Source organism: Flavonifractor hominis, assembly GCF_040095835.1.
In the GTDB taxonomy this organism is placed as follows: Bacteria; Bacillota; Clostridia; order Oscillospirales; family Oscillospiraceae; genus Flavonifractor; species Flavonifractor hominis.
The window spans coordinates 168,266-224,505 of record NZ_JBBMFT010000001.1 but is presented as its reverse complement, the minus strand read 5'-3'; the positions used below and the strand labels follow the sequence as shown (position 1 = coordinate 224,505).

Below are 56,240 nucleotides of genomic sequence, written 5' to 3'. Positions count from 1 at the left end.
TACGTGGTGCCAGCCAGTGCACAGGAGCCCAGCGGGCAGAGATTCATCCGCTTAACTGCATCGCTGAGCCGTGCCACATCCCTGGTAAACATCATGGCATAGGCCAGAAGATGGTGAGCAAAGGTTACCGGCTGGGCCCGCTGAAGATGAGTGTAGCCAGGCATAATGGCATCTGTGTTTGCTTTTGCCTGTTCCAGAACAGCGGCAATCAAATGATCCAGTTGGATACGGATCTCTCTTACAGCATCCCGCAAATAAAGTCTCAGATCCAGCGCAACCTGATCGTTTCGGCTGCGGGCAGTGTGCAGCCGCTTTCCGGCATCGCCAATCCGTTGAGTCAGCTCCGCCTCCACAAACATATGGATATCCTCCGCCTGGGGGTCAATCGTCAGGACGCCGCTATCCAGATCCTGTAAAATCCCCTCCAAACCAGAGACAATCTGCTCATAATCCTGCTGCGCCAGAATGCCCTGAGCCGTCAGCATGGCAGCATGGGCCAGCGAACCGGTAATATCCTGCCGATACATACGGCTGTCCACATGGATGGATGAATTGAAATCATCCGCAATCTGATTGGACGCTTTGGAAAAACGTCCAGCCCATAATTTTTCCTTCATATCAGTGCGCCCGGCCGGCCACATGGACCAGCCGGGCGCCCCCTCCTCTTCTCTACGATTACTGCTTTCCAGTGTTCTTGGCATCCACCTTGGCCTGGACCTTAATCGGCAATCCAAACAGGCTGATGAATCCAGCGGAATCTGCCTGGTTGTAGACCTCATCCTCATCGAATGTGGCAATCTCCGGATCGTACAGCGACCAGTCACTCCACACACCGGCATTGATGATATTGCCCTTATATAGTTTGAGCTTTACCTTGCCCGTGCAGTGTTCCATAAGTACATCTACAAAGGCAGACAGTGCCTTACGCAGAGGGGTATACCACTGGCCATTGTAGACCAGATCGGCAAATGTAATAGCCAGCTCCTGTTTTTTATGAGCAGCATACTTATCCAGACACAGGGTTTCCAGCACCTTCAACGCGTGATACAAAATAGCACCACCGGGCGTCTCATATACACCGCGGCACTTCATCCCCACCAGCCGGTTCTCTACAATATCCAACAGACCAACACCGTTGGCTCCTCCCAGATCATTCAGCTTCAGAATGATTTCCTTGGCACTCATCTTCTGCCCATCCAGCGCCACAGGCACGCCCTGTTCAAAGTCCAGCGTTATATAGGTCGGATGATCCGGCGCCTGCATGGGCGAGACCCCCATCTCCAGGAAACCTGCCTTCTCATACTGAGGTTCATTGCCGGGATCCTCCAGGTCCAACCCCTCATGGCTCAGATGCCACAGGTTTTTATCCTTGGAGTAGTTGGTCTCACGGGTAATCTTCAGAGGAATATTGTGAGCCTCGGCATAAGCAATCTCTTCTTCACGGGATTTTATGCTCCACTCTCTCCAGGGTGCAATAATGGGCATATCAGGGGCAAAGGCTTTAATAGCCAATTCAAACCGTACCTGATCATTTCCCTTGCCAGTACAGCCATGGCAGATAGCATCCGCTCCCTCCGCCTTGGCAATCTCCACCAGACGCTTGGCAATCAACGGCCGCGCGAAACTGGTACCAAGCATATAATCCTCGTACAACGCGCCCGCCTTTACCGTCGGAATGATAAACTCATCCACAAATTCGTCCGTCAAATCTTCAATATACAACTTGGAGGCACCCGTCTGGATCGCTTTCTCCTCCAGTCCATCCAACTCTGTTCCCTGTCCCACATTTCCAGAGACTGCAATTACTTCACAGTTGTTATAGTTCTCTTTCAGCCAGGGAATAATAATAGAAGTATCCAGTCCACCAGAATAGGCCAGTACAACCTTTTTGATGTTCTTCTTGTCCATGTCCATCCGCTCCTCAATCTCAGCACATCCGGTGCTTGACTTTGTAGCCTTATCATACAGCTAGATGAATAAAATTGCAATAGATTTTTAATAATTATTCACTTCAAAGTTGAACTCTGGTAAAATATACAAAATAAGTCCTATGAAAAGCCTGTCTATACCAACAAAATAACAATGACTGACCGCATAAAAAAAAGGGCGCCCTTGATAGGGCGCCCTTTTGAAACCGGATCTTAGTGCTGCTCGCCACGCATACGGGCAAAGCAGTCGCTGCAATAAACAGGACGGTCGGACTTGGGCTCGAAAGGAACCTTGGCCTCGCCGCCGCAGGCAGCACAGGTAGCGGTGAAATACTCGCGGGGGCCACGGGAAGCGGCCTTGCGGGCGTCACGGCAAGCCTTGCAGCGCTGGGGCTCGTTCTGGAAACCACGCTCAGCGTAGAACTCCTGCTCACCAGCGGTGAACACGAACTCCTGGCCACATTCCTTACATACCAGAGTCTTGTCTTCGTACATGATGATACCCTCTCTTTGCTTTGTTGCCCAGGTCCGGATAACCGTTTCTGCTGGGTCAATAATATTGCGTTCAGCACTTGCTGAAGTCGCCAGTTGAAAAATGCTGTGCCAATTTACGTCGAATACGCTGCACAGCGTTGTCCACCGATTTCGGGGACTTATTTACCTCGGCTGCAATTTCAGAGTAGGACAAACCGTTCAGATACAACCGAAGTACGTTTGCTTCGAAACCGGACAATTGGCCCTTCAGCGCATCCATCCGCTCACGGAAGGCCTCCCTGCTCAACAGAATTTCCTCTGGATCCTCCGTCTGTTGGCCTGGGGTGCTATAGGGATACGAATCGCCGCTCCCGCTAAAAAGAGGGGTTTCGAACGAGACTGAGTTGTTCAGCGGTGTGTGCTTATCTCTCGCTGCTGCTTTGATGGCAGAAATCAGGCGGTTTTTAATACAAACCTCCGCATAGGTACGGAAAGACGCCGCTTTCGACGGATCATACTCCCGAATTGCGGCAAGCAGACCAACCATGCCTTCCTGTATCAGATCCTCACTATCCCCACCTGCCAAAAAGTAGGGACGCGCGCACATCCGAACCGTCCGGTTATAACGCAACACAAGAACTTCTTCTGCCGTACGATCACCCAATGCGACCGCATGGCAGAGCTGTTCATCCATCAGTTGCTGCAGTTGAATCTGCTCTGCTGTCATGCCATTTTCTCCTTGCCCATTATACGCAGAAGGATTTGGATTTGTCAAGCTTTTATGCAAAAATTTCAGATATATCAATAATTTTTTATGACATTTGCCAAAAGCTCCGCTACTGTGCGCGCCTGTTCCTCTGACTGGGCTTCCACCATTACCCGAATCAGCGCCTCCGTACCGGAAGGACGCACCAAGACCCGGCCAGTGCCAGCCAAAATCGTCTCCTGCTCTGACACAGCAGCTTTGATCTCTTGAGCTGTCATAATAGCCTCTTTTTTGGCTTTATCTGCCACGGGAACATTGATCAATACCTGAGGATACCGCTTACAGTCCTTTACCAGCTGAGATGCTTTTTTACCCGAACGATGGAGCAGGGACAAAAATTGCAGCGCAGTCAGCTGGCCGTCGCCAGTGGTAGCATATTTGCGGAAAATCGTGTGCCCGGACTGCTCACCACCCAACACATAGCCGTATTCCTCCATCTTCTCCAGTACATTGCGGTCACCCACACTGGTGCAGAACAGCTCCATGTTGTGCTCCCGGCAAAATACATGCAGGCCCAGATTACTCATGACAGTGCCTACGATGGCATTGCCAGGCAGTTTTCCCTTCCCCATCAACTCCAGGCCACAGGCGGCAATGACCTGGTCGCCATCGATCTCCTCGCCAGTCTCATCCACCATCAGGCAGCGGTCCGCATCTCCATCAAATGCAACACCAAGATCGTACTTACCTGCAGTTACCATAGATTTCAGGCTGTCCAGATGGGTGGAACCACAGCCGTTGTTAATGTTCACACCATCTGGATCCGCATTGATAATATCGGCATGCAGATCTTCAAAGCGGTCAAACAGTCGCCCCGCAGTGGCAGAAGACGCACCATTGGCGCAGTCTACCAAAATCTTCAGTCCAGACAAGTCAGAGTCAATGGTGGACACCAGATGGTCAATATAGTCCTGACTCTCTTTCTGATCGGCGTATACCACCCGTCCAATCTCGCCGGCAGTCTTGCGCGGTACGGGCACTTTATTGAGGATGATGTCCTCAATCTTACCCTCCAGCTCATCAGAGAGCTTGAAACCCTGGTTGTTGAAGATCTTAATTCCATTGTGTTCAAATGGATTGTGGGAAGCGGAGATGACGATACCAGCATCGCAGCCGCTGTCTACCGTCACCCAAGCCACACCTGGGGTAGGAATCACACCCAAGTGGAGCACGTCAGCCCCAGCGGAGCACAAACCTGCGATAAGCGCGCCCTCCAACAAATCGGAGGAGATGCGGGTATCCTTTCCAATGGCAAATCGGGGTTGTCCGGCCCCTTTTTCCTGGGCCATCACATAGGCAGCGGCCAACCCCACATTAAAAGCTAACTCCGCGTCCAGACCGGCATTGACTACACCGCGGATACCATCAGTCCCAAATAGTTTGCCCATATTTACATTACCTCTTTCTTCCAACATCATCAAAAGTTTGCTTTATGCCCACTCAACAGGGAACTTCCCCGTTCAGATCATCCTGTCCATTTGCTCTGGCAGCAACCGGAAGGTTAACCCGTCATACCTCTGTCCACGCACAAGGCGTAGATCCTTTTTCCTCATGTACTCAGAAAAACCCAGTTTTTCTGCCAGACGAATCATCCGGACATTGCCAGACCAAGTCTGTGTGTATACCTCCGGCACACCACAGGCGAACAGATACCGAATATAAAGTGTCAGCGCGGCCTGGGCATAGCCCTTCCTTCTGACGGTCTGAGGCACTATTGTGATACCCACCGCCAGACGCTCCCCAGCCTCAGTGATGCAACAAGCGTCGTCGATATAGTAGGCACCCAGCCATCCGATATGTGTCTGTTCCATATCATCCACGCAGATTTCCAAGCTCAGCACCGGATCCTGCTCGGGTAACCGCTCGATTCTGCTCAACCACACCGCTTTTTTCTCCGCGAGCTGCTTTCCGAGTTCCTCCTGCGTCTTTCCCTCATAGTCCCAGGGTCCGTCCCATAGCTTCCACTCGGTATCCTCACTCTCCCAGTAGACCCGGTCATACACGTCACAACATTTCATCGGCCGCAGGAGGACCTTTCCATCACGCAATACCTTGTCTATGATACCACACCTTCATTCCCGGCTGAGTTTTCCATATCATCGGCACATACTGCACTCATAAGCTCAGCTGGTCCATGCCCATGCCGCCAGGGACGCTCAGCCCCAAATGTTCGTAGGCTCGCCGGGTAACGCACCGCCCTCTGGGGGTCCGGGTAAGAAATCCCATTTGCATCAGATAGGGTTCATACACGTCTTCCAGAGTAACCGCTTCCTCATTGATGGTGGCGGCCAGCGTCTCCAGCCCTACTGGACCTCCGCTGTAATGCTCAATAATACTAGAAAGCATCCGCCGGTCGATTGCGTCCAGACCAAGGTAGTCTACCTCCAGCGCAGTAAGCGCAGCATCGGCTACGTCTCGGGTAATGACACCTCCCGCCTTTACCTGAGCAAAGTCACGGACCCGGCGCAGCATCCGATTGGCAATGCGCGGGGTGCCTCGGCTGCGCCTTGCAATCTCCATGGCACCGTCAGCTTCGATGGGTACGTTCAAAATACCAGCCGAACGGGTGACAATGAGAGCCAACTCCTCCGGAGTATAGAGTTCCAGCCGCAGGGTTACACCGAACCGATCCCGCAGAGGGGCTGACAGCTGACCCGCTCGGGTAGTGGCGCCAATAAGGGTAAACTTGGGTAAATCCAGTCGGATGGAGTTGGCGGAAGGCCCCTTGCCAATGATAATATCGATGGCAAAGTCCTCCATGGCCGGATATAGGATCTCCTCTACCGACCGATTGAGTCGGTGGATCTCATCCACAAATAGAATATCGTTTTCTGCCAGATTGGTAAGAAGCGCCGCAAGATCTCCCGGCTTTTCAATCGCAGGACCGGAGGTTATGCGGATGTTGACCCCCATCTCATTGGCGATGATGTTGGAGAGCGTCGTCTTACCCAGACCTGGCGGGCCATGAAGCAAAACATGATCCAGGGGCTCATTACGCATTTTGGCCGCCTGAATGAATACTTCCAGGTTTCCCTTAGCTTTCTGCTGGCCGATGTATTCGTTTAAGGTCTTAGGGCGCAGGGAACCCTCATTCTCATCATCCCTGGTAAGGGATGTGGTTACCAGAGGTTCCTCCGTCTCAAACCCTTCTTCAGAAAATGCAATGCTCAAAGTCTCACTTCCTTTTCGGAACCGGTTCGCCATACCGGTAAAGGTATCACTCAAAGCAGTTTACAGATTATAGCACGTTTTTATCCTTTCCACTGATCCAGAAGCTCCTCCACTTGGTCCAGGAAGGCCCCCTCCCCTAATGTGTTGATCTTGAAAAACATGGCCTGGCTGCCACCGGAGGTGATAGCAGAGAGAAAAAGCCGGTCCCCCTCCCCAACCAGGGTCAAGTTCAGGCTCACCCGATTGCCGCCCATGACGCTGTACCGCTCGTACACCCGGACGGCACAACGGAAATTAGCACCCTCGTAGTCACTGCTCTCTTCCCAACTGGCAGAAGCACTTCCGTTCAGAATGCCGTCATGGAGATAATCCAGTAATGCATCAAAATTACCAGTTAGATTCCGTTCCAATTTGGCCATACATGCTCCTCCTTTCGGTAGACCGAGATTTATCCCTTCACCATCTTTTTCAGCGCCTGCTTGATCACTTCCTCCAGACTTAATGCCTCCAAATCAATTCCTTTGAGGGCCATACCGATCTCGTTCTGGGAATACCCAAGCACCGCCAGGGCAGCGGCGGCCTCGGAGGATTTATTCTCCGGAATAACAGTAACGCCTGTACCGCCATAAGATTCTCCGCCCGGGCTGATCTGGCCCTTGGCCAGTTTATCCTTCAGCTCCAGAATAATGCGTTGGGCAATTTTCTTACCGATACCCTGTGCTACGGTCAGGGCCTTCTCATCCCCAGTGATGATGCTCATAGCCAGCGATTCTGGTGTGGCTGCAGAAAGAATGGACAACGCCGCTTTGGGGCCTACTCCGGACACCCCAATCAGCAACTGAAAACAATTGAGTTCATTTTCTGTTGCAAAACCATAGAGCTCCATAGCGTCCTCCCGGACGTTCAAATGGGTATAGAGCTTGGCAGTTTCCCCTTTTTTCAGGTGGGCAAGGGTGTTATTGGTGGTACGGCAAGCATAACCCACCCCACCACAGTCGATAACCGCCAAATATGGTGCAGTATGGGCCACTGTCCCTTTTACATAGTAAAACATAATTTCCAAACTCCTAGCGATTTCGCACAGCGTACCGGCCGCTGCCAGGTTTGGCAGCATCGGGGTTCTGAAGACGGGAAGTATACGAGCGGGCATGGCACAAGGCGATGGCTACCGCATCGGCAGCATCATCCGGCTTTGGCACTGCTTTCAGGTTTAAAAGCCGTTTTGTCATGTCCATAACCTGACGCTTTTCAGCTTTTCCATAACCTACCACAGCTTGTTTGACCTGACTGGGGGAGTATTCATAAATAGGGACTTTATGCCTCTCCGCTGAGAGAAGCAACACCCCCCTGGCCTGAGCCACACCAATGCCGGTTGTAATATTGTTGTTGAAAAACAGCTCTTCAATGGCCATAGCTTGTGGATGAAACTGCGTCAGAAGCAGGTCCATATCATCTGCGATCTGACGAAGCCTGGCAGGAAGAGCTTCTCCAGCTGGAGTAGTGATCGCACCGCACTGGATCAGACGCTGACGCCCTTGGTCTGCTTCCACTAACCCAAAGCCAACGATGGCAAAGCCGGGATCGATTCCTAAAATCAGCATAATTCTGTAGTCCCTTCCTGTGTCCATACAGAATTTATTGTAACACGGAGCCGGGCGGCGCGCAACCTGGAATTGCGTGCCGCCCGGCTCCGTCGGATAGAACATTTGTTTAAGCCCTGGGATGGGCCTTATTATATACACTCTTTAACTTCTGATTGACTACCTGAGTATAGATTTGAGTGGAAGAAATGTCTGCGTGTCCCAACATCTCCTGAATGGAATGTAAATCTGCTCCATTTTCCAGCAGATGAGCTGCAAAGGAGTGGCGCAGCGTATGTGGTGTGATCTCCTTTTGGATGCCAGCCTTCTCCTGGTAATGTTTTATAATCTTCCAAAAACCCTGTCGGCTCATCCGCTCTCCGCTCATATTTACAAAAAGCGCTTTTTCATCCGCATGCTCTACCATCTGAGGCCTTACATGCTCCAGATATGCCTGCATTGCCCGTACCGCTGCCGGATATAAGGGGATAATACGTTCTTTTCCCCGGCTGGCACATCGAATAAAGCTGGCAGATAGATTCAGATTCTCCAGATTCAACCCGATAAGCTCCGACACTCGAATCCCGGTAGCATAGAGCAATTCCAGCATGGCACGATCCCGGCACCCCTTGGCATCCGTGGGATCAGGCTGTTCCAAAAACAGCTCTACTTCCTTGGACGTCAGAATCTGGGGCAACTTCCGCTCCACCTTGGCCGGTGCAAGTCCTTTGGCCGGGTTAAGGTCAACCATCCCGATTTTTATGAGATAGGTATAAAAGGATTTGAGCGATGCCAGCGACCGTGTCACTGTAGCCGCAGATTTTCCAACAGAAGTTAGGTGCCGAATATACGCCTCTACATCCGCCTGTTCAGCCTGCTCCGGAGCAATTCCAATCTCCTCCAGCCAGCGGAGGTATTGGGTCACATCCCGCAAGTAGGAACTTAATGTATTGGGCGTGGCCCGTTTTTCATAGTTCAGATATTCTGTATAACCGCTGCGATAATCCATCCTACCCCACACCTTCTTGCCCGTATTCTTCTGTTCTATCAGCACAAAAAGGTCTGTGCCAATCCCGAAATCAAGGGCGGAACTGCAACCCGCTCCAGAAGCACACACACACACAGTGCCAGAGCGCAAAGTCCACACCGGCGAAGATAGGCCCGCCCATACGGCAAACGCGCCGCCCTGTTGTTCTGTCCGGTATATCCAGCCAGCCCTCTGGCAGCAGCGAAACTTTGTACCCCAAGTACAAATAACACCGGCACGGAAATCGCCCCGCTCAGACCAAACAGCAAAAACGCCAGCAGACAGCCGGAGCTTCCAAACAGCTGGATAAAAGATGCAATCGAAAACCCCAACAAAAATCCTCTCACAGCAAACAGCAACGGCAGCCCAAGCAACCCAAGTGCAGTAAAGCCAAGCAGAAGCGCCAGCAAGGGCCATCGCATCATATCCCAAATCTGAGCCGCTAGACTGGGCAATTCCAGTCCATCCGTTATGGCCGAGCGTAAAAAACTATCCACATAAGCCGACAACTGCTCCCGGCCGCTGCCATCTACACAAGAAGCCAGAAGACAGCCTGTCACCCCTCCCACAAAAAAGCAGGCGGCGACGAGCACCAGCGCAGGTAGATAACTACCCTCAGATACATTCCACACTCCGGCTACCGCTCTGCGCATCGTTTACTCCCTCCCTTGGTGAAAACGTATGCCTGCAGCCGGTCAAATAGACGCATAAAAGTGGCTCCTCTTCTTATAACTATAGCTTACGAAATACCATTGTGCAAGGAAACTCAAACAAAAAGTTTATTTTTGTATATTATGACAATATATTATGTAAACATTATTATGTAAACTAAGTAAATAAACAAATAGAGCACGCTTCCCTTGCGCGCTCTATTTGTTCTTAATTTTGTGTTTTTAGTATCAGTTTCGAGGTCTATATGACAATTTTGTTTGATTATCTAACGATTACAAATTGTATAATTACAGTTTGTATAGGTCATTCTGCCAGCCCAGATGCAATGGCTTTCAGCGCAATGGCACATTCCAGCCGCTTGCGCTCCAGCTCACACCCAACCTTATGAGGATGCTTTATGTCACCATTGACAAGCAGGTTAGATGCAGAACATCCACCGGAACAATAGAAGCGAGCCCAGCAGTCCCGACATTCCTCCCGGGTATATATGTTCAGAGCAGCAAACTGGCTGGAAAGTTCCCTGTCAAACGTTCCATCATAGACACTACCCAGTTTGTACTCTTCATTACCCACAAACTGATGGCACGGATAGATGTCCCCTTCCGGTGTGATAGCTACATACTCACACCCAGCACCACAGCCTCGCAGCCGCTTAATAACGCAGGGACCTTGAGCCAGGTCTACATTGAAGTGGAAGAAATTTGTCTCCCTGTGGTCCCGAAGATACTCCGCCAGGCGCTCATACTCCGCCTTCAATTCAGGCAGATCGCTCTCCTGAAGCGCATAGGGATCATCCTCCTTGCCCACCACAGGCTCCACCGAGATATTGCGTCCAATGGCAGCCAGTGCCTTTACGTCCTCTGCAAAGTCTTTGTGGAAGCGGGTAAATGTTCCTCGCAGATAATAGTCCTTGGTACCACGGCCCTCAATCAGCTTTTTAAACTTGGGCACGATCACATCGTAAGAACCTTTTCCGTTAATCGTAGGACGCAAATCGTCGTTGACTTCTTTGCGTCCGTCAATGGACAAAACTGCGTTGGACATCTCACGGTTAATGTACTCAATGTTCTCATCATCAAGCAGCACTCCGTTGGTAGTCATGGTAAAACGGAACGACTTACCATGTTCTTTTTCAATCGAGCGCGCATACTCCACTGTAGCCTTTACGGTATCCATGGCCATCAGAGGCTCTCCGCCAAAGAAGTCCACTTCAATATTGCGACGGTGACCGGATTTGGCAACCACGAAATCGATGGCCCGCTTTGCCGTCTCCTGGCTCATGGTCATGCGGTGACCCGTACCAAAGTCGCCAGTGGAAGCAAAACAGTACTTGCACCGCAGGTTACAGTCGTGGGAGACATGCAGACATAAGGCCTTTACCAATGCCTGCTGCTGCATGGAGGCAGCCTTCTCCCGGTCAATGTAGTCGTCCTCTTCAAACAAAAGGCCCTCACGGACCAGCTCTCGCAATTCCTGCCAAGCCCCCTCCAGATCAGCCGGGTCATATTGGGGCAGCTTGGCACAGATCTCCGCAGGACAATGCTCCGCCATAGGCGGCTGCACCTGCTCCAGCAGATGATAAGTCAGCTCGTCCAGTACATGGACAGCTCCACTGTTCACATCTACGGCAATGTTTACGCCGAGACACTGAAAGGTATGTACCATAAATTTTCGTTCCTCATTTCATTCCGGCATGGAAAAAGGGTGGGATGCCCCACCCTTTTCTCAGCTGCGTTCGTTCTTACTTGTTCTCGCACTTCTGGTTGGCCACGGTGCAAGAGGTCTTACAAGCGGACTGGCAGGAGGTCTGGCACTCGCCGCAGCCGCCGTGAGCGGCGCTGTTCTTCAGAGTTGCGCCGTTGAGCGTCTTCACATGCTTCATTCTGTTTTCCCTCCCATGACTATGGTTTGTCGCGATTATAACACATCTCATTCATAATTTCAATTATTTTCTTCGTTTTTTCCGGCGCGGTCTATGTCCACCACTCAATACTCCAGCCGCCGTACCACCGCAGAGCGAACCAAACAGCAGCCCAATACCGCCAGATTCAATGGACATATTTTCAAAACAAAGCGCTCCGATGGTAAGCAACAGTAAAAATAATACTCCACCAGTGACAAGCCCTACTACCAGCGCCCTGCATCCGCATCGGTGAACCGCCAGAAGCCCACCCGCAAAAGCCCCCAGCACACACCCTATAATAGCCAGTTGGTACATGAGCTCACCGCTCAGCAGTCCTCCGGAAATCGCCGCTGAGGCTGCCAGTAAAAAGGCAAAACATACTGCCAGTGCCAGGAGGCCGCCCAGCAGGAGCCCCGTCCCGCAGCGAATCAGTTTTGCGCTCTGCTCTTCCTCCTTTTTTCGCATAAAAACACCCTCCCTTGCCTTTGGTTTCTACAGAAACCTATGCTGGGAGGGTGTTCAATATTACTTCTTGTCCTTGCTATCCGAAACCGACTCAGTGGACTGGGTCCCCTTGGTGGAAACTGCCCACTTGGTAAACTCGATGCGTACCCGGTCCGCGCTGGTCTCGATCACAATAGTATCTTCCTTTACCGCGCAGATCGTGCCTACAATGCCGCCGATCGTGGTGATCTCGTCTCCCACCGCCAGCTCGGAACGCATCTTGGCTGCCGCTTTCTTCTTCTTGTTCTCCGGCCGGATGAGCAGGAAGTAGAAAATCGCGACCATAACCGCGAGCATTACGATCATGCTTATTCCACCGCCAGCAGTACTACTTTGGGTCAGCATGGTACCCGCAACCTGTGTCAGCAAAATGATCCCCTCCATATATACTTTGATGATAAAATATCATCAGTGGAATATTATAAAACCAAATGCAGATTTTGACAAGCCTTTTCCGCTATATTTACAAAATCTTCATAGCCGGGCAGCCAGCTTTTCCGAATATTCCTGACGGAACAAAGCGAAGTCTCCCACATCCAAAGCCTCCCGAATACGCCGAGTCAGCTGATTGTAAAAATACAGATTGTGCAACACTGCAAGGCGCATGGCAAGCATTTCATCTGCAACAAACAGGTGGCGCAGATACCCACGTGAGAAGTTACGGCATACCGGGCAATCACATTCCGGGTCGATAGGAGCCTCATCCAGCTTGTATTTCTCATTGCGCATATTTCGTGTTCCGGACCAGGTAAACAGCTTGGCATGTCGTGCATTGCGGGCTGGCATAACACAGTCGAAGAAATCCACACCCCGTGCCACTGCTTCGATGATATTGGAGGGTGTTCCTACTCCCATCAAATACCGCGGCTTATCTGCGGGCATGTACGGCTCCACCGCATCAATGATATCGTACATCATCTGTGTAGGCTCGCCAACTGCCAAACCGCCAATGGCATATCCATCACAGTCCAACTTGGCGATTTCCTTCATATGCCAAACCCGCAAATCAGCAAAGGTCGCTCCCTGATTGATACCAAAGAGCATCTGGTCCGGATTCACTGTATCCGGCAAAGCGTTGAGCCGGTCGTGTTCCACCTTACAGCGCTCCAACCAGCGCAACGTACGCTCGCAGGAGGCTTTGGCGTATTCATAAGTGGCAGGATTTTCCACGCATTCGTCAAATGCCATGGCAATATCAGATCCCAGGTTGGACTGGATTTGCATGGACTCTTCCGGCCCCATAAAAACCCGTCGGCCATCGATGTGAGACGCAAAGGTAACCCCTTCCTCTTTGATCTTGCGCAGGCCGGACAAGGAAAATACCTGGAAGCCACCGGAATCTGTCAGAATAGGACCGTCCCACCGCATAAAGCGATGCAGGCCGCCCATTTGGCGAACCACCTGATCTCCCGGCCGCAAGTGCAGGTGATAGGTGTTGGACAGCTCTACCTGACATCCGATTTCCTTCAAATCAAGGGCAGACACCGCCCCTTTAATGGCAGCCTGGGTCCCCACGTTCATAAATACCGGTGTCTGCACCGTTCCATGTGCACAGGTAAAAACACCGCGTCGGGCTCTCCCCTCTGTTTTGATCACTTCAAACACAGAAAAACTCCTTTATTGTTCGTGTTCTATTTTTCTTCATCCATCTCATTGGAAAACAGCTTCAGGAACTCCTCTTCGCTCAATACAGGGATGCCAAGTTCTGTGGCCTTCTTCAGCTTGGAACCAGCTGCTTCTCCCGCCACAAGATAGGAAGTCTTTTTGGAAACAGAACCAGACACTTTGCCTCCCTGCGCCTCGATCATAGCGCTGGCTTCATCACGGGTAAAGCGTTCCAACGTACCTGTGAGTACAAAGGTTTTGCCGGACAGCCTGTCCCCTACCGGAGCCTCATTACTCACAAACGAAACCCCAGCCTCCCGTAATGTCTCAATCAGATGGCGGCTCTGTTCATTGGAGAACCAATCCAACAGGTTCCGGGCTGTAATAGCACCCACATCCGGGACAGCTGTCAGTTCCTCCTCCGTAGCCGCCATTAGGGCATCCAGCGTACCAAAGTGCGCAGCTAATACTTTACCCGCCTTCTGTCCAACCTGGCGAATACCAAAGGCAAACAGCAGCCTGCCAAGACCAGCGGTCTTAGAGCGCTCAATAGCCGTTATCAGATTCTCTGCACTCTTTTTACCCATGCGCTCCAACGCTGCAACCGATTCTGCCGTTAAATGGTAGAGATCTCCCGGCCCCTTTACCAGTTCTGCTCCCACCAAGCCCTCCACTACAGCAGGGCCAAGTCCCTCAATATCCATGGCATCCCGGCTGGCAAAATGGACAAGATGACGCAAACGCTGGGCTGGGCACTCCGCACCGGTACAGCGGATATGGGCACCATCCTCATCTCGGGCTACCGGCGCTCCGCAAACCGGACAACGTTCCGGCAAATGATAGGGCATCGTTCCTTCTGGCCGTTTTTCCCGAAGCACTTCTACAATCTCCGGAATGATCTCTCCCGCTTTCTGTACCAGTACGGTGTCACCGATCCGAATGTCTTTCTCGGTAATAAAATCCTGGTTATGAAGCGTGGCGTTTGTGACAGTCGTTCCAGCCAGACGTACCGGCTCCACCACTGCTTTTGGTGTGAGTACACCGGTTCGTCCTACCTGAACGACGATATCTATCACCTTGGACGGTTTTTGCTCCGGCGGATACTTGTACGCCGCAGCCCAGCGCGGAAATTTCGCCGTACTTCCCAGCAAAGATCTATCTACAAGGTTGTTTACCTTTACAACCGCTCCATCAATATCAAAGGCATACTGTTCCCGTCCTTCTCCCATGGCGCGGATGTGGGCAGCAACCTCGTCAATGGTTTTACAGCTGTCATGTGGAATTACTTTAAAGCGTTGCTGCTGCAAGTATTCCAGGGTTTCTGTGTGGGTAGTAAACGTTCTTCCTTCTGCCCATTGAATATTGAATACCCGAATGTCCAGTTTTCTGGACGCTGCAATTTTGGGGTCCAACTGCCGAAGCGATCCTGCTGCCGCATTGCGCGGATTGGCAAACAATGCTTCCCCGCGCAATTCCCGTTCAGCGTTGAGATGCTCAAAGCTTTTTTTGGGCATGAAGACTTCTCCCCGGACGATCAGTCTTGGAAGCGCCTCCGGCAGACGAAGCGGAATAGAAGGAATGGTCTTAAGATTCTCTGTTACATCTTCACCCACTTGACCATCCCCTCGGGTGGCGCCGCGGACAAATAGTCCATCCACGTACTCCAGTGCCACCGACAAGCCGTCTACCTTGGGTTCTACATCGTACTCTACTTCATCTGTCAGCGTCTCCCGTACCCGCTGGTCAAATTCCTTCAACTCGTCAACTGAGAACACATCCTGAAGGCTCTCCAGCGGAACCTGGTGGCGCACTTCCTGAAATCCGTCGGCGACTTTCCCGCCTACCCGCTGCGTGGGAGAATCAGGGGTCAGCAACTCCGGATATTTTTCCTCAAGCTCTTCCAAACGGCGGAGCTTATGGTCAAAATCGTAGTCAGACATGCTGGGATTATCCAGTACATAATATTCATAATTCGCCTGTTCCAACTCCTGACGCAGGCTTTGGATCTCTTGTCTCTCGTCCATGGTGGACCTCCACTTGGAATCTTTGAGTAAATCGGGGCAACAGGCGGGACAACAACAGATAGAGCCAGAACCCACACAGAGCCCCTACGGTATTAAGAATGATATCATCAATATCCGTGGTACGCATCAGAAAATACTGTCCTATTTCTACCAGTGTGGAAGTGGCCAATCCCACCAGTACAGAGCGCCGCCAAGTGGCACCTCGGAACAGCAACGCAGGGAAGAATCCCAGTGGTACAAACACAGCCAAGTTGCCCAGGAAATTGAGGATGGTAAAAAATATACCACCCTGGGTCAACTCCTGCCAATAATCTCCAAACATCCGAAATGGCACCAGGTTCACATTGCTCCACAGCGAGGGGCGATCCACCAACAGGGTAACGTCTCCCCATAAGCCCGGGGAATCTTCCACCCAATAGACTGGCCATAAGGTCACAGCCAGCACACCGAACAGGCACATAATGAATAAGATCAGTCCCACTTCCCGCCATGGTGTTGTGCGCAGTCCCATGGCCTCCAGTGCCCGCCGGCGGTAGGGCCAAAAGCAAAGGAATATCACCGCTGCCGGAACAGCCACTATCAACATTTCTCGCAGATAATAGAGTACTTCATATTGAAAGAACAGTAGTAAAGTGTGCAGCATATTCCAATCCCCCTTTTCCTTATTATAACAAGGGAAGATTAGACAAACCCTTATGTTTTTCTTACAGATCTCTTACGGTTGTTGTTCCGTCAACTCTAGATAAGTCTCCGGCACACTCCCAACCAAAAGGGTCTCTGCCGCACATACCTGAGCCTCTACCACAGTCTCCACCGTGCCACCCGGAATAAGAAGGGTAACTTCTACCTGGACCTCTAACATGATCTGGTGGAGCGTCTGATTAATACCTGCAGAGGTAAATACGTTGCGGAAGTCCGCTGACGGTGTGGCAGCAGTCAGCACCCGCACAGGAATGTTGGGTCCCAGATTTGAAGCGGATGAAAGTCCAGTCAGGCTACCAAGCGGAATTCCAAGGTCTTGTCCGTCAAGTGACTTCACTTCACAAAGTATATCTTCCAATATTTCTGTTCGGAGCACATTCAAACGTGCAGAATCTGTTGTCAGAACAGTGACCTGCCCCGCTTCATTTTTTTCCAATGTCACCAGCTCACTGTAAGAAATCGCCTCTGCCGTCAGTGTATCCGTCACCGCCCGATTTATAATGCCAGTCACAGTATTTTCCACCCTGGATTGAGCCAGGGCAACGACTGTCGGGCGCAGGGCAGAATCCAGCAGTCCGATGACCAACAGTGCCATGCCGATTCCAAAAACAGCTGATAACAGTATGCCTCCGCCCCGCCGCCCCGGCTTCCTTGTCCGCCGGGGTGGGCGGAACCATAGGCGATAGCGCGGTCTATGCATCTAGCGTCACCTCCCTTCTGGGAGGCTATGCACGCCAGGCTTGCTCTTATGCGCTGTTATTCTTCGGCTCGGAGCAACTCCTCCACTGCCAACAAGACCCCAGCTTTACCGCTTTCATAGGTCAGGCCGCCCTGCAGATAGGCCGTATAGGGCTCCCGCATAGGCGCATCGCAGGATAGCTCAATGGATGCTCCCTGGATAAAAGCGCCGGCAGCCATAATAACCGGACAGTCATAGCCTGGCATATCCCAGGGCTCGGGAGTAACAAAAGAGTCCACAGGGGCACCAAACTGGATCCCTTTGCAGAATTTTTTCAGGGGCTCAGGTGCGCCGAAGTGGATCATCTGGATAATGTCGTGGCGCACTGTATCAGACGTGGGCTCGGTCCGATACCCCAAAAGCTCCATGATCCGTGCAGCGAATATAGCCGTTTTTACTGCCTGTGCCGTGGTGTGCGGAGCCAGGAAAAGCCCCTGATAGAGACTACGGTTACTGCCAAAGGTGGAACCGCATTCCTTGCCGATTCCCGGGGTAGTCAGGCGCATGGCCGCCCCCTCCACCAGATCATGCCGCCCGGCAATATAGCCGCCGGTGGGGGCCAGGCCTCCGCCCGGGTTCTTGATAAGAGAGCCCACAACCAAATCGGCTCCCACCTGAGTAGGTTCAATGGTCTCCACAAATTCACCATAGCAGTTGTCCACCAGAACAGCGGCCTGTGGATTGTTGTCCTTGACGACCTTGGCCAGCGCGCCAATCTCGGCAACTGACAGAGAGGCACGGGTGGAATATCCTTTAGACCGCTGGATAAGTACTGCCTTGACGCGAGGATCTTTCACTGCCGCTGCCAACCCGACCGGGTCTGGAGCATTGTTAACCAATTCTACTTGCCGATATTTAATGCCGTAGCTTTTCAAGGAACCTGGACCTTTATCTACCACACCTATGACACCCAGCATGGTATCATAGGGAGCACCCACGGCGGAGACCAAAATATCCCCCGGCTTCAGTGCACCGAACAGAGCACAGGAAATAGCGTGAGTCCCGTTAACAAACTGGACCCGCACCAGCGCATCTTCCGTGCCGAAGAGTTCCGCAAAGATCTGGTCCAGTGTATCCCGTCCCAGGTCATCATAGCCGTAACCAGTTGTCCCGGCAAAATGTGCCTCAGCTACCCGGTGCTTTTGAAAGGCAGCCAAGACCTTTCGGGTGTTTTCCTCTGCAATAGAGTCAACACGCTCAAATTGTTCCCGCAGGCTGGACTGCGCCTGAGCGGCCAGCTCCAGCACGCGCTCACTTATTTGTAAAGCCATTTTACTTTATTCATTCCATTCTGTCTATATTGCGCGGGAATTCCTCCCGCAAAAGGCTGTAGATGTAGTCGTCCCACTCCTGCCCTTCCAATACATGGTGATGGCGCAGGACAGCATCCCGCTGGAACCCCATTTTTTCCAGCAGCCGAATCGAGGACCGGTTAAATGCGCCAGTCTGAGCATATACCTTATTCAGCCCAAGTTTCAAAAGCAACAGTTCGCAAATCATGTAAAGCGATTTAGCCATACATCCATTGCCACGAAAGGCAGGCAACAGGAAATAACCCAATTCTGCGCTGCGGTTACGAGGATTATAATCGGACACTGTAAGCTTTCCTATAGCTGGGCCTCCCTTGGCCTGATACAGGCCACAGATCAACCGATTTCGGTCTTGAAGCGCCTGTTGGTAAAGCGCTAAAAGCTCCTGATCGGTCCGCCGCTGCACCGGACGGCAGGTAAAGCGGGCAAATCCCTCCTCTTCTTCCATCCGGTGCAGCGCAACCAGGGCTTCCGAGCTGATACAGTCCAGAAGTACGCCGCCTCGCATGCGGGGCAGGCACATGTCCGGGGTCGGCAAACAGTCCATATCAGTCCAGTTCCGCCTGGGCAAAGGCAGCCGCCAACGCAGCACAGGCCTCCACATCCCGCAGATCCGCCATCTCCAAAGGCGTATGGATATAGCGGCTGGAGATGGAAATACCACCGGTGTACACCCCAGCCCGGGTCTGGTGAATCGCCCCGGCATCGGTGCCGCCAGCCTTCAGAATATCTTTCTGCCAAGCAATCTCGTTCTCCCGGGCCAATTGCTCCAGTCGAGCCACCACCAAGGGATGGCAGATTACAGAACTATCCATCACCTTGATCGCTGCACCGCCGCCAGCCACGCTGCTGCACTCATGGGGGGCACCGGGAATATCGTCCGAATCTGTCACATCTATCGCAATACCATAATCGGGGTCCACGCCATAGGCCGCCGTCCGGGCACCGCGGATCCCGACCTCTTCCTGTACAGTAAAGACAAAATACAGATCGTTTCTGTTGTTTCGGATCTGCTCCAGGGCCATAAGAAGCACCACGCAGGCGATGCGGTCGTCCAGATAGGGAGAGAAAATCCGATCCCCAGAAACGAACGCCTGAGTATCATACACCGCCGTATCCCCTACCTGGATCAGACTCCGGGCCTCTTCCCGGTCCCGGGCTCCGATATCCAGGTAGAGGTCGTCCAGCTTCATCTCCTTGGCCTCCACCTTTCCATCCAGAGCCACCACGCCTCTCACGCCATTGGCAAACCGGATGGGAGCACCCAGCACCTCATGGGCAGACAGCCCGCCCACGCGTCCAAAGCGCAAAAATCCCTTCTCATCAATATGGGTGACAATAAACCCAATGGAATCCATATGGGCCGCAAACATTACCTTGGGCCCATTCCCCTTTTTATGGCAGATCAAGTTGCCCAAGGTATCTATCGTACACTCATCCACATAGGGTTCAGCCAGCTGGCGGATAACGTCCGCCACAGGTCGCTCACAGCCTGAGGGGCCATGGCAGGCATTCAGCGCCTGCAAGGTCTGCAAAATATCCATATGCTCAATCCTCCTTGGACAGATCGTCGATAAACGCCCGTACCAACTCAAGCACTGCATCAAAATCGCGGACACAGGCAACGCTGGCCGGAGCATGTACATAGCGGACTGGAACCGCCACTACAGCCGTGCGTACACCGCTCTTGGTGCGTTGAAAGGCTGCCGCGTCGTTGCTCCCAGAGATGTAGTCCTTACTCTGCCATGGGATTCCAGCCCGGTCAGCCAACTCCCTCAGTCGCTCAAACAGCCCTCGGTCAGCAATGGAACCGTTGTCCATAAACGCTAATACCGCTCCCTTGCCCAGTGCACACACCCGTTTGTGTTCAGGAATACCCGCCACATCAGCAGCCGTAGTTCCCTCCACAACCAAGGCAATTTCCGGTGTGACGGAAAATGCCGCGCCAAAGGCCCCGCGGGTCCCTACCTCTTCCTGCACAGTGAACACAAAGGTACAGTCCATAGGCAGCTGCTCTTTCAGCAGCGTGAGCAGGACTGCACAGCCCACACGATCATCCAGGGCCTTGGCTTTGAGGAGATCGTTACCAAACTCCACACAGTCTCCAGCAAAAACCGCTACATCGCCCAAAGCAACAATCTTCTCTGCCTCGGCTTTATTGTTGGCTCCAATGTCGATATAAAATTCATCCAGCTTGGGGACAGTTTCTTCCTCTTCCCGGCTTACCAAGTGATAAGCTTTTAACCCAATCACGCCAGGTACGGCCCTCTCGCCTACCAAGACAGGCTTGCCAATCAGTACCCGACGGTCTACAGAGCCCACTGCGTCAATCTTCAGATAGCCCTCATCCGTGATGGTGCGAACCATGAGGCCCACCTCATCCATGTGAGCACAAAGCAGCAACTTGTCTCCCGTATTCTTTTCTCCCTTTTTCCGGACGATCAAGTTGCCAAGGGTGTCCACCCAGAGCTCATCTGCGTAAGGGCGTGCAGCCTGTATGAGAAACTCCCGCACCTTATCCTCCCAGCTGGATACACCGGGCAAGGCGCACAGCTGTTTGACCAATTCTTTCACAGCCTGACCGCCTCCTTTCCGAGGTTCTTTGCAAAGGCAGCCAACAGAGCCGCCACAGCCTCCATATCCTTGAGGGATAGCACCTCAATGGGACTATGCATGTACTTCAAAGGCAGGGAGAGCACCGCGGTGGCTACGCCTTCCCGGCTGATCTGCATTTCCCAGCCATTGGTACCCGTATGGCCGGACATGACTTCCAGCTGATAGGGCATCTGCTGTGCTTCGGCCTGATCCATGAGGCGTCGGGTCATCCATCGAGCCATATTGGGACCCACGCCAATGGCGGGACCTCCGCCCAAGGTGAAGGTCTTATCCGCCGGACCATCCGGGGTGCGTCCGTGTGTCACATCTACGGCAATGCACCAGTCCGGCTGTACCGACCAAGTAGCAGTAGTGGCACCTACTCCGGAAACCTCCTCCCGTGTGGAGCCCAGGATACATACATCCACATCCAGCTCCTGTCCTTGCAGCAACTCTGCCGCCCGCAACAATGTTACAAAGCACGCCCTGTCATCCATCGACTTGCCGCACATCTGGTCCTCTCCAAGGGCAAAGCAGCTGCCCCGGTACACCATAGGAGTTCCAATGGGGATGGCCTGCTCGGCCTGTTCCTGGCTCAGTCCCACATCCACAAACAGCTCTTTGATGGGAATGGACTTGTTCCCTACCTCTCTGTTCTGAAGATGGGGCGGCTGGCAGGCCACCACTCCGAATCGGGGCGGCTGCGTTAAAATGGTAAGCTCCCGCCCAGGCAGCATACGTGGGTCTACCCCACCGATGCTGCAAAAGCGGAGAAATCCGTCTTCAATACCGGTGACCATAAGGCCGATCTCATCCAGATGAGCGTCCAACAGGAGCAGTTTCGCCCCTGGTTTTCCGCAGCGGCGTATGCCGATGACATTTCCCATACGGTCAACCGAAACCTCATCCACCAATGGCCGCAGCAGTTCCTGTGCAACGGTGGCTGAGGCGTTTTCAAAGCCAGAGGGCGCTGTACAGGCGCACAGTTTCTCCAGCGCATGTCTCATATCCAACCCGCATTCCTCCTATTCCAGGGCATAGATGATCTTTTTAAATGCTGCGCCCCGCTCCATAAAATTTCTAAACTTGTCAAAGGATGCACAGGCCGGCGACATCAGTACCACGTCTCCCGGCTGTGCCAGTGCATGAGCCGCCAATACTGCCTGATCGAAATCATCATAGGTCTGAATGGGAAGTACTTGCGCGTCATAGCCCGGTGCCTTTTCTACCGCCTGTCGGATCTTGTCTGCCGTTGCACCGGTCAACACCAGAGCTTTCACATGTTCCACTACCTCTGGCCCCAGCACATCAAACGGAATGTGTTTATCATAGCCGCCCGCAATGAGGATCACCTTTTGGGTGAAAGAACGCAGCCCGGCAATGGTACGGGAAGGGCTGGAGGCAATGGAGTCATTATAATACTTTACTCCCTTCAAGGTCCGTACCAACTCGATGCGATGCTCTACACCCGTGAATTTAGCCGCAAAATCCCGAATGACCTGGTCTGGAACCAGACCATCCACCGCACCAATGGCCGCCATATAGTTTTCCACGTTGTGGTCGCCCGGCAATAAAATATGCTCCAGATAAAGGACCGGCCGCTCCTGTCCATCCCGCCGCGCAAAAATCGCCCCATCTCGGAGGAAGATTCCATGCTCCAGCGTCTCACGACGGCTGAACATGGTCACACTTCCCCTGGCCTGCGCGGCAAAAGCGCGGGTAATCTCATTGTCCTGGTTCAGCACAAGGCGGCCATTCGGTGTCTGATGCAGGAAAATATTCTTCTTGGCGTCGATGTACTCCTCCATAGACTTGTGAACATCTAGATGGTTGGGCGCTACGTTGGTGACCACCGCTACATCCGGGCTTCTATCCATAGTCATCAGCTGGAAGGAAGAGAGCTCCAGCACTGCAATATCACCGCTCTCCATCCCGCTGACATCCGGCAGGAGCGGACGGCCAATATTGCCGCCCACATAAACATTATAACCAGCCGCTTTGAGCAATTCGGCAATAATCGTCGTAGTGGTAGTCTTCCCGTCACTTCCGGTCACAGCAATGATCCTGCAGGGACAGACCTTGAAAAAGACCTCCATTTCTGAAGTGATAACACTTCCCCGCTCCTGCGCAGCCAGCAATTGAGGCACATCTGGGCGCAGACCGGGCGTGCGGAAGATGATTTCCTGGTCTAGTCCTTCCAAGTAGTCCAGGCCAAGGTGCAGCTCGGCCCCAAGGCTCTCCAATTCCTCCGCCTGACCACCAAAGTCGGCCCGCTGACGTTTATCGCAGGCGGTCACCTTTACGCCAGCTCGCAAGAGCATCTTGATCAGGGGTGTGTTCGATACGCCGATCCCGATCACAGCTACCCTTTTGCCCCTGAGTTCGGCCAGATAATTCTGTATGGTGGAACGCATAGGTTGTTCCTCCCTTTAATATAATGTATAACTTATGTATTATATCCTATCGGCTTTAAAATTTCAATCGAAAGGCATTGCTTTGATTTGACAAGCGGAGAAGAATACGATACAATGTCATTCGCAAGCAAGCTGGACAGCCGCGCGTATGGGGCGAAAGGCCCATGCGTGAGGAAAGTCCGGGCTCCATAGGGCAAGGATAACGGGTAACACCCGCCGGGGGCGACCCCAGGAAAAGTGCAACAGAGATATACCGCCACCGTGGCTATGTCACAGTGGTAAGGGTGGAAAGGTGGAGATAAGAGCCCACCCGACGGCGTGGAAGCGTCCGTCGCTGTAAACTCTATCCGGAGCAACGCCGTGGAGGGACACATGGTCGGCCCGACCGTCCCAGGGAGGCGGCTGGAGCGTACCGGCAACGGTGCGTCGAGATAGATGGCTGTCTTAAAGGACAGAACCCGGCTTACAGGCTTACTTGCAAAAAGCACCCGGAGCAATCTCCGGGTGCTTTTTTATCCATTATAGTTCGTCTTTTTTCCCGGTCAAATCTGTATACTCCATGGGCCGACCGTTTCCGTCTATCCGCTTTTCCCGCAGACGTTTGTTGACCCAATCGCGAACCAGGGTGTAGAGCACCGCGAAGGTAGGTACACCCAGTACCATACCGGGAAATCCAAACAGTCCTCCGCAAGTGACGATGGCAATCAGTACCCAGATCGCCGAAAGTCCCGTACTGTCTCCAAGAATCTTGGGCCCCAGGATATTTCCATCGAACTGCTGCAGAGCCAGGACTAGGATTAAAAACCGAAGTGCAGCCCAGGGATCTACAATAACCAGGATCATCAAACACGGAATCGCGCCGATAATAGGGCCAAAAAATGGAATAATATTGGTCACGCCAATCACTACGCTGATAAGCATGGGGTATGGAATACGGATGATCAGACACAGGAAAAAGCAGAGCACTCCAATAATGGCCGAGTCAATCAGTTTTCCGTTGATAAAACCAATAAATACCCCATTTGCATGGCTGCAGATGTCCAGCAGTCGGTCCGCTCTCCGCTTTGGCAATACGGCATAAATCAACTTTTTCAGCTGTGGTACAAGTCGTCCTTTCCCTGCCAGCATGTAAACCGAGGAGATCAACGCAGTAATGCCAGTAATCACGCCATTACCCACAGCAACTCCGAAGTCCAAAAGCTGAGGCAGAGACTTGGACACCGCCTCGGTCACCGTTTTTACCAAGTCCTGATAGGAACCAAGCGCTTCATTGACGCTCTCCGTATCCAGGCCAAACTGCGTCGATGCATTCTGGACCAGCGCATCCAGCGAATTCAAGTAGGTCTGCATATTCCCCGCCAAGTCCATCACACTTTGCATGACCTGAGGAATGACCAGGTTGAGCAGGATCACTACTACAGCCAGAGCCAGCAGATAGACTGTCAGAATCGACAATCCCCGTTTATATCTTTGCTTATCGTAAACTTTTCGTTCAAAAAAGCTTACCGGCGTATTGAGCAGATACGCGATGGCAAAACCGGTAATAAACGGAGAGAGCACCTTCATAAACATCGCAATACGAACGCTTATGATATCAAAATGCGTCAACCCTACATAGAACAAAATTGCCAGCAGTAACACAAGCAGCATGGAAATGGAACGCCCGTCCAGAATATACCATTTCTTGCGTTCCTGATTGTCTTTTTCTTCCACTGTACCCACCCCTTCCACTACGTTTGATTGTATCACGTAGCCAGCACTTACGCAACCGAAAAGCAGAACTGCGGTACAGCCCATCGGACTGCACCGCAGTTTCTTTCTCTTAAGCAATCACGGCACGATGGAATACTTTCTTTCCCTTCTTCAGCATAACCCCTTCGCCGGAGAGCTGCATCTCAGTCACGGGAGTGTTCACATCAGTCACTTTTTCGCCGTCAAGCTCCACGCCACCCTGCTCGATCAGGCGGCGGGCCTCTTTTTTAGAGGGCACCAGGCTGCACTTGAGCATCAGATCCAGAATACCGATCGCTCCATCGGTCAGATCGTCTTGGGTCAGCTGGGTAGAGGGCACGTTGCTCATATCGCCGCCGCCTACAAACAGTGCCTTGGCAGCCTCCTGGGCCTTTTTAGCCTCTTCCGTACCATGGACCAGTTGAGTCAGCTCAAAGGCCAGGATCTCCTTGGCAGTATTGAGCTGGGCGCCCTCCCACTTGTCCATCTCATCGATCTGCTCCAGAGGCAGGAACGTGAGCATCCGCAGGCACTTGAGCACATCAGCATCACCGATGTTGCGCCAATACTGATAAAACTCGTAAGGAGTCGTCTTGTTGGGATCCAGCCATACGGCACCTTTCTGGGTTTTGCCCATCTTCTTGCCTTCCGAATTCAAAAGCAGCGTAATGGTCATGGCGTGGGCGTCCTTGCCCAGCTTGCGCCGGATGAGTTCAGTACCGCCCAGCATGTTGGACCACTGATCGTCACCGCCAAACTGCATATTGCAGCCATAGTTCTGGAACAGGTAGTAGAAGTCATAAGACTGCATGATCATGTAGTTAAACTCCAGGAAGGAGAGTCCCTTCTCCATACGCTGCTTATAGCACTCAGCCCGCAGCATATTGTTTACAGAGAAGCAGGCGCCCACATCCCGCAGGAGCTCAATATAATTGAGCTTCATGAGCCAGTCAGCGTTGTTGACCATCTGCGCCTTGCCCTCACCGAACTCGATAAAGCGCTCCATCTGCTTTTTAAAACAATCACAGTTATGCTGGATGGTCTCAGGAGTCATCATGGTACGCATGTCAGAGCGGCCAGAGGGATCGCCCACCATGCCGGTACCACCGCCGATAACAGCAATGGGGCGGTTGCCTGCCATCTGCAGTCGTTTCATCAGACACAACGCCATAAAATGGCCAACATGAAGAGAGTCAGCTGTGGGGTCAAAGCCAATATAAAACACCGCTTTCCCTTCGTTGATCATTTTAGAGATCTCTTCCTCGTTTGTCACCTGGGCAATCAGGCCCCGGGCCTTCAGTTCTTCATAACAGGTCATTTTTCTTCTTCCTTTCTCAATATAACCGGTTCCCGCAATGGGGACATTTTGCATCGTCCAGTTCGTGGGAGGTTCCGCAATAAGGGCACTCTACCTTTGTCATGGTATTCTCCTCCTCTTCTGGCCCCTCCACGGCATAAAACTCCAGCTTTTTGCATTTTTTGCAGCAATAAATATCTACTGTAAGCGCACCGGACAGCAGATTGCTCCAGGCTCCCAACAGCATGCCATACTTGCCCAGCTGAATCTTATCCTGCCCCATATGTGCCATCTCGCCACCACAGCGGAGGCAGATTTCCCTTACCATCCAATCCCCCCTTTTCATCAAAAACGCCCTCTGTCCTTTCGGACAGAGGGCGTCAAATCACGCGGTACCACCTCTGGTTCGCCGCTTTTTCACAAAAGCAGCCTCAGGCCGTGCCAACACACGGCGGCGCAGTAACGGGCGCACCCGACACAGCCCTACTAGGCAAAGCTCCCGTTCAGGCGGCTGTTCCAGGGTGTATTTCCTACCGTATCCCCTCCCCCTTTCACCAAACCGGGGGTTCTCTGGGCGGGATGTGCAGCAGTACTTCTCCCCGTCATCACAGTTCCATATTGATGTGGATTATAAGCGCTCCTTTGCCATTTGTCAAGAGGAAAGATTTCAACTCAACAAAATCTAAGTTTTGTGGAGTTTCTTGTAGGCTTCCGCGCTCTCCAGTAACTCCTCGGCGGCATGGAGCGTGGCATCGGTAATATGTTCCCCCGAGGTAAGACGTGCCAACTCTTCTCGCCGGCGGTCCCGGCTGAGCCGCTCCACTTGGGTGAACGTCCGTCCTACCCGCTCCCCCTTCTCCACCGAGAAATGGACATCGGCCATCGCAGCTAGCTGAGGCAGGTGGGTTACACACAGTACCTGTTTGGTCCGCGCCACATCGGCCAGTTTCTCAGCTACCTTTTGAGCAGCCCGTCCGGATACGCCAGTATCCACCTCATCAAAGACCAGTGTGCCCACATCATCGTTCTCTGCCAGCACGTTTTTCAACGCCAGCATGATACGGGCCAGTTCGCCGCCTGAGGCAATTTTCTGGATAGGTTTGAGGTCCTCGCCCACATTGGCCGACATAAGAAACTGTACCTCATCCATACCGGTTTCATCCATACCGTACTCCCCTGCTTTGGGACGGAATTCCGCCCGAAAGCGGACCTTCGGCATATCCAGCTGGGCCAGTTCACTTTGAATGCGCCTCTCCAGCGCCTTTCCGGCGGTCTTCCGGGCCTCCGTAAGTGCGCTGCCCCGTTTCCGCGCTTCTTCCAGTACTTCGGCCAACTTTTTCTCCAGCCGGACAATGGTATCGCTGGAGAGCTGGATCTCATCCAATTCCTGTTTGCACCGCTCCAGGTAACCCAACATATCTTCCACTGAGTCACCATATTTCTTTTTCAGGCGATAGATCACATCCAGGCGGCTTTCGAGTTCATCCAGCTCCCCAGGCTCAAACTCAAAACTCTCCCGCAGGTCCCGAACCTGCTCAGCTAGGTCATCTGCAGCACAGCGCAGCTCCGCCAGTTTCTCCAACAGACCGTCCACCGCACCGCTCACCCGGGAAGCGGAAGTAAGGGCATGCTCAGCTTCCTCCACCAGTGCCGCAGCCCCTGGATGCTCATCGTCTCCTGACAGGGCCAAATGAGCGTTTTCCACCGCATCGATCAGCTTTCCAGCGTTGCGCAGCAGGTCCCGCCGCTCAGCAAGCGCCTCATCCTCTCCTGGTTTGAGCTCTGCCCGCTCCAGTTCTTGGATCTGAAACTGAAGGCTGTCAATGCGGCGTGCTTTTTCCGCCTCATCCATCTGCAATGCACCAATGCTCCGTCGCAATTGGAGCACACGCTCATATACCTGCCGGAAGGATGCGGCCAATTCCTGTGTTCCTCCAAACCGGTCCAGATACTCCAAATGACAGCGCTCATCCAGCAGCTGTTGACCATCGTGTTGACCATGGATATTCAGCAGTTGCCGACCCAGTTGACGTAACTGCGCTACTGTAATGAGCCGACCGTTTAGCCGGCAGACATTTTTACCATCCGGCTGGATTTCCCGCTGGAGCAGCAAGTTTCCTTCTTCATCCGGGCCACAGCCGTTCTCTTGAAACCAAGACAGTTCCGGTAAGCCGGTAAAAACAGCGTTAACCAATGCCGAGCGTGCGCCTGTACGGATCAGATCACGGCTGGTTCGTTCACCAATGATCGCCCCAATAGCATCCACTACGATAGATTTACCCGCACCCGTCTCACCGGTCAGCGCATTAAACCCGCTGGCAAACTGGATGTCCGCCGACTCAATCACCGCGATATTTTCAATGTGCAGCAAAGAGAGCATACGCCTCATCTCCCCATCGGCTACCACCCGCAGCCTGTTTCCCGGCAGATATTACTTGAGCATAGAATGAATCTCGTTGCAAAACTCCACCGCATCCTCGTTGGTCCGCATAATGAGGATAGCAGTATCATCCCCTGCCAGACTCCCCACCAGCTCTGGAATCGTCATGCCATCAATGGCTGCACAGGCCGCCGAGGCCAGTCCGGGCATCGTTTTTAATACCACAATATTCTGCGCCACATCAAAGGAGGTCACTCCCTCCTTAAAAATAGTCCGCAGTCTTCCAGAGACATCCAACGAAGCCTTTTTCTCCGAAACAGCATAGCGATAGGTACCATAGCCGGTCAATTCCTTCACCAAGTGCAATTCTTTTATATCCCGGGAAATTGTGGCCTGCGTGGACTGCACGCCCCGCGCTCTCAGCTCTTCCAGAAGCTGATCCTGGGTATCTACATCCTGTTCTTCAATAATGCGCAGGATCTCCTGCTGCCGTTTTGCTTTCATGCTTTATGCGCCTCCCAGCTTTTGGTTGAGTATTTCATAAAACGTCCGCCCGGTCACACGCACCAGCCTGGTCCTGGATTTGGATATGCGCAGTTCCACCAGATCGCCGCCATTCAGCCGGAACGCCTTGCCACCATCTACTGAAAGATAGGCAGTTTTACGGGCCATACGCCCCATCTTGACCGATACCGTTCGCTCATGGCCCAACACAAACGAACGGGCCGAAAGCGCATGGGGGCAAATAGGTGTTACAATAATGTTTTCCGCTGTTGGCTCCACAATGGGACCACCTGCCGACATAGAATAAGCAGTAGAGCCGGTAGGTGTACTTATCACTACTCCATCCGCCGAAAACCGGGTGATAAGCACCTTATCTGCGCAGACCTCCAGATCTACTACTCGTGCCACCGCACCTTTTGTCAGGGCCGCATCGTTCAACGCAATATCATTGTACACGCTCTTCCCGTCCCGGCGCACTGTAACATCCAGCATCATGCGGGATTCCACTGTATACTTCCCCGCCGCGAGCTTGGAAAGCATGGACAACTCGCTCTGTTCCAACTCGGCCATAAATCCAACACTGCCCAAATTTACTCCTAAAATTGGCACCTTATGGGCATTGGCGTCTTTAGCCGCATGGAGAATTGTACCATCGCCGCCGAAACAAACCAACAGATCTGCGCTCTTCAACTCTTCCTGGGTATTTTTAAAAGAAATGTGTTTGGGCAATTCTATATTTCCGCCCTCCACTGTAAAGGGAAGACACATGACAGTCTCTACCCCTACATTGCGCAAAATCTTCTCCGCCGCCAAAGCTGCTTTCAAACCACGGTCCCGGTAAGGATTGGGGCTGAGTACTACTTTCATCTGTTGTCCTCCAGCTCATGGTGAGATGCTTCTACCAGAGCAGACAAATCTCCTTCCCATATGTCTCCTCTACCCGCAACCAGATGGCCCAGATACTCAATATTTCCCTCTGGTCCCCGAATTGGTGAAAAGGTCATTTCCTTTACAGTGAAGTCAGCTTCCTGCGCATTGACCAAAAATTGCTGCAATACCTCCAAGTGGACGGCTGGATCACGCACCACGCCCTTTTTTCCCACCTTATCCTTGCCTGCCTCAAACTGAGGCTTGACCAGGCAAACCACCTGCCCATCCGGCTTCAAAATTCCCCTCAAAGCAGGTAAAATCAATTTCAATGAGATAAAGGATACGTCTACCGTCCCAAAATCCAACAGCTCCGGGATCTGTTCCGCTGTCAGATATCGCACATTGGTCCGCTCCATGCAGACCACCCGCGGATCACTGCGCAGGCTCCAGGCCAATTGTCCGTAGCCTACATCCACGGCATAGACCTTTTCCGCTCCATTTTGTAGCATACAGTCGGTAAAACCACCCGTGGAGGCGCCTGCATCAATGGCGTGAACGCCGTGAAGATCAATTCCCGTAAAGCATTTAAGCGCTTTTTCCAGTTTAAGTCCACCACGACTGACATAGGGTAGCGTCTGCCCACGCACTTCAATGGGAGCCCCTTCCTCGATCTGTGCTCCGGCCTTGTCTACTTTCTGCTCTTTGACATACACCTGGCCGCTCATAATGATGGCCTGGGCACGTTGCCGGCTCTCTGCCAGGCCGCGCTCCACCAGCAATATATCCAGCCGTTTTTTAACGCTCGCCACGGCTGCAGACCTCCTTTGCTTTCTCACGCAGACTCATGCCGTCTAACCCACAGAGTTTCTGTAGTTGCGGAACTGTACCATGGGTCACAAACCTGCGGCCAAGATTAACCAATTCCATACTCCGGAGTGATATCCCCGCCTGCAATATGGCGGCTGCAATCCGCTGTCCCACACAGTTTGCCTCTATTACATCTTCGGCCACCAGCAGTCGACCGGTTTTGCGTACCGACCGAAGAATAGGCTCCATTTCTAAAGGTGTAATGGTATTTAGCTTTACAATATCGCTCTGTATTCCTTCCTCTTCCAACCGCCGTGCACATTCCAGTACAGGATTTATCATCATACCATAACTCACCAGTGTCAAATCGTCTCCACTGCGCAGGCACACCGATCCCATCGGCCCGGAATCTTCCCGATATTCTCCCTCGCCACCCCGGGCATAGCGGATAGCCACCGGTCCATCGAGTTCATAAAAAGCCTGTCGAATCATTCTGCGCAGCTCTGCAAAGCTGCTCGGGCACAAAACCGTCATCCCAGGTACGGTATCAAGAAATGCCGCATCAAACACTCCGTGATGGGTCTCACCATCTTCTCCCACCAGGCCTGCCCGATCCACCGCCAGCACTACATGTAGCTTCTGGAGTGCAACATCGTGAATCAGCATATCATAAGCCCGTTGTAGGAAGGAAGAATAGACCGCAAACACCGGACGCATCCCTTGTTTTGCCATGCCTGCGGCCATGGCCGTAGCATGTCCTTCGGCAATCCCAACATCAAAAAAGCGCTCTGAGAAGCGCTGCGCAAATCTATCCAGACCTGTACCGCCCTGCATTGCCGCCGTAATGGCACAAATACGGTCATCCTGCTCTGCCAGCATGCATAGTGTCTCACCAAACACTGCGGAGAAATTGCGCTGCGGAGGCTGAATCGGTTGTCCGGTCTCCACGCAAAAGCGCCCTACACCATGAAACCGGTCCGGATTGCGCTCTGCATGTATATAGCCTTTTCCCTTTACAGTCCTTACATGGAGCAGGACTGGGCCTTGTAAATCCTTAGCATAACGCAGCAGGCGGGTCAATCCCTTTACATCATGTCCATCCACCGGCCCCAGGTAGGTAAAGCCCATATCCTCAAATAAACTGCATGGCAGTAAAGTCTCCTTGACCGCCGTTTTGATCTTATGGGTCACGCGATAAATATGCCCGCCCAGCGGCAATACATTCATCGCCTTACGGTACCCCTTTTTAAAACGCAGATACTGAGGTTTGAGACGCTGATGCGCCAAGTGCTCCGCCACACCACCCACACTTTTGGTGATGGACATGCCATTGTCATTTAAAATAACAATCAGCGGTTCCCCACTGTTTCCGGCATCCGACAATCCCTCATATGCCAGGCCGCCAGAAAGCGCGCCGTCTCCGATCAAAGCCAGGACCTGATAGTTCTTCTTCTGCAATGTTCTGGCACGGGCCATTCCCACTGCCACCGAAACAGAATTGGATGCATGCCCGGCGATAAAGGCGTCACACGCGCTCTCCGACGGTTTGGGAAATCCTGCAATCCCGCCAAAAGAGCGCAGCGTCTCCATTGCGGCGTTGCGCCCTGTCAGGATCTTATGGGCATAGCACTGGTGTCCCACATCAAAAACCAGCCGGTCCACTCCGGTATTAAATACCCGGTGAATAGCCACAATGATCTCTACCGCACCAAGACTGGAAGCAAGGTGCCCCCCTGTGCGGGAAACGGTATCGATCAGTCTGGCCCGTAAGAGAGTGCATACCTCCGCAGCCTCGCTATCGCTCAGTGCACTCAGATCATCGGAAAGCTCATCCAGACTAAGAATGGTAACACCTCCTGTCCCCGAATCTTTTCGTCCGCTTATTGCCAGAGCCACGCTCCTAACAGGCCCACCGCAATTCCAAGCAGACCGCCCATTAGGACCTGGAACGGCGTGTGTCCCAAAAATTCCTTCAACTCTTTTCCAAAAAGCGCTGGCTTCATCTCTGTCCAGTGTTCCATAATATAGTTCAGAATCTTGGCCTGTTCTCCCGCGGCCTTACGGACATTGGCCGCATCGTACATCACCACGATGGCTACAACCGCCGAAATGGTAAAAACCGGCGACGACCATCCATACATATACCCCATAGCGGTAGCACAGGCACATACGAACGCCGAGTGAGAGCTGGGCATACCGCCACTGGACAAAATATGCCGCCAGTCCAGCCGGTGCTGGGTAATCAGTACAATAATAAACTTCAGTACCTGTGCGATCGCCCAAGCCAAAATAGACAAATTTAAAATCAGATTTCCAGTAAAGAAATCGACTACGTTTTTCATGCTCTCAGCCTCATTTCTCGCGGGTCGCCAATGTGTTCGCCAGCCAGCAGAGTGCCTGAGCCCCTTCTCCAAACGGAGCCAGTGCATCCACCGCTTCCGCTGTCAGGCGCGACACCAGCTCGCCACAGGCCTCTACCCCTTTCAGCGTTACAAAGGTATTTTTCTCACTTTTGGCATCAGAGCCAACGGTTTTCCCAAGGGTCTCTGTTTTCCCTACTACGTCCAGTACATCATCCTGTATTTGGAAAGCCAGGCCCAAATGTTCCGCATAACGGCATAGAGCAGCCCGCTGTTCCACGGTACCACCGGCGAGGACACATCCCATCTCCACCGCCGCCTGAATCAGAGCGCCGGTCTTGAGCCGCTGCAGTTCCTCCAGCTCATTCATGCCCAAGGTCCGTCCCTCGCCGTCCATATCCAATACTTGACCGCCCACCATACCGCGGGCACCAGCAGCCCGAGCCAAGATACCCGCCGCTTCCAACGTCCGCTCCGGCGGAATCTGGGTCCTTTGCTCCAACATAAATTCAAAAGCAGCTGTCAAAAGGCTGTCACCGGCCAGAACTGCCATCGCCTCACCGTACACTTTGTGGTTTGTGGGTCGGCCGCGGCGCAGATCGTCATCGTCCATGCAAGGCAGATCGTCATGGATCAGCGAATAGGTATGGATCATCTCGATGGCGCCGGCAAAGGGCAGAACCTGTTCCGGATCTCCGCCGCACAGCCGACAGCTCTCCAGCAGCAAAACCGGACGGATTCGTTTCCCGCCTGCCAGCAAACTGTAGCACATGGCATCATAAAGATTTCCTCTTGGCTCCCGCTCCTGGAAGGCATGCTGGAGCCAGGCCTCAATCAGGTCCCGATGGGCCTGCAGGCACTGCTTGCTGTCCACGCGCTATCCCTCCCCATCAAACGGCTGCTCTACCGGTGCCCCATCTGGCCCGGCCAGCAGCTTGGATACCTTCTGCTCGGCTTTGTCCAGCTGCGCGGAGCATTTCTTCATCAGTTTGGTCCCCTCTTCAAACAGGGCCAGCGCATCCTCCAGCGGTGCGTCGCCCTGCTCCAGCTGTTTTACAATCTCCTCCAGCCGGGCCATTGACTGTTCAAAGCTCAGCTTTTTTTCTGCCATAATCCAAGTTCCTTTCCGGTTTTGCTCCGCTACTTTACCTGGCAATTCAGCGTCCCATCCGCCAAACGCAGGCATAGTTCCTCTCCTGTCTGCACCTCAACCACAGAGCGGACTACCTTGCCGGTCGGCTTCTGCGCAATGGCATAACCCCGTCCCAGCACTTTCAGCGGACTAAGCGCATCCAGCGCAGCTGCCGTGCGTGCAAAGCGTTCCCGCTCCCGGCTCAAAGTCCGGTTAAGTCCGTGAGCCAGGCGATCCCGCTGAAAGTCCAGCAGCATTCGTCGATCATTGATATAATTCATCGGAGCCTGCAATGCCCGACAGTGTCCGGCCCGTTCCAGTTCCTTGCGGGCGCCGTCCAACCGCCGCTCCACCGCCTGGGACATACGCGCTCCCATCTGGCTCAGCCAGGCACGCACCTCTTCCTGATCCGGTACGGCCAGCTCAGCCGCATTGGACGGCGTTGACGCCCGGAGATCTGCCACAAAGTCAGAAATCGTCACATCCGGCTCATGCCCCACCGCTGAGATGACCGGCAATTCAGAGGCATAGATGCTCCGAGCCACCGCCTCATCGTTAAAAGCCCAAAGATCCTCCATGGAGCCGCCGCCCCGGCCGGTAATGATGAGGTCGGCCACCCGATACCGATTGGCCCACGCGATCGCCGCACAGATTTCTCCAGGGGCTTCCTGCCCCTGTACTCGTACCGGAAGGACGAGCACCTGTGCCATGGGCCACCGGGCACCCAGGATACGGATCATATCCCGCACCGCCGCACCGGCCGAGGACGTAATAAGTGCAATCCTCCCGGGCATCTTGGGAATGGGCTTTTTATGGGCCTGATCAAACAGCCCCTGCTGGTAAAGCCGGGTCTTCAGCTGTTCAAAGGCCAGATGCAAATCACCTACACCGTCAGGGGTGATCTGGGTACAATAGAGCTGATACTGCCCATCCCTCGGAAAAACGGTGACCCGTCCAAAGGCAATGACCTTCATCCCGTTCTCCGGCCGAAAACGCAGTCCGGCAGCCTCCCGACGGAACATGACGCAGCGAATCGCCCCCTCCGGATCTTTAAGTGAAAAATAGTGATGACCGGAGGGATAGGTTTTGTAATTGGAAATCTCCCCACACACATACAGGCCGGACAGTGCGCCGTCACAATCCAACAAGCTCTTAATATACTGGTTGACCTGTGTGACGCTGTAGACAGGCGCCTGATTCATTTTACCGCTCCCTCTCTCCAGGCCCGCCAAGCCAGGATCGCCACACCCATGGCATTGTCCGTGGAATATTGGGGCTGGGCAAAGGCGGCATCCGCCATGACCGTGCGCAGCAGGCGATTGGAGGCCACGCCTCCGGAGCACAGCACCGGCAGTCCAGGCCAGCGCTCCCGAGCGGCGTCTGTGGTACGCCGCACAATTGACGCTACCGTCTCCAGTGTAAAACGGGCAATCTGGGCAGGTAGCTCTCCACGTTCGGCCATGGCTTTTACCTGATTCTCCATTCCCGACAGAGAGAACGTCAGATCATTACGCTTCACAGGGAAGCCAGCCCGGAGCTGCGCTTCAGCAGCTAAAGCATCCAGCGCCTTTCCGGCCGGAAAGGGCAGCCCAAGCAGTACACCTGTCCGGTCAATAAGCTGACCGGCAGAAATATCACTGGTTCCTCCCACCCGCTCGGCCCGGACATTCACTCCATCCGGCCGTACATACAGAAGTTCCGTAGTACCACCGGAGAGATGCCAGGCCAGAAAGGGCCGGTCCAGCCAATCCATATGTCCGGCTGACCAGGCCGCAGCGGCAATATGCCCCTGCTGATGGGAAAAGGCATAAAAAGGCACATCCAGCCCGTCTGCCAAAACGCGAGCCTGCCCCTCTCCCGCTAGAAAGCAGGGCATATAAGAGCCCTCCACCTCCCTGGGGCGGGTGCTGGCCCCCACGGCGGACAGCCCGGTCAGCCATCCAGCCTCTTTTAGTTGGGCGATCTGCCCGGGCAGACGCTTGACATGCTGAAAAAGTGCGTCACTCTGCCGTAGTCCCAACTCCCCGGGACGCACATCCAGAAGACGGCTGGCATGATAGCCTCCGTCTCCGTCAAATACGGCTGCAGAGGTTGTATAATTGCTGGTATCAATGCCAAGGGCGCGCATATTACGCCTCCGGCTCCCCCTGGCGGGGGAGACTCACAGGATCCGGGGGACATTCATTGCGCACAAAAGAACCCAGAATACCATTAACAAAGGAAACCACTTCCGGTTCCTCATAGTGCTTGGTCATCTCTACCGCCTCATTGATGGCGGCAGCATTGGGGATGTCCTGCATATACAGGATCTCATACATGGCAACCCGCATAATGGCAATGGCTACCCGGTTGAGTCTGGAAAACTTCCAGCCGATGGCATACTTCGAGATATATTCATCCAGCTCAGGGCTGTGCTCATACACACCCTTCACCAGCTTGACAATATACTCCCGCTGCGTCTCATTGGGAAATTCCGTATACAGTGGCTCCTCCTCGCCAATCTGCGCAAATGTCTTGCGATTCAGGGCTTCTTCCAGCAGCTCGTCCGCCGTCTGGCCGGTAAATCCCAGCTCAAAGGCAAAGTGGACCGCGATTTCACGGGCAGCAGTTCTGGTCATTCCATTTCCTCCATAGCGGGCCGAACCCGCATCGTAATATCCATAAGTAATGATATTATACAACACACCTGTAGAAAAAGAAAAGAGCAAATTACATACAGGCGGAAAAAGTCGCTTGTGTTTTCCTACGCACAACAAAACACCGGGGAACAAAAGGGCACTTCCCCCCTGTTCCCCGGTGTCCGACTGTTTACGCCTGCTTTTTGGCTTCCCGCTCAAATGAGACGCCAGCCACGTGGACGTTGATGCATTCCACCGTCAGGCCGCTGGTGTTTTCAATGGCATTATATACAGCGTTCTGAACCTGTTTGGCTACATCAATAATGGTATACCCATACTTGATAAACAGGGACAGGTCGACCCGAACGCTCTCTTCCTCCACCGTAATGTGGATACCTTTGGACAAGTTCTTCTTGCCGCCCAGCAGTTCGGCAATATCACTGCCAAGATTGGCAGAGAGGCTGCCCACACCCTCCACCTCCATGGCGGCGGCCGCGGCAATCACCGCTAGGACTTCCTCGGATATATGGATGTTTCCCAGCTCATCCGGGCGGGAGACATACTCCTTTCCATCAGCCATTCTGGTCACGCTCCTTTTGTGTGTACTGTATGTTCATTGTACCACAAATAAGAGAAATTACAACTGATTTTTCACCCGGTCCGGCGCACTACGCCTCGGCTTCTATAATCTTGACCTGACTGGCAGCATAGCCTGTCTCATCGGTGACAATCTCTGTGATCTTGGCGATATCCGCATCGGTAAGCCCGCCCTCCGTGGCAGCCACTACGACACTGACGCTCTCCTCCCCGATAAACGCCACACAGTCGGCGTATCCCTTGGCTGTAACCAGGTTTTCGATCTGAGCTTCGGAAACGGTGTAGTTGGCCAAGGTCTGGATGGCCTGATTATTCTCCTCCTTCATGGCGTCATCCACATTTTCGCCGGAGGAGGCATCCTGAAGGATAGACAGCGCACTGTCCCGAGCCTGCTGACGATTCAGCCGGGCCGTGGCAAAGTACCCGCTCTCCTGTTGTGCCTCGGGAGCCGGAGAACCAGTAGCCGCAGGTGTTGCGGAGGCCGCAGCGGTATCCACCAGTGGATCTCCCGTCTGTCCGGAGACCATCTCGGCCTGCCCCAGCGTCTTGCCCGCATCGGCTGTCTCTCCATTCTGGTAGGACCAGTTCAGATAAACCGCCATACACACAAAGAGCACAATTGCCGCTACCACTGCGTTTCGCTTCCAGAGTTTCATCTTCATTTCCTCACTTTCCTTTACAAACTGATATCCGGTCGGCCCCCAGGCCGGTCAAAGCGGACACGGATTCCACGATCCGCAGTCGTACAGACGGGTCCCCACCCCCTGAGCATACCACGAGAGCCCCCTGATATTCGGGCGAAACCTGCTGGAGCGCCACAGTCTGCTCCTCACCCGACCCCTGGGAGACTACAACGGTATCAATCTGGGTCTCTGCATCCCCCGTTTCCCGGCTGCTGCTGCGGCTATCCTGAGCCAGGATCTGACGTGCGCTGCTTTTGAGTGTCAGAACCACCTCCACCTCCCCCGCACCGTCGATCTGGGAGAGTGCTTCTTCCAGCCGCCGTTCCAGGGTCTCCACAGAAAAGAGATTGTTTTGCTCATCTGCCGGCTCTGCCCGTACCTGGGCCGTCCCTCCGGTATGCGTGGAAGGCAGTAAAAGCAAGATCGTCCCCACCAGAATGACCAGCAGTACGAATTTGTACCGGTCCAACAGGCTCCGCAGCCGCCCGCCCCATACACTCCATACATCCTGTTTCACGCTTCGTCCGCCCCGCTTTCGTAATACTGCCGCGCTGCCGGAATGGCAAATTCCCTCTCAATGACCTGGGTCAGCGCCTGCTGCTGTTCCTGAGTCAGCACCCCGGAGATGAACACACTATGCGGTATGGGCCACTCTTCCTCCTCCTGCGCTTCCACCCGGACCTGACAGGTAATTCCCAGCGCGGTCGCCTTGTCCAGAATATATGCGCCAGCCTGTTCTTCTATGATGCCCTTCATCAATTCCTGATTTTCCTCCTCCAAGTCCGTGCTGTAAGCGCTCAGATCCAGCTTGTACTCCGTCAATGCCTGCGTGAGGGCCGTGGTATTTAACCGCAGAAGCGGTTGGAGCATCGCCGCCAGCAGAACCAGGCCGCTGGCCAACCGTCCGATCTTCCGTACCGTACCGTCAGGTGTAAGTCCCTCAGCCAGTGCAGCCACCAATGCAGCACAGGTAACACCGATAAGCCAGGTTCGTATGACATCCAGCATTTCCCTTTACCTCACTACCGCCGTGATGGCAGCCACCAGGGAGATGAGCAGCAGCAATGCACACGCCCCTGTCATACCCAATACCAATCCGAAAGCCCCGCTGATCTGGTCGATAAGTCCTGCTACCCGGCCACCGGAGACCGTAGCACTCAGGGCTGCCGTCAACTTATAGGTCAGGTAATGGATTCCCAGCTGCAGGAAGGGTACCACACACATACCCAGAATCACCAGCATTCCGAACACTCCTACTGCATTTCTAAGGATCCCCGCTCCAGCCAGCACGGTTTCCGCTGCATCAGAGAGAATCCCGCCGACCACCGGGACCAGGCTGGACATGGTAAACTTGGCCGCCTTGACTGTGACGGCGTCCGCACTGCCCGCAATGACCCCGCTGACCGTCAGGTAACTCACAAATAAGATGAGAACTCCCGTCAGGATAGAGGTCACAACCCACTTGAGTGTCCCGGCAATCCGTTTCAGTCCATCGTTGCCGATAGCTGCGTAGGCCACGCAGGCAGCGATATAGGTATAGACCAGCGGCAGCAATAAGCGATTGACAAGCGTGATCAGCACATCGGAGAACAGCATGGTGGCCAGCTGACGGGCCACTGCTCCACTGGGCGAACCTGCAGCGGCGGCGGCCGCCGTGACGGTTGGCAGCAGCACTTTGGAGAACAGCTCCAGGTTTTCCAACGTCTCCTTTCCCATACCGATAAGCGCATGAGCGTCGCTCACCGCCACCGCGGTGATGGCCAGCGCGCCCACGATAGCCGTGACGTCCATACTCCGTGCCACACCCATACCGCTGTAAAGCCCCTCTGTCAGTCCACAGAAGAGCACAACCGCCAGCAGCAGTGCCCCGCTGCGCAGAGCCTTGCGCAGTACGCTAAAGAGCTGTCGGCTGCCCGCATCCAGGATCGACTGGATCCCCTCGTCCAGCTGTATCCCCTGTTCCAGATCCACATCCGGCAGGTATTCCGCTCCGGCATCCTGGAGCTTGTCCAGATCCAGTGCCTCCGACTGGGCTGAGAGCACACCGTCGTTCTCCGTCGGCTCGGCCGCCGCAGCCCACCCAGCCCCAGCCAACAGGCACACTACCGTCAGGCAGGCAATGAAATAGCGTCGCATCATTGGTATCTCCTTTTATTATAGAAGGCCGGTTAGGGTGTCCAGCACAGAACGCAGCAGCGGCAGAGTCACCAGCAGCGCCATGGCCGCCCCGGCCGTCTCCGTAAAAGCAGCCAGCCCCCCTTCTCCCGCGTCCCGGCACACCTCCGCAGCAATACGGGTGAGGATGGCAATCCCCACGGTTTTGACCACCGGGTCCACGATTGCCGGGGCAAGTCCCGCCATGGCAGTAAGGTCGTCCATGAGCGCACGTACGCTCTCCACCGCCCCCAGTGACAACCCCAGCACCAGTGCCCCCGCCGCCATGGCCAAAACCATCCCGATACCTTTGGCATCCTGCTTGACCACTACCGCACAGACAGCGGCGGTCACCGCCACGGCCACAACTTTCAGCACGCTGTCCATGGCTCATAATCCAAAGAGTTCTTTGACCAGCTCAAACAGGTTGCTGATCTGCTGCACTACCATCATAAGTACTACTACCAGCCCGGCCAGGGTGGTCATGGTAGCCTGCTCATCCCGCCCCGAGCGGGAGAGCACCTGATTGAGCACCGATACCAATATGCCGATGGCGGCGATTTTAAAGATCAGATCCACATCCATGTCCGTTCCTCCTACAGCAGCAGGATGACGAAAAACGCCCCTGCGGTGATCCCAAGGACCCGATAGATCCGCCCCTGCTGTTTTTGTTCCTCCTGAGCCGTCTCCAGCCCATGTGCCAGTTCCGTCCGCACCCGGGAGAGCGCGGCGCGCTGGGCCTCTCCATCGTACCGGCCCAGTACGCTGCCCAGCTCTTCCAAAGCACCGCGTTCCCCCTCCCTCAAATATGGCATCAGTCTTTCCAGTTCTTCGCTCCATATCTGAGAAAACGGAACCTCTCCCAGCCGTTCCAGCCCCTCCAGGCAACGGGCAAACAACTCCCGGGCAGGAGGCTCGCTCTGGATGCTCAGCAGTCGGAACAAGTCGGGCAATGGAGTCAGACGAAAGGCTATCTCCTGCTCCATCCGCTCCAATGCCACGCATATGGCCCGCAGAGCCCTGGTTCTCCGGTTCAGTTCTCCCGCGGCGAAAAAACCGATGGAGGCCACCCCACCGGCCAGCATCAGCGCTCCCAACAGTCTTATCATAACTCCACCACCCGGTAGCAGCGCCCTTCTGTTCCACGTTCAATCAGCACCAGGCGCCGGAAAAGGTTCTGCTCCAGAAGGCGCCGGTAAAGGGGCCTGATCTCCAGTTCCGTCTGCGTGCGTGCATGGGCGGTGGCCAGCAATGACACCCCACAATTGGCTGCCATCTCCAGTGCGGCTACATCCTCCGGTGCCGTAATCTCGTCCATAGCCAAAACCTGTGGATTCATCCCCCGCAGCAGCATCAGCAAACCCGCTCCCTTGGGACAACCGTCCAGCACATCGGTCTGACGGCCCAGCTGGAACTGTGGCTGGCCACCGTACATGCCGGCCAGTTCCCCCCGTTCATCAGCCACTCCAACCCGGCGGGGTGGATGCCCCTCTCCGTCAGAGACCGCCCGGATCAGATCCCGCAGCAGTGTGGTCTTACCCCAGCCCGGGGGTGAGATAATACAGGTGCTCTGCAACACACCGTCCTGCCAGAGCCTGTCCAAAACCGCCGCAGACACACCGCTGACCTGCCGTGCCACACGTATGGCCAGTGAGGAGATCTGCCGCAGATTCCATACCTCACCGGATCGGCATACCCCGCTGCCGCAGATGCCGATCCGGTGCCCGCCCGGCACAGTGAAAAATCCGTTGCGCACCTGCTCCATGGCTGAGTGGACGGAACCCCGGGTGGCAATCTCCAGTACCAATTCCAGATCGGCCGAACTTACCGGGTGCTTTCCCACCTCCCGCTCCCCTTCTGGAAGAACGAGCGCCACAGGGTATCCCGCCCGCAGGCGGATTTCTTCCGCCTGTCCCTTCCATTCCTCGGGCAACACATCTACCTCATCTCTCAGCGTCGGAGGCAGCAGCATGGCCGCCTGGCAGAACTGCATGAATGAACTATGTCTCATCCCACGTTTCCTTCCCTTCTTTTGTACCTGGCACATCCTATGAAGGCCCGTCCCGTTTTATGCCAGCTATCCGGGCATAAAAAAACGGCCTGCCATCGGCAGACCGTTTTGAACGTTTTCATGTCTTCGGTTGTCGGATCTCGCTCAGGTCGTCCCGGCTCTTCAGTGCCTCGTACAGCTCAGCCATATCCGCATCTGTGGCATTGGCAGGCAGCGCATACTCCTCTACCTTAGCAAATTCCTGTTCCAGGTTCTTTTTCTGTGTTCTGTACCACTTCTGGACGTCCGGACTTCCCTCCCGATATACCAGAGCCACCCGACGGGCCTCTTTCTTTACTTGATTGACCCACAGTTTGGCCGGATCATGCTTGAGAAATACCAGATTGATCACCAGCAGCACGATGGCCACCGCCGCGGTAGCAAAGCCAAACACTTGGCTGACCCGGATGGGGGTATTGAAAAAATACAAGCTATCGGTGCGCAGCCCCTCAATAAAGCCCCGGCCCACACCGTACCAGGCAAAATAGCTCAAAAACATCTGCCCGTCAAACTTGCGCCAGCGCTTGGCCACCTGGATCAGCAGCAAAAAGCCCACCAAGTTCCACAAAGATTCATAGAGGAAGGTAGGGTGTACCTCCATGTACTGGCGGACACCATCCACATAGGCATAGATGCCCATCCGCCAGGGCAGGTCCGTGGGCCCGCCGTAGGCTTCAATGTTCACAAAGTTGCCCCAGCGCCCCACCATCTGCCCGATGAGCATGCCAAACACGCCCAGATCGGCAAAGGCCAGGAACTTGATGCGGCGCACCTTACAGAACACCAGCAAAACAATGACCGCCATGATGACGCCGCCGTAGATCGCCAGCCCGCCGTCCCAGATACGGACCATCGCCCCAAAATCCAGCGACCCATCTTCCTTGCGAAACAGGTCCAGGTAAAACACGATGTAGTACAGCCGCGCCCCGACGATGGACAGGGGCACGGCAAAGAAGAGCATGTCGATGATGTCGTCCTGCCGGATGCCGTACTGCCCCGCCACGCGGGTGCAATACAGCACAGCCAGCAGAAATCCCGCGGCAATAATGATGCCGTACCAGTACACCGGCCAGCTTCCAACATGAAAAGCCACCCGGTTCAGCTGAAATTCCAGTCCAAGCCCTGGGAAGGAAACTGTACCCATCATACGCTCTCCCCCGGCCGGACCACAGCCAGGCCGCAGCGTGCCCCGGTTACCCACCGGCAGATGCAGTCCTCCACATCGGATTTCTGGATCTGGTCAAAGACCTCCGGGAAGCGGAAATACTCCACCCCGGCAAAATGGGCCTGCGCCAGTTCGATACATACATTCTCAAACGAGTTCATAGCCCGCACCCTGGCTCCGTACAGTCCCTTTTTGAGTCGGGCAAACAACGCCTCATCGATGCCCTCTCGGGCGATGCGCTCCCCTTCGGCCAGCACCGCGTCCCGCACCTGGACCGGGTCCCGGCTCTCACCGCCGGCGGCCATCAGGGCGCAGCCGGGATAGATCTCAAAACCATAGGCAAAGTTGGCGTTGATGAGCCCCTTCTCATACAGGCTGGCATACAGCGGGCTGGAATTGCCCAGCAGCGCCTCACAAGCCAGCTCTCCCATGAGCTGCCGACGCAGCCGCTCCTCCCCCGCAGGAGCCGGATCAGCCTTGAATCCCAACTGGAAAATGGGGGTGGATACCTCCATCTTCAATTCCTTGACAGAGACAGAGGCCTTGTCGTTCTCCTCCCCGCCATAGTCCCGCTCAATGCTGCCGCCGGACTCAGCAGGCAAAATTTCCCGGGCAATACGGCAGACCATCTCCGGGTCCACATCCCCCGCCACGGTGAGCACCATGTTGGAAGGAGTATAAAATGCCTTGTGACAGGCGTAGAGGGTATCCGCTGTGATACAGGCAATGGACTGCTGCGTACCGGCGATGGGCACCTGGATGGGATGGTGGTCATACAGGCACTCCATCAGGGCATAGAACACCTGGTTATCCGGGTCGTCCTCCACCATGCGGATTTCCTGACCGATGATGCCCTGCTCCTTGTCCACACTCTCCTGCGTAAAGTAGGGCACGGATACAAAGGAGAGCAGAATTTTCAAATTGTCATAAAATTTCTCCGTGCTCTCAAAGAAATATCCCGTGATGGCGGAGCTGGTAAACGCATTGGGCGAAGCGCCATTGGCGGCCAGATCCTGCAGAGCGTTGCCGTCCTCGGTGTCGAACATCTTGTGCTCCAGAAAATGCGCCACCCCCGCCGGGGTGTCCTGCCACTGCCCGTCCAGGCGGAACTTCATATCCATGCCGCCATAATTAGTGGCAAAAAAGGCATAACTCTTCTGAAACTCAGGCCGGCGGTCCACATAGATATGCAGTCCATTCTCCAGCTGAGCATGATACAGTGTCTCCCCAATACGGGGGTACTCCTTGCTAATCATGGATTCACTCCTTACCTTTCAGGAAATAGACCGTGTCCAGTTTCAGTTTGCCGGCGGCTGCCTGTACCTGCTCCCGGGTCACCTGCTCCACTCGTCCGGCCAACTCGTCAGGAGCCTCGGTCAAGCCGGCGGCCGCCTGGCCCAACCAGTAGTCCTCCAGCCGGCTCTGAGCATCCAGAGCGGTGCGCAGCGCGCTCACGACTGAACGCCGGGCCCACTCCAGCTCCTCATCGCTGAACTGGCCCTGCTGACAGTTGCGCAGCTGGGCCAGGATCTCCTCCTTGGCTTGTCCCACCTTGCCAAACTCCACACCGGAGGAGACCAGCATCACATCCTTATATTTCATCAGCCCCGAACTGGCATAATAGCACAGGGAGAGCTTTTCCCGCACATTGAGAAACAGCTTGGAAGTGGTGGTACCACCGTAGATGGCGTTTACCAGCATCATAGCCGGGTAGTCAGCATCCCAAGCGTCCACACCCGTACGGAACCCCATGGACAACTTGCCCTGGGTCACATCCAGCGCCTCTTCCACCAAGCGGGGCTGCTCCGGAGCGGCCCGTTTGGCCGGCCGGGCCGGCGCCACGCGCTCTCCACTCCGGGGCAGTGCACGGGCAATGGCCTCTACCGCCGTTCGTACCCGCTCCAGCTCCGCCGATCCGCAGTAGTAAAACTCAATGGGAGCAGTGCCCAGCATGGACTGATACCGGGCCCAGAGCTCCGCCGGCGTGATGGCGGCAGCCGCCGCCTCACTCCCCAGCTTGTCCACGCCAAAGGGCTCTCCGGCGCACATCTCAGCCACGACCCGCATCTGGGCATACTGCCGCTTATCGTTGACTTGGGCTCGAATCCGGTCGATCAGGTTTGCCTGCTCCTGCCGGGTATAATCCGGGCAAAATACTCCGCTCTGGGTATAGGGCTGCAGCAGCAGCTCTCCCAGCAACTCGGCCGCCGGCTCCAGAATGGATTCGCCCTTCAGTGTATAGGCGTCGTCCAAAAAACTTCCTACAAACCCCACACACTGGGTCTCACCTTTTTTACGCACTGTGGGCTCCAGAGAGCCGCCATACAGCTCATCCAGCACTGCAGAGATGGACTGCATATCCGGATGCTTCCGCGTGCCGCGGCGGAGCACCATGGGAACCAGCGCATTCAGAGCGGCAGTCTCTTCCGACAAAGGCAGAAGAAATTGCGCTCCCAATACACTGGATTTGAATTTCTTCGTCTGCACCGCTGTCAGACGCACGCCAGGCAGCAGCTCGATGATGGAAACTTCGATCACTGGGCTTCCTTCCTTTCCTATGGGAGATGACGAGATCGTCAGTATCAGCTATTATACAACGTTTTGGCCCGTTTGACACTAGCAAACGAAAAAAAGATGACCTCACTTCCATACCCGTCTATAACCTACAGGAAATGTGCAATCTTTCTCTTGACAAACCGGCCAAATTATAGTATTATCTCTTCTGTTGTAAAGCTCCGAAGCTTTACTAACTTTACAGAGATCCGGAAGGAGGCGGTAACGTGAAGAACCAAGCCTACCGCATGGCGCTGCTCTATGACTTTTACGGCGACATGCTCACTGACCGCCAAAAGGAATTCTACGACCTCTATTACAACGAAGACCTCTCCCTGGCGGAAATTGCAGAGAACTATGGTATCACCCGTCAGGGTGTCCGAGACGTGATCGTCCGGGCCGAGGCCATCCTCACAGAGCTGGAAGACAAAACCGGCATCATCCGCCGTTTCCACAAGATGCAGGAGCAGTTCAGCCAGATCGAACGAGCAGTGGACACCATCGCCCAGCGCAACGACGAGCGTTATCAGGACGACACGGTGGAAGAACTCTGCAACCAGGTGAAGCGTGTGTTGTCCCAGCTGAAACAGGAGTAAGGCATGGCATTTGAAGGACTGACCGAAAAGCTTTCCGCAGCGTTTAAAAAGCTGCGCGGCAAGGGCCGCATTTCCGAGGCTGACGTCAAGGAGGCCATGAAGGAAATTCGTATGGCCCTGCTGGAGGCCGACGTAAACTTCAAGGTGGTCAAGCAGTTCGTCGCCTCAGTTACGGAGCGGGCTGTGGGCAGCGATGTTCTGGAGAGCCTCACACCCGCCCAGATGATCGTCAAGATCGTCAATGAGGAGCTCACCAACCTGATGGGCGGCGAGAGCACCAAGCTTACCATCTCCCCTAAGCCCCCCACGGTAGTGATGCTGGTGGGCCTCAACGGCGCAGGTAAGACCACCAACGGTGCTAAACTGGCCGGCTTTATGAAAAAGCAGGGCAAGCGTCCCCTTCTGGTGGCCTGCGATACCTTCCGCCCCGCCGCCATCACCCAGTTGGAGGTAGTGGGACAGCAGGTGGATGTGCCCGTGTTCCAGATGGGGCAGATTGATCCCATCGATATTGCCAAAGCAGGCATTGAACATGCCAAAAAGCACGGCAACGACATCGTGTTCATCGATACCGCTGGTCGGCTCCACGTCGATGAAGAGCTGATGGAACAGCTCAAGGAAATGAAAGCCGCCATTGATCCCACCGAGATTCTGCTCATCGTGGACGCCATGATTGGTCAGGACGCGGTAAATGCCGCTAAGGCCTTTGATGAAGCCCTGGATATTACCGGTGTCATGCTCACCAAGCTGGACGGCGACGCCCGGGGCGGCGCAGCACTCTCCATCAAGGCGGTCACCGGTAAGCCTATCAAGTTTGTCGGTCAGGGTGAGAAACTGGATCAGGTGGATATCTTCTACCCCGATCGTATGGCCTCCCGTATTCTGGGTATGGGCGACGTGCTCTCTCTCATTGAAAAGGCGCAGCAGAGTTTCGATGCCAAAAAGGCCGCCGAACTGGAGCAGAAGCTGCGTAAGAACAAGTTTACGCTGGCTGATTTTTACGACCAGCTGGTCCAGATCAAGAGCATGGGTTCCCTTTCCGATATCGCCGGGATGCTCCCGGGGGTAAATGCCAAGGCGCTGGAAGGGGCCAATGTGGATGAAAATGCCCTGTCCCGTACCGAGGCAATTATTCTGTCCATGACACCGGCGGAGCGGGAGGATCCCTCCCTGCTGAACAACAGCCGGAAAAAGCGGATTGCCGCTGGCTCCGGGACCCAAGTGGTAGATATCAACCGCTTGCTCAAACAATTTGAGTTGATGCAACAGATGAGCAAGCAATTCTCCGGCAAACAGATGAAGCGTATGGGTAAGCTGGGGAAAATGGGCAAGTTCGGTAAAATGCCGGGACTTCCCTTCTAAACCGTTGGTAAGCGCGCATCGTACGCGTTTCCATAGATCGATGTTACTATCATGTGGAGGTGAATATACAATGGTTAAAATCAGACTGCGTCGGATGGGCGCCAAGAAGGCTCCCTTTTATCGTATCGTGGTTGCTGACTCCCGTTATCCCCGCGATGGCCGTTTCATCGAGGAGATCGGCACTTACAATCCTCTGACCCAGCCCGCCGAGATCAAGGTAGACGCCGAGCGCGCTCAGGCCTGGATCAAGACCGGCGCTCAGCCCACTGAGACCGTGAAGGCCCTGCTGAAAAAAGCCGGCGCCATCTAATGGAGGGCACAGCTGACATGAAGGAGCTGCTCACTTACATTGCCCAAAACTTGGTAGACCATCCCGATGCGGTATGTGTCACCGAGCATACGGGTGATGGCGAGACCGTCCTGGAACTCCGGGTCGCTCCGGAGGATATGGGCAAGGTGATCGGCCGTCAGGGCCGTATTGCCAAGGAGATTCGTACGCTGATGCGCTCCGTGGCCCAGCGCCAGGGCACCAAGGTTTCCGTTGAAATCGTCGACTAAAGTCCAGGGGTGGCCTCATCTCCCCTAGATGTGAGAAGCCGGCCGACCGTCTGGTCGGCCGGCTTTTTCCGCCTGATACAGGCATAAATCCAGTTCAATGTTGGGGTGATACCGATGAAACATCCATTTTTAGAGGCCGGTCAGATCGTCAACACCCACGGCATCCAGGGTGAGGTGAAAATCGTCCCCTGGTGCGATACGCCGGAGTTCCTCTGCCAGTTTGACACCTTCTATCTGGACGGGCAGCCAATTCGGGTCCGCTCCATGCGCGTGCACAAGGGCAACGTACTGGCTATGCTGGAGGGTGTGGACAGTGTGAATGCCGCCATGGCACTCAAGGGCAAAACCATCTCCATCGACCGCAGCGGCGTAGTTTTGCCGGAGGGCCGGCATTTCATCGCTGATCTTCTGGGATTGGAGGTCATTGACGCCGCCACTGGTGAGAAGCTTGGCACGGTAGCCGATGTGCTCACCCCGCCCGCCCACGAAGTCTACGTGGTCCGGGGAGAACACGAGTATATGATCCCCGCCGTAGATGAATTTTTGGCGGAGACCAATGTGGAGGCGGGCTACATCAAGGTCCGGCTCATCGAGGGGATGCGTACTGATGTATAGAATCGATATCATGACCCTGTTCGATCTGACCGTGGGCGATATGATGAACGAGTCTATCCTGGGCCGGGCCCAGGAGCGTGACATCATCCGCATTGAGGCCCATCAGATTCGGGACTACACCCTCAACAAGCAAAAGCAGGTGGATGACTACCCCTACGGCGGTGGACGAGGTGCGGTCATGCAGGCCGATCCCCTTTACCAGTGCTGGAAGCATATCACCGATACGTATGGTCCCGGTCATACCATTTATATGTCCCCCGCCGGCACTACCTTTAAAGAAGCTGATGCCCGCCGTCTGCGGGATGACTATGACCATCTGATCCTGGTGTGCGGCCATTATGAGGGAATTGACGAGCGCTTTATCGAGGAGTGTGTGGACGAGGAAATTTCCATTGGTGACTTTGTGCTCACCGGCGGCGAATTGGCAGCCATGGTAGTAGCCGACGCGGTATCCCGCCTGGTCCCCGGCGTGCTGTCCGATCCGGAGTGTTTTGAAAATGAAAGTCACTGGAACGGCCTGCTGGAATACCCTCAGTACTCCCGTCCGGAGGAGTGGCACGGCCGTAAGGTGCCCCCCATTCTCCGCTCTGGCGACCACAAGAACATTGCCCGTTGGCGCCGGAAGCAATCCATCCTCCGCACCCGTCAGCGCAGACCGGACCTCTATGCACAGCTGGATCTCTCCTCCAAAGAAGATCAAAAGCTGCTGATGGAATTGGAAATGGAGTCAGAATAAGCGTTCTTTCGGAAATGTTTACATCTTTCCCCTTTACTTTCTCCCCTATCAATGCTACAATGACAACATATCCAGATGTAATATCCATCATTATATAAGAGGATTTTTACCATGAGTTTCAAGATTATTGTCGACAGCTGCTGCGACCTCACCCCGGCTCAGCTCCAGGAGGAGTGTTTCCAGAGCGTCCCGCTTACCATCCATGTTGGCGAGCATGTTTTTGTAGATGATGCCTCTTTTGATCAAAGTGAGCTCTTGTGGCGTATGCGCGAATCCCCTGTAGCACCCCACACCTCCTGCCCCTCCCCCGCCCAGTACCTGGATGCCTTTGACGATACGGTGGATGACATCTATGTGGTCACTTTGTCTGCGTTACTCTCCGGGTCCCACAACGCAGCGGCTCAGGCCCGCAGCCTTTGGCTGGAGGAACACCCCAGTGCCAATGTGCACATCTTCAACTCCTGCTCGGCCTCCGCTGGAGAGGTTCTGGTTGCATTGAAGATCAAGGAGCTGGCCCAGTCCGGCATGGATTTCACTACGGTGGTCAGCCAAGTGTCCCGCTATATCAACGAAATGAAGACCTACTTCGTGCTGGAAAATCTGGACAATCTGCGTAAAAACGGCCGGCTGACCCGTGTGCAGTCTCTGGTCACCAGCACACTGCGCATTAAACTGCTTATGGGCTCCACACCGGAGGGCGAGATCTGCAAAAAAGGACAGGCCATGTCGGTCAAGCAGGCTCTGGGCAAAATGGTCGCCCTGATGGCGGAAGATGCCAAGCATGTGGGACGTACCCTGTCCATCGTCCACTGCAACTGCCTGGAACGTGCCTTTTACCTCAAGGAACTGGCCATGAAGCAGTGCGGTTTCTCCGACATTCTCATCAGTGACACCGGTGGAATCAGCACCGTTTATGCCAATGACGGCGGCGTAGTGGCCGCCTATTGAGCCCAACCTCTTCCGCCCGGAGTGAGACACCCTCCGGGCGGTTGTTTTTTATGGGGATTTGTGGTATAGTGACAGAATCATCCTGCTGGGAGGTTACTGCCATGGACTATATCATTCGCCCCACCCGTCTGGAAGACATGGAGGGCTTCACTGACCTGCGGCGTATGCCAGGGGTATTTGAAACGACCCTGGGCCTCCCTTCTGAGTCCGTCCAACGCAATATCGACCGCTTTAAAACTATGGGCCCTGACAATCATAACTTTGTCGCTGTACTGCAAGACGGCACCATCATCGGCGCAGCCGCTCTCCAGGTTCAGGCCAGTCCGAGAATGCGCCATGTGGGCAGTGTGGGGATTTTTGTCCATACCGACTATCAGAATATGGGAGTTGGGACTGCCCTGCTCACCACCCTGCTGGATCTGGCGGACAACTGGCTGATGCTGGTGCGGGTAGAGCTGGAGGTCTTTGCTGACAACGAACGTGCCATCCGGCTCTACGAAAAGCTGGGCTTTGAAAAGGAAGGGCTCAAGCGTATGGCCACCATCCGAAATGGTACCTACGCCGACGAGTATTTGATGGCCCGGCTGAAAAGGAGATCAACCAATGGATCTATGTAACGAAAAAGATATCAAGGCCTTGTTGGGCCGCCACGGCTTCCGCTTTTCCAAGAGCATGGGGCAGAATTTTTTGATTGAAGGATGGGTCCCTCGGGATATCGCAGAGGCTTCCGGTGCCGAGGCGCACTGCGGCGTGTTGGAAATCGGCCCGGGGATTGGCCCGCTAACCGTTCAACTGGCTCAGAGAGCGGGCCGGGTGGCTGCGATTGAGCTGGACAAGGCCCTGCTGCCCATCTTGGCGGAGACCCTCGCCCCCTATGACAACGTCTCGGTCATCCCGGGAGATGCCATGAAACTGGATCTGGCCGCCCTGGTAAATGAGCAGTTTCCCGGCCTGACTCCCATCGCCTGTGCCAATCTGCCCTATAACATCACCACTCCGGTGATCACCGCCCTGATCGAAGCAAATTGCTTTGCCTCGATCACAGTCATGATCCAGCGGGAAGTCGCCCTGCGCATCTGCGCTGCCCCGGGTACATCCGACTATGGCGCCTTCTCTCTCTTCTGCCAGTATCACACCCAGCCGGAGTTTCTATTCGAAGTGCCGCCTGAGTGCTTCCTCCCTGCTCCCAAGGTGACCTCCGCTGTCATTCGCCTGGTCCCCCGCCCGGAGCCCCCTCAGGACCTGGTCGAGGAGTCCTTTTTCTTCCAGGTGGTAAAAGCCTCGTTTGCCCAGCGCCGTAAGACTCTGCTTAACGGCCTGTCCGCCGCCTTCGGCAGCCGCTTGGACAAAGATGTGCTGCGGAGTATACTGGAGGATTGCGGCTTACCTGCCGATGTACGCGGAGAGCGGCTTGGAATTCCGGAATTTGCCCGGCTTGCCGCCACCCTGCAAAATCATCTGCATGCTCAATAAAAAATGGAGCCCCGGCATCAAGCCGGGGCTCCATTTTTTATTTCTTCTTTTTGGGTCTTGCGTTCTTCTTTGGCTTGGCCACTGCCCAACCGGCTTTTTTGACAGGTTTCTGTCGGGTATGCCCCGCTTGAGGTAAGCCTGCCGACTTGCGTCCCGGGGGCGTTTTCCCCTTCCCCTGCTGCCTGGCCGGCCCACCCGTCGAGGGACGCAGCAGGCATTCCTTGCCATAACCAATCAGGTCCTCCCGATGGGCCACACGGAGCGCCTCACGCACCAAAGCGCGTTTTTCCGGACGCTTCCACTGCATGAGGGCACGCTGCATGGCCTTTTCATGTGGATCACGGGGTACATAAACCGGTTTCATCGTCCGCGGATCGATGCCCGTATAGTACATGCAGGTAGACAGAGTTCCAGGTGTCGGATAGAAATCCTGTACCTGCTCCGGCTGGCGGCCGGTGCGGTTGAGCCATTCGGCCAAATGCACTGCGTCGGCCATGGTGCAGCCGGGGTGTGAGGACATGAGATAGGGCACCAGGTATTGCTCCTTGCCGTACTTCTGGTTCAGCCGCTCATATTTCTGCTTAAAGCGCTCATAGACCTCGATATGAGGTTTGCCCATGTAGTTCAGCACTCCGTTGACGCAGTGCTCAGGAGCTACCTTGAGCTGGCCGGAGACATGATACTTCACCAGCTCGGCAAAAAACTCCCCATTGGTATCCTTCTGCAAGAAGTCAAAGCGGATTCCCGAACGGATGAATACCTTCTTCACACCCGGCACCTGCCGCACCTTCCGCAGGAGCATCAGATAATCTGTATGGTCGGCATCCAGATTGGGACAGGGCGTAGGCGCCAGGCAGGCCCGATTGCGGCACACCCCCGCCTTCATCTGCTTTTTACAGGCCGGCCGGCGGAAATTGGCGGTAGGACCGCCCACATCGTGAATGTACCCCTTGAAGCCCGGATGCTTGGTCAGGGCCGTTACCTCCCGGATCACACTCTCGTGGCTGCGGGAGCTGATGATGCGCCCCTGATGGAACGCCAGCGAGCAGAAATTGCACGCTCCGAAGCACCCTCGGTTGTGGGTGACGGAAAAGCGCACTTCCTCAATAGCCGGCACACCGCCCATGGAATCATACATAGGGTGGGGCTCCCGCACATAGGGCAGCTCAGCCACAAAATCCAGCTCCTGCGTGGTCAGCGGCATGGCGGGCGGATTGACAATGAGCAACCGGTCCCCGTGGCGCTGGAGGATCGCCTTGCCCCGAATGGGGTCATGTTCCTCATACTGGATCTGGTTGGCCTTTGCATAGGCCCGTTTATCCGTGCACACCTGCTCATAGGAGGGACACTCCACTTTGGGGTAGGCACACAGGGACGGATCCTTTGCCGCAAAGCAGGTCCCCCGCACATCGGTAATCTCGCCTACAGGGGTACCCGAGGCCAGACGCCCGGCAATTTCCCGGGTAGCCGTTTCCCCCATACCGTAGACCAGCAGGTCGGCCTGGCTGTCAAAGAGGATAGACCGGCGGACCTTATCCTCCCAATAGTCGTAGTGGGCAAAACGCCGCAGGCTGGCCTCCAGTCCACCGATTACCACCGGGATATCGCCAAACGCCTCCCGTACCTTGTTGGCATAGACAATGGTAGCCCGGTCCGGACGCAGGCCGGCCCGGTTCCCGGGAGAATAAGCGTCATCATGCCGGCGCTTTTTGGCGGCCGTATAGTGAGCCACCATGGAGTCAATGTTGCCCCCTGAAATAAGCACCCCTAGGCGCGGACGGCCCAATGCGGTAAAGGCCTCCGCCCTGCGCCAGTCCGGCTGTGCTAGGATGGCTACACGATATCCCTCTGCTTCCAGCACCCTGGAAATGATCGCAGGGCCGAAGGAAGGGTGATCGACGTAGGCGTCGCCGGTAATGACCAGAAAATCATAGCCATCCCAGCCCCGCTGCTGCATATCCGCTTTTGAAACAGGCAGAAATTCATTCATACTCGTATTACGGTTCCTTTGGTTCATATCCAATGTATTTTTCCAGACGGTCCAGCGGCTGGCGGCTGCCGGGCATCTGCCCGTTCTTACGGAAGCCGTAGCGCTGGTAAAAGCGCTGGGCCCGTCCGTTGTCCGGAGCACAGCACAGGCGCAGCGTGGTGCGCCCCAATGGCCGGAACGTAGACACCGCCTGTCCAATCAGCTGCACCCCCAGCCCCTGCCGACGGAACTGGGGCAAGATGTACAGGAACGGAATATAACCCGCTCCCTCATCCCGGTCCCGCTCCAGGTCCAACTGGAGCACACCGGCAATCTCATCTCCCCGCATGGCGCAGCAGATCGCCTTGCCCGGGTCCTGCTTCCAGCAGCGCATGGCATCTTTTAAGAAGCCATCCCGGTCGAAGGGGACATCCGGACCACAGATATCCACCCATGCGTCATGTCGAGCGGCACTATAGAGCTCTGCCTGAGATTCCAGGTCCAGAGGCCGGAACCAGAGGTTGGCATCAGCGCTCCTGCCCCCCTCCTGCTTCCACCATTTCTGGCGGGCCAGCGTGGAAATCTCCTCCGGCAGGTGGGAGTTATCATTTTCAAAGACAATGCGGATGTACTCACCCTCTACCTCCAGGCAGGTAACAGCAGTATTATCGCTGTGGCCCAGCTCATCCATCTCGCCTGGCCCAAGTCCCCGCACCGCCCCTTGCAGACAACGAATCGCCGTGCCATGGGAAAACAGGGCGATGGTCTGTCCCGGGTGGGCGGCCGCCAAAGAGAGGACCGCCCGCTTCATCCGCTGCTGCACCTGGTCAAAGGTCTCGCCTCCGCGGACCTGAAAGTCAGGGGCGCTGTGGTTGAAGCGGATCAGGCGCACAGCATCTGTCCGCTCCAACTCACCCCAGGTTCGGTCCTCCCACTCCCCTACGCCGATCTCCCGCAGTTCCGGAAGGGTGCGCAGCTCAAGTCCGTGGGTGAGGTAAATGGCTCCCGCCGTGGTTTTAGTACGGAAGAGGTCACTGGAATATACCGCATCGATCGGCACATCTGCAAACCTCCCCCGCAGAGCAGCAATCTGCCGATATCCGTTGTCCGTGATCAAGCTGTTATACCAGCCGTGGACCCGGCGGTACAGGTTTCCCTCCGCTTCCGCATGGCGGATCAAATACACTCTCGTCATAAGGACCACCCCATTGCTCTTACCCGCCGCCCGTTCAGGCCCTGAGGGCTCTTCCCGGCCTGGCTTCTATCTCTGTTCTCACTCACCAGGGCTTGACCGCTCCTGTAAAGTCAGATACCTTGCTTATACCTTGCATCTCAGCCAGTGCGGCCAGTTCATCCCGCACCTTGACGGGAGCATAGGGGTCAGCAAAGCAGGCGGTCCCCACCGCCACGGCACTGGCACCGGCCAGCATCAGCTGGGCCGCATCTGCGCCCTTGGCCACGCCGCCCATGCCCAGAATGGGCAGGTCCACGGCGTTTGCCACCTCCCATACCATACGCACCGCCACAGGCAGCACAGCCGGGCCGGACAAGCCGCCGGTGTTCATCTTCAAAATAGGCCGGTGGGTGTTTACATCAATGCGCATACCCCGCAGGGTGTTGATGAGGGACAGGGCGTCCGCTCCTGCGTCGGCCACCGCCCGGGCAATC

64 protein-coding genes, 1 other RNA gene and 1 other annotated feature (2 of these 66 running past the window's edge) are annotated in these 56,240 nt (G+C 54.7%); of the genes, 10 read left to right on the top strand and 55 right to left on the bottom strand.

From position 1 onward, the window contains the following. The 26 genes from argH to murD all read right to left on the bottom strand — a co-directional run. Window positions 1–617, bottom strand: partial view of an argininosuccinate lyase gene (argH, locus tag WMO45_RS01195; RefSeq protein ID WP_349138804.1) — the beginning only. Its footprint begins 778 nt before the window's first position; only the first 617 of its 1,395 coding nucleotides appear in the window; the start codon lies at window positions 615–617; its stop codon lies beyond the left edge, outside the window. 58 nt (window positions 618–675) lie between these two features. Then, window positions 676–1,908: an argininosuccinate synthase gene (locus WMO45_RS01190; protein WP_349138803.1), complete on the bottom strand. Its 1,233-nt coding sequence runs from the start codon at window positions 1,906–1,908 to the stop codon at window positions 676–678. Window positions 1,909–2,141: 233 nt separating this feature from the next. Then, entirely contained in the window at window positions 2,142–2,423 is a 282-nt protein-coding gene (locus WMO45_RS01185) for a zinc-ribbon domain containing protein (protein WP_087334122.1), read from the bottom strand. Between the two features lie 70 nt (window positions 2,424–2,493). After that, window positions 2,494–3,129 carry a sigma-70 family RNA polymerase sigma factor gene (locus tag WMO45_RS01180; protein WP_349138802.1) on the bottom strand — a complete coding sequence of 212 codons (636 nt, stop codon included), beginning with the start codon at window positions 3,127–3,129 and terminating at the stop codon, window positions 2,494–2,496. A 74-nt stretch (window positions 3,130–3,203) separates the two neighbouring features. Continuing rightward, on the bottom strand, window positions 3,204–4,556 hold the full coding sequence (gene glmM / locus WMO45_RS01175) for a phosphoglucosamine mutase (protein ID WP_349138801.1): 1,353 nt from the start codon (window positions 4,554–4,556) through the stop codon (window positions 3,204–3,206). Between the two features lie 72 nt (window positions 4,557–4,628). Beyond that, window positions 4,629–5,216: a GNAT family N-acetyltransferase gene (locus WMO45_RS01170; protein ID WP_349138800.1), complete on the bottom strand. Its 588-nt coding sequence runs from the start codon at window positions 5,214–5,216 to the stop codon at window positions 4,629–4,631. 67 nt (window positions 5,217–5,283) lie between these two features. Continuing rightward, the gene (gene ruvB / locus WMO45_RS01165; RefSeq protein WP_349138799.1) at window positions 5,284–6,339 is read right to left on the bottom strand and encodes a Holliday junction branch migration DNA helicase RuvB; all 1,056 of its coding nucleotides are present in this window, start codon (window positions 6,337–6,339) and stop codon (window positions 5,284–5,286) included. 80 nt (window positions 6,340–6,419) lie between these two features. Next, on the bottom strand, window positions 6,420–6,758 hold the full coding sequence (locus WMO45_RS01160) for a DUF6054 family protein (protein WP_349138798.1): 339 nt from the start codon (window positions 6,756–6,758) through the stop codon (window positions 6,420–6,422). A 29-nt stretch (window positions 6,759–6,787) separates the two neighbouring features. After that, a complete protein-coding gene (gene ruvA / locus WMO45_RS01155) occupies window positions 6,788–7,393 on the bottom strand; it encodes a Holliday junction branch migration protein RuvA (RefSeq protein WP_349138797.1) in 606 nt (201 codons plus the stop codon). Between the two features lie 13 nt (window positions 7,394–7,406). After that, entirely contained in the window at window positions 7,407–7,940 is a 534-nt protein-coding gene (gene ruvC / locus WMO45_RS01150) for a crossover junction endodeoxyribonuclease RuvC (protein ID WP_349138796.1), read from the bottom strand. Between the two features lie 109 nt (window positions 7,941–8,049). Beyond that, window positions 8,050–8,928: a site-specific tyrosine recombinase XerD gene (xerD, locus tag WMO45_RS01145; protein ID WP_349138795.1), complete on the bottom strand. Its 879-nt coding sequence runs from the start codon at window positions 8,926–8,928 to the stop codon at window positions 8,050–8,052. A gap of 38 nt (window positions 8,929–8,966) precedes the next feature. After that, window positions 8,967–9,599 carry a stage II sporulation protein M gene (locus WMO45_RS01140; RefSeq protein WP_349138794.1) on the bottom strand — a complete coding sequence of 211 codons (633 nt, stop codon included), beginning with the start codon at window positions 9,597–9,599 and terminating at the stop codon, window positions 8,967–8,969. A 322-nt stretch (window positions 9,600–9,921) separates the two neighbouring features. Next, on the bottom strand, window positions 9,922–11,283 hold the full coding sequence (gene scfB / locus WMO45_RS01135) for a thioether cross-link-forming SCIFF peptide maturase (RefSeq protein WP_349138793.1): 1,362 nt from the start codon (window positions 11,281–11,283) through the stop codon (window positions 9,922–9,924). Window positions 11,284–11,359: 76 nt separating this feature from the next. Next, window positions 11,360–11,500 carry a six-cysteine ranthipeptide SCIFF gene (gene scfA / locus WMO45_RS01130; RefSeq protein WP_186906492.1) on the bottom strand — a complete coding sequence of 47 codons (141 nt, stop codon included), beginning with the start codon at window positions 11,498–11,500 and terminating at the stop codon, window positions 11,360–11,362. 63 nt (window positions 11,501–11,563) lie between these two features. Beyond that, complete coding sequence (locus WMO45_RS01125) at window positions 11,564–11,986, bottom strand: TIGR04086 family membrane protein (protein WP_349138792.1); 423 nt, start codon at window positions 11,984–11,986, stop codon at window positions 11,564–11,566. Window positions 11,987–12,046: 60 nt separating this feature from the next. Continuing rightward, window positions 12,047–12,394, bottom strand: coding sequence for a preprotein translocase subunit YajC (yajC, locus tag WMO45_RS01120; protein ID WP_349138791.1), 348 nt, complete (start codon window positions 12,392–12,394; stop codon window positions 12,047–12,049). 105 nt (window positions 12,395–12,499) lie between these two features. Beyond that, the gene (tgt, locus tag WMO45_RS01115; protein ID WP_349138790.1) at window positions 12,500–13,630 is read right to left on the bottom strand and encodes a tRNA guanosine(34) transglycosylase Tgt; all 1,131 of its coding nucleotides are present in this window, start codon (window positions 13,628–13,630) and stop codon (window positions 12,500–12,502) included. A 26-nt stretch (window positions 13,631–13,656) separates the two neighbouring features. Then, window positions 13,657–15,654 carry an NAD-dependent DNA ligase LigA gene (gene ligA, locus WMO45_RS01110; RefSeq protein WP_349138789.1) on the bottom strand — a complete coding sequence of 666 codons (1,998 nt, stop codon included), beginning with the start codon at window positions 15,652–15,654 and terminating at the stop codon, window positions 13,657–13,659. Beyond that, on the bottom strand, window positions 15,596–16,297 hold the full coding sequence (locus WMO45_RS01105; RefSeq protein ID WP_349138788.1) for a VanZ family protein: 702 nt from the start codon (window positions 16,295–16,297) through the stop codon (window positions 15,596–15,598). The genes ligA and WMO45_RS01105 overlap by 59 nt, the downstream gene beginning before the upstream one ends. A gap of 72 nt (window positions 16,298–16,369) precedes the next feature. Further along, the gene (gene yunB, locus WMO45_RS01100) at window positions 16,370–17,056 is read right to left on the bottom strand and encodes a sporulation protein YunB (protein WP_349138787.1); all 687 of its coding nucleotides are present in this window, start codon (window positions 17,054–17,056) and stop codon (window positions 16,370–16,372) included. 56 nt (window positions 17,057–17,112) lie between these two features. Then, window positions 17,113–18,366 carry a methionine gamma-lyase family protein gene (locus WMO45_RS01095; RefSeq protein WP_349138786.1) on the bottom strand — a complete coding sequence of 418 codons (1,254 nt, stop codon included), beginning with the start codon at window positions 18,364–18,366 and terminating at the stop codon, window positions 17,113–17,115. A gap of 10 nt (window positions 18,367–18,376) precedes the next feature. Continuing rightward, window positions 18,377–18,952 (bottom strand): GNAT family N-acetyltransferase, encoded by a 576-nt coding sequence (locus WMO45_RS01090; RefSeq protein ID WP_349138785.1) that lies wholly within the window; start codon window positions 18,950–18,952, stop codon window positions 18,377–18,379. A gap of 1 nt (window position 18,953) precedes the next feature. Further along, a complete protein-coding gene (locus WMO45_RS01085; protein WP_349138784.1) occupies window positions 18,954–19,949 on the bottom strand; it encodes a M42 family metallopeptidase in 996 nt (331 codons plus the stop codon). Window positions 19,950–19,953: 4 nt separating this feature from the next. Further along, entirely contained in the window at window positions 19,954–20,979 is a 1,026-nt protein-coding gene (locus tag WMO45_RS01080; RefSeq protein ID WP_349138783.1) for a M42 family metallopeptidase, read from the bottom strand. Further along, window positions 20,976–22,007, bottom strand: coding sequence for a zinc-binding metallopeptidase family protein (locus WMO45_RS01075; protein WP_349139325.1), 1,032 nt, complete (start codon window positions 22,005–22,007; stop codon window positions 20,976–20,978). The genes WMO45_RS01080 and WMO45_RS01075 overlap by 4 nt, the downstream gene beginning before the upstream one ends. Before the next feature lie 18 nt (window positions 22,008–22,025). Further along, window positions 22,026–23,414: a UDP-N-acetylmuramoyl-L-alanine--D-glutamate ligase gene (murD, locus tag WMO45_RS01070; RefSeq protein ID WP_349138782.1), complete on the bottom strand. Its 1,389-nt coding sequence runs from the start codon at window positions 23,412–23,414 to the stop codon at window positions 22,026–22,028. A gap of 124 nt (window positions 23,415–23,538) precedes the next feature. Between murD and rnpB the strand changes: the two genes are divergently transcribed. After that, window positions 23,539–23,896: RNase P RNA component class A (rnpB, locus tag WMO45_RS01065), an RNA gene on the top strand. A gap of 37 nt (window positions 23,897–23,933) precedes the next feature. Here rnpB and WMO45_RS01060 read toward each other — a convergent pair. The 26 genes from WMO45_RS01060 to yfmF form a co-directional block, all read right to left on the bottom strand. Beyond that, window positions 23,934–25,127 (bottom strand): AI-2E family transporter, encoded by a 1,194-nt coding sequence (locus WMO45_RS01060; RefSeq protein ID WP_349138781.1) that lies wholly within the window; start codon window positions 25,125–25,127, stop codon window positions 23,934–23,936. A gap of 109 nt (window positions 25,128–25,236) precedes the next feature. After that, window positions 25,237–26,463, bottom strand: a complete 1,227-nt coding sequence (gene tyrS / locus WMO45_RS01055) for a tyrosine--tRNA ligase (protein ID WP_349138780.1) — start codon at window positions 26,461–26,463, stop codon at window positions 25,237–25,239. Window positions 26,464–26,479: 16 nt separating this feature from the next. Further along, on the bottom strand, window positions 26,480–26,770 hold the full coding sequence (locus WMO45_RS01050) for a zinc ribbon domain-containing protein (protein ID WP_349138779.1): 291 nt from the start codon (window positions 26,768–26,770) through the stop codon (window positions 26,480–26,482). A 42-nt stretch (window positions 26,771–26,812) separates the two neighbouring features. Continuing rightward, window positions 26,813–27,057 (bottom strand) — a binding site (T-box leader). Window positions 27,058–27,124: 67 nt separating this feature from the next. Further along, entirely contained in the window at window positions 27,125–28,822 is a 1,698-nt protein-coding gene (recN, locus tag WMO45_RS01045; RefSeq protein ID WP_349138778.1) for a DNA repair protein RecN, read from the bottom strand. Window positions 28,823–28,873: 51 nt separating this feature from the next. Beyond that, window positions 28,874–29,326: an arginine repressor gene (locus WMO45_RS01040; RefSeq protein WP_349138777.1), complete on the bottom strand. Its 453-nt coding sequence runs from the start codon at window positions 29,324–29,326 to the stop codon at window positions 28,874–28,876. A 3-nt stretch (window positions 29,327–29,329) separates the two neighbouring features. Further along, window positions 29,330–30,193 (bottom strand): NAD(+)/NADH kinase, encoded by an 864-nt coding sequence (locus tag WMO45_RS01035; protein ID WP_349138776.1) that lies wholly within the window; start codon window positions 30,191–30,193, stop codon window positions 29,330–29,332. After that, a complete protein-coding gene (locus tag WMO45_RS01030) occupies window positions 30,190–31,005 on the bottom strand; it encodes a TlyA family RNA methyltransferase (RefSeq protein ID WP_349138775.1) in 816 nt (271 codons plus the stop codon). Before WMO45_RS01030 ends, WMO45_RS01035 begins: the two co-directional genes overlap by 4 nt. Next, window positions 30,992–32,899: a 1-deoxy-D-xylulose-5-phosphate synthase gene (dxs, locus tag WMO45_RS01025; protein ID WP_349138774.1), complete on the bottom strand. Its 1,908-nt coding sequence runs from the start codon at window positions 32,897–32,899 to the stop codon at window positions 30,992–30,994. Before dxs ends, WMO45_RS01030 begins: the two co-directional genes overlap by 14 nt. Next, window positions 32,884–33,345: a divergent PAP2 family protein gene (locus WMO45_RS01020; protein ID WP_349138773.1), complete on the bottom strand. Its 462-nt coding sequence runs from the start codon at window positions 33,343–33,345 to the stop codon at window positions 32,884–32,886. The genes dxs and WMO45_RS01020 overlap by 16 nt, the downstream gene beginning before the upstream one ends. A gap of 10 nt (window positions 33,346–33,355) precedes the next feature. After that, a complete protein-coding gene (locus WMO45_RS01015; RefSeq protein WP_349138772.1) occupies window positions 33,356–34,237 on the bottom strand; it encodes a polyprenyl synthetase family protein in 882 nt (293 codons plus the stop codon). Window positions 34,238–34,240: 3 nt separating this feature from the next. Beyond that, on the bottom strand, window positions 34,241–34,474 hold the full coding sequence (gene xseB / locus WMO45_RS01010; protein ID WP_349138770.1) for an exodeoxyribonuclease VII small subunit: 234 nt from the start codon (window positions 34,472–34,474) through the stop codon (window positions 34,241–34,243). Window positions 34,475–34,503: 29 nt separating this feature from the next. Continuing rightward, window positions 34,504–35,697: an exodeoxyribonuclease VII large subunit gene (gene xseA, locus WMO45_RS01005; protein ID WP_349138769.1), complete on the bottom strand. Its 1,194-nt coding sequence runs from the start codon at window positions 35,695–35,697 to the stop codon at window positions 34,504–34,506. After that, window positions 35,694–36,623, bottom strand: coding sequence for a tRNA (adenosine(37)-N6)-threonylcarbamoyltransferase complex transferase subunit TsaD (locus WMO45_RS01000; RefSeq protein WP_349138768.1), 930 nt, complete (start codon window positions 36,621–36,623; stop codon window positions 35,694–35,696). The genes xseA and WMO45_RS01000 overlap by 4 nt, the downstream gene beginning before the upstream one ends. A gap of 1 nt (window position 36,624) precedes the next feature. Next, window positions 36,625–37,113: a transcription antitermination factor NusB gene (nusB, locus tag WMO45_RS00995; RefSeq protein ID WP_349138767.1), complete on the bottom strand. Its 489-nt coding sequence runs from the start codon at window positions 37,111–37,113 to the stop codon at window positions 36,625–36,627. A gap of 190 nt (window positions 37,114–37,303) precedes the next feature. Next, window positions 37,304–37,693, bottom strand: a complete 390-nt coding sequence (locus WMO45_RS00990; RefSeq protein WP_349138766.1) for an Asp23/Gls24 family envelope stress response protein — start codon at window positions 37,691–37,693, stop codon at window positions 37,304–37,306. A gap of 88 nt (window positions 37,694–37,781) precedes the next feature. After that, window positions 37,782–38,372 carry a SpoIIIAH-like family protein gene (locus WMO45_RS00985; RefSeq protein WP_349138765.1) on the bottom strand — a complete coding sequence of 197 codons (591 nt, stop codon included), beginning with the start codon at window positions 38,370–38,372 and terminating at the stop codon, window positions 37,782–37,784. A gap of 4 nt (window positions 38,373–38,376) precedes the next feature. Continuing rightward, on the bottom strand, window positions 38,377–38,910 hold the full coding sequence (locus WMO45_RS00980) for a SpoIIIAG-related protein (protein ID WP_349138764.1): 534 nt from the start codon (window positions 38,908–38,910) through the stop codon (window positions 38,377–38,379). Continuing rightward, complete coding sequence (locus WMO45_RS00975) at window positions 38,907–39,401, bottom strand: stage III sporulation protein AF (protein ID WP_349138763.1); 495 nt, start codon at window positions 39,399–39,401, stop codon at window positions 38,907–38,909. Before WMO45_RS00975 ends, WMO45_RS00980 begins: the two co-directional genes overlap by 4 nt. Before the next feature lie 6 nt (window positions 39,402–39,407). Next, window positions 39,408–40,532, bottom strand: coding sequence for a stage III sporulation protein AE (locus WMO45_RS00970; RefSeq protein ID WP_349138762.1), 1,125 nt, complete (start codon window positions 40,530–40,532; stop codon window positions 39,408–39,410). Between the two features lie 15 nt (window positions 40,533–40,547). Beyond that, window positions 40,548–40,934: a SpoIIIAC/SpoIIIAD family protein gene (locus tag WMO45_RS00965; RefSeq protein WP_349138761.1), complete on the bottom strand. Its 387-nt coding sequence runs from the start codon at window positions 40,932–40,934 to the stop codon at window positions 40,548–40,550. Between the two features lie 3 nt (window positions 40,935–40,937). Beyond that, entirely contained in the window at window positions 40,938–41,132 is a 195-nt protein-coding gene (gene spoIIIAC / locus WMO45_RS00960; protein ID WP_349138760.1) for a stage III sporulation protein AC, read from the bottom strand. Window positions 41,133–41,143: 11 nt separating this feature from the next. After that, window positions 41,144–41,656 carry a stage III sporulation protein SpoIIIAB gene (locus WMO45_RS00955; RefSeq protein WP_349138759.1) on the bottom strand — a complete coding sequence of 171 codons (513 nt, stop codon included), beginning with the start codon at window positions 41,654–41,656 and terminating at the stop codon, window positions 41,144–41,146. Next, entirely contained in the window at window positions 41,653–42,558 is a 906-nt protein-coding gene (locus WMO45_RS00950; RefSeq protein ID WP_349138758.1) for a stage III sporulation protein AB, read from the bottom strand. Before WMO45_RS00950 ends, WMO45_RS00955 begins: the two co-directional genes overlap by 4 nt. A gap of 118 nt (window positions 42,559–42,676) precedes the next feature. Beyond that, window positions 42,677–43,744 (bottom strand): prolipoprotein diacylglyceryl transferase, encoded by a 1,068-nt coding sequence (gene lgt, locus WMO45_RS00945; protein WP_349138757.1) that lies wholly within the window; start codon window positions 43,742–43,744, stop codon window positions 42,677–42,679. After that, complete coding sequence (gene yfmH / locus WMO45_RS00940; RefSeq protein ID WP_349138755.1) at window positions 43,741–45,018, bottom strand: EF-P 5-aminopentanol modification-associated protein YfmH; 1,278 nt, start codon at window positions 45,016–45,018, stop codon at window positions 43,741–43,743. Before yfmH ends, lgt begins: the two co-directional genes overlap by 4 nt. A gap of 4 nt (window positions 45,019–45,022) precedes the next feature. Next, on the bottom strand, window positions 45,023–46,300 hold the full coding sequence (yfmF, locus tag WMO45_RS00935; RefSeq protein WP_349138754.1) for an EF-P 5-aminopentanol modification-associated protein YfmF: 1,278 nt from the start codon (window positions 46,298–46,300) through the stop codon (window positions 45,023–45,025). A gap of 242 nt (window positions 46,301–46,542) precedes the next feature. Here yfmF and ylxM point away from each other — a divergent pair, with 242 nt between their 5' ends. From ylxM to rsmA, 9 genes are all read left to right on the top strand, one after another. Further along, window positions 46,543–46,911 carry a YlxM family DNA-binding protein gene (ylxM, locus tag WMO45_RS00930; RefSeq protein ID WP_349138753.1) on the top strand — a complete coding sequence of 123 codons (369 nt, stop codon included), beginning with the start codon at window positions 46,543–46,545 and terminating at the stop codon, window positions 46,909–46,911. A 3-nt stretch (window positions 46,912–46,914) separates the two neighbouring features. Next, a complete protein-coding gene (gene ffh / locus WMO45_RS00925) occupies window positions 46,915–48,273 on the top strand; it encodes a signal recognition particle protein (protein WP_349138752.1) in 1,359 nt (452 codons plus the stop codon). A gap of 70 nt (window positions 48,274–48,343) precedes the next feature. Then, on the top strand, window positions 48,344–48,583 hold the full coding sequence (gene rpsP / locus WMO45_RS00920; protein WP_007489428.1) for a 30S ribosomal protein S16: 240 nt from the start codon (window positions 48,344–48,346) through the stop codon (window positions 48,581–48,583). Window positions 48,584–48,600: 17 nt separating this feature from the next. Continuing rightward, window positions 48,601–48,831: a KH domain-containing protein gene (locus WMO45_RS00915; protein ID WP_349139324.1), complete on the top strand. Its 231-nt coding sequence runs from the start codon at window positions 48,601–48,603 to the stop codon at window positions 48,829–48,831. Window positions 48,832–48,945: 114 nt separating this feature from the next. After that, the gene (gene rimM / locus WMO45_RS00910; RefSeq protein WP_349138751.1) at window positions 48,946–49,446 is read left to right on the top strand and encodes a ribosome maturation factor RimM; all 501 of its coding nucleotides are present in this window, start codon (window positions 48,946–48,948) and stop codon (window positions 49,444–49,446) included. Continuing rightward, window positions 49,439–50,182 carry a tRNA (guanosine(37)-N1)-methyltransferase TrmD gene (gene trmD, locus WMO45_RS00905; RefSeq protein ID WP_349138750.1) on the top strand — a complete coding sequence of 248 codons (744 nt, stop codon included), beginning with the start codon at window positions 49,439–49,441 and terminating at the stop codon, window positions 50,180–50,182. Before rimM ends, trmD begins: the two co-directional genes overlap by 8 nt. Window positions 50,183–50,293: 111 nt before the next feature. Continuing rightward, a complete protein-coding gene (locus WMO45_RS00900; RefSeq protein WP_349138749.1) occupies window positions 50,294–51,130 on the top strand; it encodes a DegV family protein in 837 nt (278 codons plus the stop codon). A gap of 101 nt (window positions 51,131–51,231) precedes the next feature. Next, window positions 51,232–51,747: a GNAT family N-acetyltransferase gene (locus WMO45_RS00895; RefSeq protein ID WP_349138748.1), complete on the top strand. Its 516-nt coding sequence runs from the start codon at window positions 51,232–51,234 to the stop codon at window positions 51,745–51,747. Then, window positions 51,734–52,603 carry a 16S rRNA (adenine(1518)-N(6)/adenine(1519)-N(6))-dimethyltransferase RsmA gene (gene rsmA / locus WMO45_RS00890; RefSeq protein WP_349138746.1) on the top strand — a complete coding sequence of 290 codons (870 nt, stop codon included), beginning with the start codon at window positions 51,734–51,736 and terminating at the stop codon, window positions 52,601–52,603. Before WMO45_RS00895 ends, rsmA begins: the two co-directional genes overlap by 14 nt. A gap of 37 nt (window positions 52,604–52,640) precedes the next feature. On the opposite strand, the gene WMO45_RS00885 is transcribed toward rsmA, so the two are convergent. The 3 genes from WMO45_RS00885 to WMO45_RS00875 form a co-directional block, all read right to left on the bottom strand. Beyond that, window positions 52,641–54,593, bottom strand: a complete 1,953-nt coding sequence (locus tag WMO45_RS00885; protein WP_349138745.1) for a YgiQ family radical SAM protein — start codon at window positions 54,591–54,593, stop codon at window positions 52,641–52,643. 7 nt (window positions 54,594–54,600) lie between these two features. Then, on the bottom strand, window positions 54,601–55,767 hold the full coding sequence (locus WMO45_RS00880) for a GNAT family N-acetyltransferase (protein ID WP_349138744.1): 1,167 nt from the start codon (window positions 55,765–55,767) through the stop codon (window positions 54,601–54,603). Between the two features lie 82 nt (window positions 55,768–55,849). After that, window positions 55,850–56,240 carry the final stretch of a dihydroorotate dehydrogenase gene (locus WMO45_RS00875; RefSeq protein ID WP_349138743.1) on the bottom strand. Its footprint extends 527 nt past the window's final position, so 391 of the gene's 918 nt are visible here — the last part of the coding sequence; its start codon lies beyond the right edge, outside the window — the gene reads right to left on this strand; the stop codon is at window positions 55,850–55,852.

Excerpts from the sequence above, each read along its gene's own strand:
- WMO45_RS01190 (WP_349138803.1), bottom strand. The coding sequence starts at position 1,908 with ATGGACAAGAAGAACATCAAAAAGGTTGTACTGGCCTATTCTGGTGGA.
- WMO45_RS01185 (WP_087334122.1), bottom strand. The coding sequence starts at position 2,423 with ATGTACGAAGACAAGACTCTGGTATGTAAGGAATGTGGCCAGGAGTTC.
- WMO45_RS01180 (WP_349138802.1), bottom strand. The coding sequence starts at position 3,129 with ATGACAGCAGAGCAGATTCAACTGCAGCAACTGATGGATGAACAGCTC.
- glmM (WP_349138801.1), bottom strand. The coding sequence starts at position 4,556 with ATGGGCAAACTATTTGGGACTGATGGTATCCGCGGTGTAGTCAATGCC.
- WMO45_RS01160 (WP_349138798.1), bottom strand. The coding sequence starts at position 6,758 with ATGGCCAAATTGGAACGGAATCTAACTGGTAATTTTGATGCATTACTG.
- ruvA (WP_349138797.1), bottom strand. The coding sequence starts at position 7,393 with ATGTTTTACTATGTAAAAGGGACAGTGGCCCATACTGCACCATATTTG.
- ruvC (WP_349138796.1), bottom strand. The coding sequence starts at position 7,940 with ATGCTGATTTTAGGAATCGATCCCGGCTTTGCCATCGTTGGCTTTGGG.
- xerD (WP_349138795.1), bottom strand. The coding sequence starts at position 8,928 with ATGGATTATCGCAGCGGTTATACAGAATATCTGAACTATGAAAAACGG.
- WMO45_RS01140 (WP_349138794.1), bottom strand. The coding sequence starts at position 9,599 with ATGCGCAGAGCGGTAGCCGGAGTGTGGAATGTATCTGAGGGTAGTTAT.
- scfB (WP_349138793.1), bottom strand. The coding sequence starts at position 11,283 with ATGGTACATACCTTTCAGTGTCTCGGCGTAAACATTGCCGTAGATGTG.
- scfA (WP_186906492.1), bottom strand. The coding sequence starts at position 11,500 with ATGAAGCATGTGAAGACGCTCAACGGCGCAACTCTGAAGAACAGCGCC.
- WMO45_RS01125 (WP_349138792.1), bottom strand. The coding sequence starts at position 11,986 with ATGCGAAAAAAGGAGGAAGAGCAGAGCGCAAAACTGATTCGCTGCGGG.
- ligA (WP_349138789.1), bottom strand. The coding sequence starts at position 15,654 with ATGGACGAGAGACAAGAGATCCAAAGCCTGCGTCAGGAGTTGGAACAG.
- WMO45_RS01105 (WP_349138788.1), bottom strand. The coding sequence starts at position 16,297 with ATGCTGCACACTTTACTACTGTTCTTTCAATATGAAGTACTCTATTAT.
- yunB (WP_349138787.1), bottom strand. The coding sequence starts at position 17,056 with ATGCATAGACCGCGCTATCGCCTATGGTTCCGCCCACCCCGGCGGACA.
- WMO45_RS01095 (WP_349138786.1), bottom strand. The coding sequence starts at position 18,366 with ATGGCTTTACAAATAAGTGAGCGCGTGCTGGAGCTGGCCGCTCAGGCG.
- WMO45_RS01090 (WP_349138785.1), bottom strand. The coding sequence starts at position 18,952 with ATGGACTGTTTGCCGACCCCGGACATGTGCCTGCCCCGCATGCGAGGC.
- WMO45_RS01085 (WP_349138784.1), bottom strand. The coding sequence starts at position 19,949 with ATGGATATTTTGCAGACCTTGCAGGCGCTGAATGCCTGCCATGGCCCC.
- WMO45_RS01075 (WP_349139325.1), bottom strand. The coding sequence starts at position 22,007 with ATGAGACATGCGCTGGAGAAACTGTGCGCCTGTACAGCGCCCTCTGGC.
- murD (WP_349138782.1), bottom strand. The coding sequence starts at position 23,414 with ATGCGTTCCACCATACAGAATTATCTGGCCGAACTCAGGGGCAAAAGG.
- tyrS (WP_349138780.1), bottom strand. The coding sequence starts at position 26,463 with ATGACCTGTTATGAAGAACTGAAGGCCCGGGGCCTGATTGCCCAGGTG.
- WMO45_RS01050 (WP_349138779.1), bottom strand. The coding sequence starts at position 26,770 with ATGGTAAGGGAAATCTGCCTCCGCTGTGGTGGCGAGATGGCACATATG.
- recN (WP_349138778.1), bottom strand. The coding sequence starts at position 28,822 with ATGCTCTCTTTGCTGCACATTGAAAATATCGCGGTGATTGAGTCGGCG.
- WMO45_RS01040 (WP_349138777.1), bottom strand. The coding sequence starts at position 29,326 with ATGAAAGCAAAACGGCAGCAGGAGATCCTGCGCATTATTGAAGAACAG.
- WMO45_RS01035 (WP_349138776.1), bottom strand. The coding sequence starts at position 30,193 with ATGAAAGTAGTACTCAGCCCCAATCCTTACCGGGACCGTGGTTTGAAA.
- WMO45_RS01020 (WP_349138773.1), bottom strand. The coding sequence starts at position 33,345 with ATGAAAAACGTAGTCGATTTCTTTACTGGAAATCTGATTTTAAATTTG.
- xseB (WP_349138770.1), bottom strand. The coding sequence starts at position 34,474 with ATGGCAGAAAAAAAGCTGAGCTTTGAACAGTCAATGGCCCGGCTGGAG.
- xseA (WP_349138769.1), bottom strand. The coding sequence starts at position 35,697 with ATGAATCAGGCGCCTGTCTACAGCGTCACACAGGTCAACCAGTATATT.
- WMO45_RS01000 (WP_349138768.1), bottom strand. The coding sequence starts at position 36,623 with ATGCGCGCCCTTGGCATTGATACCAGCAATTATACAACCTCTGCAGCC.
- nusB (WP_349138767.1), bottom strand. The coding sequence starts at position 37,113 with ATGACCAGAACTGCTGCCCGTGAAATCGCGGTCCACTTTGCCTTTGAG.
- WMO45_RS00990 (WP_349138766.1), bottom strand. The coding sequence starts at position 37,693 with ATGGCTGATGGAAAGGAGTATGTCTCCCGCCCGGATGAGCTGGGAAAC.
- WMO45_RS00985 (WP_349138765.1), bottom strand. The coding sequence starts at position 38,372 with ATGAAGATGAAACTCTGGAAGCGAAACGCAGTGGTAGCGGCAATTGTG.
- WMO45_RS00975 (WP_349138763.1), bottom strand. The coding sequence starts at position 39,401 with ATGCTGGATGTCATACGAACCTGGCTTATCGGTGTTACCTGTGCTGCA.
- WMO45_RS00970 (WP_349138762.1), bottom strand. The coding sequence starts at position 40,532 with ATGATGCGACGCTATTTCATTGCCTGCCTGACGGTAGTGTGCCTGTTG.
- WMO45_RS00965 (WP_349138761.1), bottom strand. The coding sequence starts at position 40,934 with ATGGACAGCGTGCTGAAAGTTGTGGCCGTGGCGGTGACCGCCGCTGTC.
- spoIIIAC (WP_349138760.1), bottom strand. The coding sequence starts at position 41,132 with ATGGATGTGGATCTGATCTTTAAAATCGCCGCCATCGGCATATTGGTA.
- WMO45_RS00955 (WP_349138759.1), bottom strand. The coding sequence starts at position 41,656 with ATGATAAGACTGTTGGGAGCGCTGATGCTGGCCGGTGGGGTGGCCTCC.
- WMO45_RS00950 (WP_349138758.1), bottom strand. The coding sequence starts at position 42,558 with ATGAGACATAGTTCATTCATGCAGTTCTGCCAGGCGGCCATGCTGCTG.
- lgt (WP_349138757.1), bottom strand. The coding sequence starts at position 43,744 with ATGATGGGTACAGTTTCCTTCCCAGGGCTTGGACTGGAATTTCAGCTG.
- yfmH (WP_349138755.1), bottom strand. The coding sequence starts at position 45,018 with ATGATTAGCAAGGAGTACCCCCGTATTGGGGAGACACTGTATCATGCT.
- ffh (WP_349138752.1), top strand. The coding sequence starts at position 46,915 with ATGGCATTTGAAGGACTGACCGAAAAGCTTTCCGCAGCGTTTAAAAAG.
- rpsP (WP_007489428.1), top strand. The coding sequence starts at position 48,344 with ATGGTTAAAATCAGACTGCGTCGGATGGGCGCCAAGAAGGCTCCCTTT.
- WMO45_RS00915 (WP_349139324.1), top strand. The coding sequence starts at position 48,601 with ATGAAGGAGCTGCTCACTTACATTGCCCAAAACTTGGTAGACCATCCC.
- rimM (WP_349138751.1), top strand. The coding sequence starts at position 48,946 with ATGAAACATCCATTTTTAGAGGCCGGTCAGATCGTCAACACCCACGGC.
- trmD (WP_349138750.1), top strand. The coding sequence starts at position 49,439 with ATGTATAGAATCGATATCATGACCCTGTTCGATCTGACCGTGGGCGAT.
- WMO45_RS00900 (WP_349138749.1), top strand. The coding sequence starts at position 50,294 with ATGAGTTTCAAGATTATTGTCGACAGCTGCTGCGACCTCACCCCGGCT.
- WMO45_RS00895 (WP_349138748.1), top strand. The coding sequence starts at position 51,232 with ATGGACTATATCATTCGCCCCACCCGTCTGGAAGACATGGAGGGCTTC.
- rsmA (WP_349138746.1), top strand. The coding sequence starts at position 51,734 with ATGGATCTATGTAACGAAAAAGATATCAAGGCCTTGTTGGGCCGCCAC.
- WMO45_RS00885 (WP_349138745.1), bottom strand. The coding sequence starts at position 54,593 with ATGAATGAATTTCTGCCTGTTTCAAAAGCGGATATGCAGCAGCGGGGC.
- WMO45_RS00880 (WP_349138744.1), bottom strand. The coding sequence starts at position 55,767 with ATGACGAGAGTGTATTTGATCCGCCATGCGGAAGCGGAGGGAAACCTG.